Here is a 57,671-nt window from a genome sequence, read left to right on the forward strand (position 1 = left end):
GCGACGACCTCGTTTTACACCTGGACGCGCTGCTATTTGCTTAGCCCAACGAACCACATGGGTATAAGATGCAACATCTAGAAACTCGGCGGCGTCGTATAAGTCGCCTAATACCAGTGAGCCATACCAAGGCCATATGGCAATGTCGGCAATTGAATATTCACTGCCTGCCATGTATTCGTTGTCACTTAAATGGCGGTTTAGTACATCAAGCTGGCGCTTAGTTTCCATGGTAAAGCGGTCAATCGGGTATTGCATTTTACTCGGTGCATAACTGTAAAAGTGGCCAAACCCACCGCCTAAGTAAGGTGCTGAGCCCATTTGCCAAAATAGCCAGTTACGACACTCTGTTTTGGCTTTGAGATCGTTAGGAATAAAGGCATCAAATTTTTCGCCTAAGTATTGTAAAATAGCACCTGACTCAAATATGCGTGTTGGCGGTGTGGTTGAATGATCCATCAGCGCGGGTATTTTTGAGTTCGGGTTTATATCAACAAAGTCAGAGCCAAACTGATCGCCTTCACCAATATTAATTAAATACGCATCGTATTCGGCATCGGTTAAGCCAAGCTCTAAAAGCTCTTCAAACATAATACTGACTTTTTGCCCGTTAGGGGTCGCTAATGAGTAAAGCTGAAATGGATGTTTACCAATAGGCAAGGTTTTATTGTGGGTTGCCCCTGCAATTGGGCGGTTAATGTTTGCAAATTTACCGCCACTTTCATTGTCCCATGTCCATACTTTTGCTGGGGTGTAGTCGTTGTTATCACTCATAAATAGCCTCTAATAGTTTAAACGTGCGTATTTGCTTTGCCCGTTGTTGCTTTTAATTTATCTGCTTTTGCTAGTTTATAGCCTAAAAACAATCCACTTAATGCACCAAACAAATGGCTCTCAAACGAGATATGAAAACGCTGTGGTAATACGCCCCAGATAAAGCCGCTGTATAAAAATGCCACGATAACAGCGATAAAAATCGATTTAAATGAACGTCTTACAATGCCATAGCATAAAATAAAGCCCCACAAACCATAGATGACTCCGCTTAGACCCACATGAATATTACTGCGAGCAAACATCCAAACTAATAAGCCACCTACTAAAGCGGTGAATATAAATACACTATAAAAGCGCTGTACGCTGTACTGGCAAATTAACCAGCTTAATACAGCAAATGGCAACATATTACTGGCAAAATGCCACCAGCTACCGTGTAAAAAGGGAGCACAAAGAATACCAACCAGCCCTTGAATACTTCTGGGATAAATACCTAAACCGTTTAAATTAATGCCTGGTAGGCTATTAATAAGCTGCAATACAAAACAAATAATAATAATGCTAAAAATAGCAAAACGGGTACTGGTAATAAGTGAAAGCGTGTTTGGTTTAGTGGCCATAGTGTGATCCTAATTTACCGAAAGTGTTGCCAGTATAGGAATTGTATAAGGTAATGAAAAGCAATTAAAAAAGCACAGCATAAAATGCTGTGCTGATTTGAGTTGTTGGCTGCTATTAACCTAGTTTAGTTAATAGCTTTTTAGCTGCAAGTTCTGAGCTTGCTGGGTTTTGACCGGTGATCAATAAACCATCTTCTAGAGCAAGTACGCCCCAGTCATCGGTTTTTTGGTAATCGCCACCTTTTTTGATAAGTTCGTCTTCAACTAAAAATGGAACAATGTCAGTAAGTTGTACAGCAGCTTCTTCGCTGTTAGTAAAGCCCGTTACTTTTTTACCGGCGACTAATGCATTGCCATCAGCGTCTTTAACATTTAAAAATACCGCACTTGCATGACACACGCCAGCGACTGGCTTTTGCTCTTTAATAAAGCTTTCAATGAGCGATACAGAATCGGTGTTATCGACTAAATCCCATAAAGGGCCGTGACCACCAGGGTAGAATACGGCGTCGTAATCAGAAGAGTTTACTTCGCTTAAAACTTTGGTATTTGCCATCAGTGTTTGTGCACCACTGTCTGCATCGTAACGTTTGGTTGCCTCAGTTTGAAAATCAGCAAGTATACTAGTTGGGTCAATCGGTGGCTGACCGCCGTTTGGAGAAGCCAATGTTACTTCAATACCTGCATCAACAAATGCGTAATAAGGGGCTGCAAATTCTTCTACCCAAAAACCAGTTTTTTCGCCTGTGTTACCAAGCTCTGCATGTGATGTAAGAACCATTAGTATTTTTTTAGCCATGTAAGGTATTCCTTATGATGATTTAAATTAATTAATCTTGCTTGGTAAATACTATATGCACTAAGAGAGCTTTAAACAACGATGATAAATTTAACTTAATTGATTCAATAATTGATACAATAAGAGGGTTGAAGTTAAAACCGCATTGGAGCACCTATGAAAGTCTCGTTTGAACAGTTAAAAAGTATGGTGGTATTTGCACAAATTGTAGAGCAGGGCAGCTTAACTGCAGCGGCAAAACAATTAGGGCTGACCCGTGCCGTAGCGAGTTATCACTTAAAAAAATTAGAAACACAGCTCGAAGTGACGCTACTTAACCGTTCTACCCGCACCATGGCGTTAACCGAAGCCGGAATGGCCTATTATGAGCGTTGCCGTGTTATTACAGAGCAAGCTAATGCCGCTAATCAGCAAATAGAAAATATAAAAAGTGAACCTCAAGGGCTATTAAAAATAAGTTGCCCAGTAAATGTAGGGATGCAGTTAATTGTACCGGCAATAAATACCTTTAAACGTCAGTACCCTAAAATTGATATAGATTTACAGCTAACTGATGATGTGGTGGATATTATTAAGCACGGGTTTGATTTTGCAATTAGAGGGGTTGCACTGCGCGATTCGAACTTACAAGCCACTAAGCTCACTACTATGAGTACCTGTATTTGTGGTGCGCCCGATTATTTTGCGCATTTTGGTAAACCCACCACACCCGATGAGTTGGCAAAGCATCAATGGGTGGTTTATCAATTAGGCAGTAAAACGCTGACCTTACAAAAAGAAGGCAAAAAGGTCGATATTACAATGCAAGGTAGTTTAAGCACCAATAACGCTGCTGCACGCACTGCGTTTGTAGAGGCGGGGCATGGTATTGGCCGTATTCCACTTTATGATGCATGGCCAAAAGTACAAGCGGGTTTGCTGCAAATTATACTTGATGATTATAAAAGCAAAGACATTGAGCTTTATGGGGTGTTCCCGCCTGGGGCGGCGGGCTCTAAAAAACTGCGTTTGTTTATTGATTATTTAAAAGCGTATTTTGTAAAGCAACATACCGCATTAGGTATGCTTAAATAATAGCGCTTAAAGCACTCGGTTAAACAAAGCAACGGCTTGCTGATACATGGTGATAGCAAGTGCTGCGTCGTACCGCTCGCCTTCATCACGCATAAAGGCATGTTGCGCGTTCACTTCTTGCCATTGGTAATTAATACCCGTACTAACCGCTTGTTGATAAATTTTGTCGCGACCTTGTTGTGGCACATGGGGGTCTTGTTTTCCCCAAATAAAGTGGATTTCACCTTGTATATCGGCCATACGTTCAAATGAATTATTCCCTTTTTGTGCGGGAAGAGTATCGCTATGAATATCAGTGGGATATAAGCAAAAAGCAGCTTTTATTGCGGGGTTTAATGCGGCCCTATACGCTAAATGCCCACCAATACAAACACCCATTGCACCCACAGAGCCAGTACAATAATCGTGTGTTTGTACAAAGTCGATTAACGCTTGGGTATCGCTGTCGTGAGATTCAAGCGGTTTTGCCCATTTATCGTTATTGCCTTTATCTTTACCTTCGTCATCATAAGCAAGCACTGTCCCGATAGGGTTAAGCTCATGAAATACTTCTGGCACAAGTACCACAAAACCATGACTTGCCAAAATAGCGGCGCTGCGAGCAATAGGCGCGGTTTGCTGAAAAATCTCAGAGTAAAAAATAATGGCTGGGAATTGCCCGTGAGCGTGTGGGCGATAAACCGTAGTGCGCATTAACCCCGTTGGGGTAGGCAAGTCAGCATGGTGGTGTTGGATGATCATAAAAGTGCTCAGTTAAATCATATATAAAATATATGGTAACTGAGCGCGATAAAATAAACACGCCTTAAAGTTTAAATACTTGCAGGCATGTTATTACAACTAGCATAGTAACTTACGGTTGCTGGCCAATCGGAAAAGATACCCATTACACCTACGTCTTGCGCTAACACATCAACCACAGTGAACATATCGCCATCGTTATCTATAACATCACTAATTGACTGATAATAATAACCGCCACCTTGATTTAGAGGGCCTGAGCGCTCAAGACTCCATGCAATGATATTAAGCCCCGCGGCTTTAGCGTCAATGGCATACTGTGAGGGAACAATATTACTGTTGTTATCTATGCTTAATAGCATCCATATGGGTGGCGCAATAATTTTAACGCCGTCGTTTACGAGCTCTGCCATAGATGGCTGCCATGTTACAGCGTTGTTTGGATCAAACCCTGCATTGCTGTCGCGCCCATCTAAATAGACACTCTGCGCTGCAAATTCAGGATTAGTATTAATCCAATATTCTACGTCGGCTAAATTAAATGATTGCGGATACACTCGCGAAGCGGGTACATCCATTTGCGTGTATTCATCCAGCATTTTTTGTGCGTATTGCGTTTGGGTCATACCGTTAAAAGGCATACTTACTTGAGGGGATTTAAGCTCTGGGGTCATTTTTACTCCCAGCTCTTTAAAGAGTGCAATACTTTGTTTGTGGGTCATGAGTGTACCAGAGGTGGCGTATAAGTCAGTGCGCCAACGGGGTGTACTTTTCATGTAATCGCTAACATTGGTGGCACTGGTGTTCGCGCCATCCATCTTGCCCTCAAGAGTTAAAAATTCTGTCAAACTAATATCACTGGTACAACATTTAGCTGAAGCAGGCGTGCCACTGTTAGAGTTTGCTGGGGTAAATGGCTCACTACATTTAGCAGCCAATGTTGGAATGGCTAAAATATTGGTGGTGGTGTGCAAGTCGCACTGAGAATGACGACATACTAGCTCTTTATCATTGGTAAAGGTTACATCGCATTCGACAACACCTGCTCCCATGCGAGCGGCTGCAATATAAGATTCTTTAGTGTGTTCTGGGTATTGCATTGGAGCACCGCGGTGACCAATTGAAAAATCAGTACGATAAAAAGGACCTTCCTTGCACGATTCTAATTTTGTTTTTAGTGCGCTGCTAGCCATATCGTCAACTAGGTAGTCTGGGCGAGTACCTAGTTGAATATTAGTGCCTTGTGCTACTTCAACAATAACCGGGGTAGATACTTCAACAATTTCAACGTCAGTGTTGGTAACAACCACTTCTTTTTCGACTATTTTTACATCGTCATCACAGCCAGTAAGTGAGCTTAATAATAAAAAAGTTGTTAGAAAAGGTATGCGCTTCATTATTTGTCCTTAAAAATAAAAGTGGACGCTACCTTACTAATTATTAATGACAATTTCACTACAGAGTGATTAATTTGCTGATTTAGTCATTATTTGGTTTACCACTAAGGCAACCAGCATCACTCCCGCGCCAATGCTTAATCTAAGTAGGTCAGCGTCTCGATTCCAAATAAGCACATTAACAATTATACCGGCAGGAATAAGTAAGTTGTTCATCACCGCCAGCGCACCAACATTGACAAGCGTCGCGCCTTTATTCCACATAAAGTAGCCTAAACCAGAGGCCACAATACCTAAATAAATCAGTATGCCCCATTGAGTTGAGGTACTTGGTAATTTGTTAAGATCACCAAATAAGGCGTAACAGGCGCTTGCAACAATTAGTGCGCCAATAAAAAACCAACCAAATACGGTTTTATCATCGAGTTGTTTATTAAGCATTAATCGTTTGTAGGTTACTTGGCCGATGGCAAAACTAATATTAGCGCCTTGAACCAGTAATAATCCGACTAAAAAGTTACTGTCTAAGTTTTCATAACGAATGGTAATAGCACCTAGTACGGCAATAAATGCAACGATAAAAAACTGCGGATTAAACTGTTTATTTAGCGCATCGTTTAAAAGCGTAATGTAAAGCGGGGTCATTACAGTAAATAACAGCACCTCAGGCACACTTAAAAACAAAAATGAGTGGTAATAAAAGCCATACATAACCCCCAGTTGCAGTGCGCCTATCAGCATGAGTTTACACGCAAGCGGGGTGGGGATTTTCTTTAAAAAAGGCAAAAATACTAACGCTGCTAAAGCAACACGAATTAACACACTAAACCATGCATCAACTTGGCCTGCTAAGTACACACCAATTAAACTAAACGAAAACGCCCAAAGAAGGGTAACTGCAAATAAATAGCCCATAACACTCATCTTGTCTTAAGTAATGGTGTCAGTTTATCTGTTATATATTGTTCTATAAACAATAAAAGCCCGCAAGCGGGCTTTTATATCAGTTGCTTAAAAATATTAATCAACTAAACCACGGCGCTTAAGCAGGGCGTCAGTGGTTGGTTTTTGGCCTCTAAACTCAATGTAGCTTTGCATTAAGTCACGGCTATTACCTTTTGATAGGATCTCTTTACGGAACTTATCGCCATTTTCGCGCGTTAAGCCACCGTTGTTTTCCATATGAGCAAAGGCATCGGCTGCAAATACTTCAGTCCACAGGTAGGCGTAGTAACCCGCTGAGTAACCACCTGCAAACGTATGGCTAAAGTAGTTTGATTTATAACGCGGTGGAACAGGGTAGTAATCAATACCATGTGCCTTTAATGCGTCACTTTCAAACTGCTGTACGTCAGTTATTTTCTTATCAGAACCAAATGAGTGCCATTCCATATCCAGTAGTGCTGCAGCTAAATATTCAGTGGTACCAAAACCTTGGTTGAACTTTTGCGACTCAAGTACTTTATCAAGTAGTGCTTGAGGAATTGGCTCACCTGTTTTGTAATGCTTAGCGTAGTTAGCTAATACACTTGGCTCAATCATCCAGTCTTCATGTGCTTGTGATGGAAATTCAACAAAATCACGCGCTGTAGCAGTACCTGCTAGGCTTGGGTATTTAACGTCAGAGAATAAACCGTGTGCTGCATGACCAAACTCATGGAACATAGTCGACACTTCGTCAAACGTCATTAACGTTGGCTCGCCTTCTGCTGGCTTTGGAATATTTTGTGCATTATAAATAACCGGTTTTGTGCCTTTTAAGCCGCTTTGGCTTACGTATGCACTCATCCATGCACCGCCACGTTTACCTTCACGTGCATATGGGTCCATGTAAAATAAGCCTATTGCGCTGCCATCAGCATTAAATACTTCAAACGCCATGACGTCTTCGTGATAAAGCGGTAGGTCTTTACGCTCTTTGAATGTAATGCCGTAAAGTTTTTCCATTGCAAAGAATAAACCGTTATGAATAACCGATTGCATTTCAAAGTAAGGCTTAACTAAGGCTGGATCTAGGTCGTATTTTTCAGCACGTACTTTTTCTGCATAGAAAGACCAATCCCATGGTTTTAGTTCAAAACTTTCACCAGAATCGTTAATTACTTTTTGAATCGCTTTTGCTTCTGCTTGCGCTTTTTCAACTGCTTTTGGCGCTAGGTCATCTAAAATACCGTACACGTTATCAGTGGTTTGCGCCATGCGTGAAGTCATTACATACGAAGCCCAATCTTTAAAGCCTAACAGTTCTGCTTTTTGTGCACGCAGGTTAGTTTCTTTAATAATGATAGGGCCGTTGGTTTTAGCTGCACGGTTGGTTGATGCTTTAAAAATCTGCTCACGCAGTTCACGGTTTTCAAGGCTAGATAAAATAGGCTGTTGTGTGGTGTTCACTAGGGTGATCATGTAGCCATCTTTGCCTGCTTTTTTAGCAGCTGCTGCAAGACCTGCAATTTCACCTTCAGATAAACCAGCTAGTTTGCTTTTATCTGTTACTAAAATGACGTCTTCTTTAAACGATTTTAATACGTTTTGAGAAAACTCAGTTGATAGTTTTGCAAGCTCAGCGTTGATTTCACGCATTTTTGCTTTTTCAGCATCGTTTAATTTTGCACCGGCTTTAACAAACTGTTTGTAGTAAAAATCGACTAGGCGTTGATCTTCAGCGCTTAACTTATCTTTATTGTCGTATACCGTTTGTACACGTTTAAACAATGCACCATTTAAATAAATGTCATCAGAGTGAGCCGAGAAAACTGGCGCCATTTTTTTATCAATACGTTGGTACTCATCGTTTGAGATAAGGCCAGATAGGTTATAAAACGCAGCTGATGCGCGGTTTAGTAGCTCGCCTGCCAGTTCCATTTCAACTAAAGTGTTTTCAAAAGTGGCTGGCGCTGGGTTGTTGGCAATTGCCAGTATTTCTGCATTGTGCTGTGCAATACCTGCATCAAATGCGGCTTCGTATTCAGTCGTACCAAACTTATCAAACTCAGGTGCCATGTATTGAAGTGGACTTGGTTTGAACAATACATTGCTTGCGTTAATGTCTTGAACTTGCGCTGCGGTTTCTTGTGTTGTTTCTTTAGTGCTCTCAGAAGAGCAGGCAGATAATAAAAGTGCACTAGCAATCGTAGTGGCAATCAGTGTTTTACGCATAGTAACTCCATAGAAAAAATAGCCGAAATAGGCTTAGTGAGTCGAAAACACAGTTAACTTACCAAATTTTGACTTATATACAACAAAGTTTATCGATTTAAAGCAGGATTTAAACTCAAATTAGATTGCAAAAACAGCTTTAGTAGATAAAAGCAGCAGTAAACAGCCCAAATTACCCCAAGCTCAATGCAAGCATGTCGACACGAGGCAATCACGGTTGTTTTACCGTCATTATTTTAAACAGACTGTTACTTATTTAATTTAACCACATGCTAGACTCACTCAATTATTAGCATTTACTGATTTACTAACTGCTAGCTTATTTTTATATGGAATAATCATGAATATAGAACAAATTAACGACATACTAGGTTTTGTGCTGTTTAGTTATAACGACGTACATATTACGGTTGCTAAAGTCATTCAAGTCCCACTGATTTTATTTACTATGTGGTTTGTGGTTACACGTATTGGTAAATTGATTAAGAAGTCATTACTTGCTCGAAAAATGAGCCCAGATGCAGTGCATTTATTCACGCGTTTTTATTTTATTTTAAGTATTGCGATTTTACTTTTTACCTCCCTTGAGGTGCTCAACATTCCACTAACCGCATTTGCCTTTGTATCGGGTGCCATTGCCATTGGTGTGGGGTTCGGTGCACAAAATATTATTAATAACTTTATTAGCGGTTGGATATTAATGTGGGAGCGGCCAATCCGTATTGGCGATTTTCTAGAAGTTGGCACTGCAAAAGGGGTGGTTGAAACTATTAACACTCGCTCTACCCGCATTCGCAGAAACGACGGGGTGCATATGTTGATCCCTAATAGCCAGTTATTAGAAAATACGGTTACAAACTGGACGCTCATTGATGGCAATGCGCGCTCGTCGGTAAGCGTAGGCGTAGCTTATGGCTCTGATGTATTACTGGTTAAAAAGTTAATTCAGCAAGTATTAGATGAACATGAAGCAATATTAACAACGCCTCAATCAACCGTATTGTTTGATGACTTTGCCGACAGCTCGCTGGTCTTTAATGCTATTTTTTGGGTGTGCGCTGAATCTGAAACTCGCTTAAGACAAGTGCGCAGTGATATTCGCTTTAGTATTTATGAAGTGTTTGAACAACACGATGTGGTTATTGCATTCCCGCAGCGAGATATTCATATTGATGGTGAAATTGCACTCACACGTTCATTAGTGAAAAAGTAGTATTTAAAAAAGTGCCGCGTTATTTTGCTATATTTTTTAATAATTCATTGTAAGGACATATGTCCGCTTTTTGGTTGTTTAGTTGCTAAAAGTACACTAAAAGTCGGGATAGTGCGCTTAAGTGTTAAAAATAAGTTTATATTTTTAACACTCAGTATGCGGTAAATTAATTACAGCATGGTATAATCTCGCGCATTCAGTCAGCCTTATTTATGCCGTTTTTGTACTCTCGGTAATAAGGTCCGCGCCGCATAGAGCAAGTCGCGAAAAATTGACTGAATCCGTAATTATGTAATTGCGCAACACATCAACCGTTGAACAAGAGTGCACTAAAAAGGTTAACCCCGACATGAAAGCAATGAAAAGATCTACGTTAGCAACCCTTATCAATGCAACGTTGTTCTCTGCCGTAGCAGGTACTTCAATTTCAGCCCTAGCTGCTGAGCAAGAAACTACTGCTAAGAAGAACCAACTAGAAGTTATTCAAGTAACTGCTCGTAAACGAGTAGAAAACGCTCAAGAAGTACCTGTTGCTGTTTCAGCCCTGCAAGGCGACAGTTTAGATGCTTACAGCTCAGCTGGTATGGATATTCGTTTTATGAATGCGAAAATCCCAAGTTTATCTATTGAATCTTCATTTGGCCGTTCATTCCCACGCTTTTATGTACGTGGTTTAGGTAACACTGATTTCGATTTGAATGCTTCACAGCCTGTGTCACTTGTGGTTGATGAAATTGTACAAGAAAATGCTATTTTAAAAGGTTTCCCTGTATTTGACGTAGCCCGTGTTGAAGTGCTTCGTGGCCCACAAGGTACGTTGTTCGGCCGTAATACGCCTGCTGGTCTAGTTAAATTTGATACCGTTAAACCAAGTCAAGAATTTGAAGGTTATGGCTCTGTATCATACGGTAGCCGTGGCGCAGTTGATTTTGAAGGCGCAGTTGGTGGTTCATTAACAGACCGTTTATCAACGCGTGTTTCAGTACTTTGGCAAGACAAAGACGATTACATTGATAATCGCGCACCGGGCTTTGAACAAAAAGATGCCTTAGGTGGTTACACTGAACAAGCTGCACGTATTCAATTTTTATATGAAGGTGACGATTTCACTGGATTATTAAACTACCATGTCCGTGATTTAGATGGCTCTCCAATTGCCTTTCGTGCCAATACTATCAAGCCTGGCACTAACGACTTAGTTGATGATTTTGAAAATGATGTGGTTTACCACGATGCCGCATCGCGTGCGACGCAACAAGTGGAATCACAAGGTGCAAGCCTTAAACTTGAGTGGGACTTAGCTAACCACACAGTAACGTCAATCTCTGGTTGGGAAAGTGCAGAAATTTACTCTCGTGCTGACATTGATGGTGGTTACGGTGGATTCTCTATCAATGATGTTCCAGTAGCTATGGGTCCTGGTTTTATTCCTTTTTCTTCAGAAAGTGCTGATGGTATTCCAGACCAAGACCAATACACGCAAGAGTTACGTTTATCAAGCAACTTTGCTGGCGATGTAAATTACCAGGTGGGTGTTTTTTACTTCGACGAAGCATTAACGATTGAAAACTTTAGCTATGATACGGCTAATAATGGCGTATTAAATGGGTTTGTTAGCCAACAGCAAGACACTAAAGCATGGGCTGTGTTTGGCTCAGTTGATTACACCATTACTGATGATTTAAAAGTAACCGCGGGCCTTCGTTATTCAGACGATGAGAAAGAGTTCTCAGCAAATCGTACGCTTAGCCCTGTAGGTGGTGCTGCTACTTACATTGAAAAAAATGTAAGCGATGATCACGTAAGCTGGGATTTATCGGCTAACTACAAAGTCAATGATGACGTAAACTGGTATGGCCGCATTGCTAACAGTTTCCGTGCACCGAGTCTTCAAGGTCGTATCTTATTTGGTGATGAAGTAACCGTTGCTGATTCAGAGACTGTTACTTCGTTTGAGACAGGTATTAAATCTGATGTGTTAGATGGCCAAGGCCGTGTTAACGCAACGGTATTTTATTACACCATGGACGACCAACAGCTAACGGCTGTAGGTGGTGGTGCTAACTTTAACCGCTTATTAAATGCTGATAAAACAACTGGCTACGGTTTCGAAATTGATTCTGAGTGGGTGTTAACGGATGAGCTAAATGCCACATTTAACTTAAGCTACAACAAAACCGAGCTTAAAGACAAAGATTTAGCCGTTGCTGTGTGTGCACAATGTACTGTTACTGATCCTACGTTCCAAGTACCAGGTGCATTTGGTCCTGAAGACCGTGCTATTTTAGATGGAAACAGCTTACCGCATGCTCCAGAGTGGATCTCTAACATCACACTTCGTTACACTAAAGAACTCGCTGAAGGTGAATTCTTCACTTACGCTGATGTGTCTTACCGTAGTGAAATTGACTTTTTCTTATATGAATCAGTTGAGTTTGAAGGTAAGCCATTAACAGAAGTAGGCCTACGTGCTGGTTATGCATGGGCACAAGGCGACTACGAATATGAAGTATCAGCATTCGTGCGTAACCTATTTGACGAGCAACAAGCAATTGGTGGTGTTGATTTCAACAACAACACAGCAATGGTTAACGAAGAGCGTTACATTGGTGCTGAATTTAAAGTTAACTTTTTCTAATCGAAAAATTTAACGTTAAATTGTAATTATTGATAAAAGCCTGCCTAGTGCAGGCTTTTTTATTTTTGTAGAGCTGCTAAAGTAGCGCTCATATGTTTATTAAAGAGAAAAAGTAATGGCTGGATTTTGGAATTACCGTGTAATTTTTTGTGAAGCAACCAAAGATGAAGCGGCGCAATATCAAATACATGAAGTGGAATATAACCTAAATGGTAAAGTAACTAACTGGTCAGAAACGGGTGCAGCGCCGTTTGGTACCACGTTAGATGAACTAAAAGATGATGCTGAGCGCTTAAAAACCGCATTTGAGAAACCCGTACTTAAAGTGATGCGCAAAGCCCGTGGTTACGAGTTAGTTGATGTAAACACCGGTGAAGACGCTTATGCTGAGCCGCCAGCAGGCTTGACTGAGTAACACACATTAATGAAAGGTGCTTAGGCACCTTTTTTAATATTCAGGGCATAGGCTAAACAGCTAAACAACAAGGAGAAAGTATGTCTATTGAAGCGGTATTATTTGATATGGATGGCACGTTAGTTGATTCTCAAAGTGTGCATTATATCTGTTGGAGCCAATTACTTGCGCCTTTTGGTGTGCGTTATGACGAAGATGATTTTTGCCAGCGCTTTTCTGGGCGCCCCACGATTGACGCTGCAAAGGAAATAAAACAAACCCATAACTTGTCTGTGAGTAGTCGCTATTTAGCGGATGAAAAATACCGTTTGTTTAAGGGTCTGTTGACCTTTGCAGATTTAAATTTGTTCAAGCTAGGGGCGATTTAATCGCGGCGCGAGGTTTGTAACCTAGTGGGCTCGATAACTGCTCCTGCGTTATTCTACTGGCTTACATCCATGTAAGAATAAGTCAAAGCCGAGCAACAAAGAGTTAATCGCCCCTAGGCAGAACCCTTCGGGCAACGCCTATTTGGCATTGATGCTGCGTTATCGCCTATTTATGGGGAGTAACCACACCACATAGGCTCTGCCTTGCCTAAATACCAAATAGTCTGCTGCAAATTTAACCTTGAAAGATCAACAGACCCTAGCAAACGTTAAAACCAATTTACCGCCTTTAATGCCTTATGCTGCAGATATTTTATTCGCGGTTAAAGAGCAAGACTTAAAAATGGCGTTAGTAACAGGCAGCGCATGCCATGAAGCTGAGCCAATACTAAAAGGATTAGGGTTTTATGATTTATTTGATACGGTGGTTACAAAAGACGATGTAACCAATCCAAAGCCTGCCGGTGATCCCTATTTATTAGCACTTAAAAATATGCAGGTCGCTGCAAAAAATGCGATTGCCGTTGAAGATACCTTCACTGGTGTAACAGCAGCAAATAATGCAGCCTTAGCCGTTGTAGCGATTGCTAATAAGCACACCGAGCAGCACGACTTCAGTAAAGCAACACAGCAAATGGATAACCTTGAAGAATTTTGGCAATGGCTTCAATCTCAACTATAGTTTAAGCCATATTTAAATTTGCAAGGATGCAGTTATGGTTACTATTCAAAGATACCTATTTATTTTTTTAACGCTTTTTAGTGCGAGTTTATTAGCGCAATTGCCGCAGGTGCAACTCGCTGATGTTTATGATGAAACTAAGCATAACGATATTCGCCAATATTTGGTGAGTGAAAAGTTTGACGGCGTTAGAGCAATATGGACGGGGAAACAATTTGTTACCCGCCAAGGTAATCCAATTAATCCTCCTAAGTGGTTTACCGCCCCTTTGCCTGATGTTTGGTTAGACGGTGAGTTATGGACCAAGCGGGGTCAATTTTCTGTTCTCAGTGGTATTGTTAGAACAAAAATACCCGACGACTTACTCTGGCAAACAGTGACTTATCAAGTATTTGATATGCCAGATACAAACACGCCTTTTCATCGTCGCTATCAAAATTACCTGTCACTCATTACTCAGCTAAATAGTCCTCACATCAAGGCGGTAAAACAATATCAATTTAGTGATAATCAGCAACTAAGCGATTATTTTAATAAGGTGACCAAACAAGGCGGGGAGGGCGTTATGCTTCATTTAGCAGAGGCTAAGCATACGAGTGGTCGCTCTAGTGCATTGTTAAAACTCAAACCTTATTTGGATGCTGAAGCGCTAGTTATTGAATATTTACCAGGTAAAGGTAAATACACAGGTATGCTCGGGGCATTGCGAGTGCAAACCAAGCAAGGCGTAACCTTTTCTATTGGCACGGGCTTTAGTGATGAAGAACGCAAGCGTCCGCCAGCCATTGGTTCAACAATCACTTATCGATACCACGGATACACTAAAAATGGTTTACCGCGTTTTGCTAGCTTTTTGCGAGAAAGACCCGAAAAATAAAGAGTTTAGGCCAATTCAGTATATATTTTTTAGCAATTATGCTAAATTGCGCGGCCTTTTTGGTAATGTTTGGTGATCTATGTTTGTTGGTTTTGATTATGGTAGTTCTAATTGTGCTATGGGTGTTTTAAACGAAGAGCGTGTTCAGCTTATCCCTTTAGAGCAAGGCAAACATTATCTTCCATCAACTTTATACACTCATCATAGCGCCTTAGTCGTTGATTTTGTTGCGCAGCATTTGCAGGGCTCAGAGCATGAGCATGCCTATAAAACCGCGCGCCAACCCTTGCTTAATACGCTCCCGCGAATTAAATCAGACCTAGACTTACAAGCCGGCGACGACACCCTATTCATTGGCCGCGAGGCGATTAGTGAATATGTGCAATTTCCTGAAGAAGGTTATTTTGTAAAATCCCCTAAATCATTTTTTGGCGCAACGGGCTTAAAGCAAGGGCAAATCAATTTTTTTGAAGATATTGCCACAGCAATGATTTTAAAAATAAAACAACGTGCTGAATTATCGTTAGGGTATACGCTGAGCCAAACTGTTATTGGTCGCCCAGTGAATTTTCAAGCGGTTGGCGGTGAGCAGTCAAACCAACAAGCCGTGGGCATTTTAACACGCGCAGCAAACCGAGCAGGCTTTAAAGATGTTGAGTTTTTATATGAGCCACTCGCCGCTGGGATTGATTATGAAAGTGATTTAACGCAAGACCAAAAAGTATTGGTGATTGATATTGGCGGTGGTACCAGTGACTGCTCATTTGTACAAATGGGGCCAAGTTTTAGGAATAAACAACAACGAGATGCAGACTTTTTAGCACATAGTGGTAAACGTGTTGGCGGAAACGATTTAGATATTGCTTTGAGCTACCATGGTTTAATGCCATTACTCGGGCTTGGCAGTACGTTTAAATCAGGTTTACCACTACCTAATCAACCATTTTGGCAAGCTTGTAAAATTAACGATGTGAATTTACAGAGCCAGTTTTATAGTGCCCAGCATTATCGTGAACTCAGTGCGCAGTTACGCGATGTCAGCGCCCCTGAACTTTATAAACGACTTATTCACTTACAGCAAAATAAGCAAGGTCATCAATTAGTTCAACAAGCTGAAGCGGCTAAAATTGCATTAACATCCGCAAATAGTTTTAATTGTGATTTAGCCTTTTTAGATAACTCATTAAGCAAAGATATTTCAGTCGCTGATTTAGCGCTTGCTGTTGACGATAGCATTAGTCAGATTGTTACCTTGGCTAAACAGGCAATTACTGATGCGAATACCACTCCCGATGTGATTTACTTAACGGGAGGGAGTGCTCAGTCTCCATTAATTAAAGCAGCGTTGAGTGAGCATTTAGGCAACATAAAAATGGTGAACGGTGATCACTTTGGTAGTGTAACTGCTGGCCTTACTAAATGGGCCAGCATGCTTTATAAGTAAGCTACTATAGAGATATTTGTCGGGTTGCGAGGTATTTTTCGTAATCTGGCAATGTTCGCTCAAGCTCTATATCCATTAATGGTGAGCTAAGTAGCATATCGGCACTCACTTCATTACACGCCACAGGAATATTCCACACAGCAGCTAAACGTAGCAGAGCTTTAACATCGGGATCATGAGGCTGCGAAGCTAAAGGGTCCCAAAAAAAGACTAATACATGTATTTCATGCTCCGCTATTTTCGCCCCGAGTTGTTGATCGCCGCCCATAGGGCCACTTAATAATTGAATAACATCAAGCCCTGTTGTTTTCTCAATTAAATGCCCAGTAGTCCCTGTGCCATATAAAGTGTGTTTACTTAGAGTGGCCTTATGTTTTTCGCACCATAACTTAAGCGCGGCTTTTTTGCCGTCATGTGCTACTAAGGCTATATTTTTTTGCGCAGGTAGAGATTGTATTTTTTGATCCATGCTGATTCTTATTAGTTAGAGTAATAAATTGATAGCCAAGGCAATAAATACAATGCCTGTGAACCTATCAATCCAGAGCTGGCTATTTGGGTGATTTCTAAAAAATTGAGCTATTTTATCGCCGAAATAAATATACGTGCAGTCAATCGGAAAAGCAAAGATTGGATACAGTAGCCCAAAAAACGCCAGCTGAAAGGTTGCAGATGACAAGCTAGGGTCAACAAATTGTGGGATAAAAGCAATAAAAAACAAAGCCACCTTAGGATTTAGTACTTCGGTCATCATAGCTTGAAACATCACGTTTTTGTTTTTATTGGTGGTAACATGAGGCTTATCTTCTTGCTCGCAAATGGGGGGCTTAAAGGTGTCTTTAAGCATCATAAACCCTAAGTAACATAAATAGGCTGCACCTGCATATTGTACGCTGGCATAGGCAGTTTCAGAGGCTTTTAAAATAGCGCTTAAACCGACAACCGCAAAAAATGTATGTACTACGCCACCTAACGCAAAGCCAAAAGCACTCTGCATACCTGCTTTTCGCCCATTTGCAAAAGTTTGCGCCATTAAAAACGCGTTTGATGGCCCAGGCGCAACGGCCATTAAAAAGCTGGCGAGTAAAAATGAGAGCAAAAAGTCAGGGTTGATCATTAAATAGTACGAAAAAGAAGTGGTAAGTGATTTTATCAAGCAATGAGAAAAATAAAAAGCGGGCATATTGCCCGCTAAGTTGAGGATACTAAATTGTTATAAAACTAGCCGTTATACTTTTAAACATAACGAAGTGCTAAATTTATTAAAAACTAACGGTGATATTATTTGAACACACCGTAGTGCTCAGCGCTTCACATACTTGATATGTATACGTACCACCCCCTTTAGTATTTATACTGTCGGTGTAGGCATTGTTATTTGTTGTTGTTATTACTTTATTACCATTTCGGTAAATATCGACTTGGCTTGTTGCTGCACCATTCCATCTTAAATCAACAAAGCTACTGCCTCTAGATTTATAACCCGATGCTGATAATGAAATATCATCAACGCCTGGCTCGGGATCAACGCCACCCGTGCCGCCACCCGCACAGCCATTAGCTGTAAGGTAAGCATCAGCGTCTGCCGCTTTTACAATACCATAGCCAAAGTAATCATCACGACCAGCAGCCCCTTGATCTTGCGCAGTTGCTTTTAACGCATCGCGAATTTCTGTGCCTGTACAGTCGCTATGGTTAGACCATACTAGCGCAGCAATACCTGAAACTGCAGGCGTTGCCATTGACGTTCCACTCATAAAACCATAATCAGTTGCGCCAATATTAATTGTCACGTTGGCACTGGCTATTAATGTACTACGATCTTCAAATGCAGCGCCTACAGCAGGAATTGAAGCATTGTTGGTATCACCTAGTGTTGCGTATAACATGCCGGCTTCATTGTTAATAATAACCGCACCTAAACCGCCTGAGTTTTCACAATTAGCCACTTTGTCGTAAAATGAAACAACGCCGCGGTCAATCATACATACTTTACCAGCCGCTGCTGGATCAACTGTTTCGCCGGTCCCCATAAAGTAGGCACTCGCCGTGACTTGACCTGCATTTTCCATTGCTGATGAATTTTATGCTGTGCCATCGGCTGACATACTCGCTGCTGTAGCCATACCTGCAGGGTAGGTTGATAGCGTATCAACACCACCGGCTGTTACTTCTACACAAATGGTTTCATCGTTTGTTGCACGTTTACCACGACCTGATGAACAACTTGGGAATTGTGAAAAATCAGCAATTTGATTATTGGCATCATTAGCACCAACCATCATTACCCGCGGCAGCAACAACAAGGCCGCCTGCATTAGTAAAGTTAGCAAACGCATTTGATTCTGTACTGTTTGAGCCGCCGCCCCCTAAGCTCATACTAATAATGTTCGCACCTGCTTGAGAACATAAATCGGCCGCTTGAGCTAAATCAGATGAGTAACCCCAGCCTGATTCGTTAAATACTTTAATAATGTGCATTGCCACACCCAGTGCCATACCCATAACACCGAGGTTATTATCTGCAGCACCAATTGTACCGGCTACGTGAGTACCATGTGGGCCGCCATTATCAAACCAATTACCGGTGCCACTGTCGTTATCACCGGTGATGTTGCCCCAAATAAAGTCAGGGTTTGAGCTATCTAAGCCGGAATCGATAACACAGACTTTCATGCCTGCATTGGCATCAAAAGTTACTTGATCAACCTGTGATTGATAAACGGCATAAGGCGTAATTTGCTGCTGCATTGCATCGCCTACATCATCGTTAAATAATGACATAGGTACACGCTTATGATCTTCTTCAATGAGTTTAATATGTGGGTTGTTGAGCAGGCCTTTTAAGCTACTTAAATCTTGACCAGTAAACTTTGCGGCAATAAATCCATTGCCATCTACTTTAATCTCACCACCTAGTTTTTTAGTAAGCGCTTTAACAACACCTTTTTTATTATTATCAACTTGAATGATGAAGCGATCGTTTGCAGCTTGGGCAGTTCCGGCTGCAAAAATACCAGTAAGAACTAATGCTAAGGCGAGTTTATTCTTTTTCATATTATAATATCCTAGAATTAATTGGTTAACTTTCTGTTAACTTAAACCGACATTAAAATAATAAAAAGCAGAAAACAAGCTATTTTATCTACAAAAACAAAACTATTTAACTTTAAAGTAGCCAGTATTAAACAAAAAATATACATTTGTATTTGAATTAGGGGGCGGCTAATCAGGTAAAACCTGAATTAGCCAAAATTGAAGAGTAATAGAAAACGCTTTAGCGCCTAAGCATATTTAGTATAACGAAATAGTAAGTAAGAAAAGGGAATTAATAATAAAAAGTGTGTGCCTATAAGCTCGGGTGTAGATAAGTTTAAATATTGAGTAATAAACACCAATAAACTTGCCCCACTCATTTGCATCGCTCCTAAAAGAGCTGAGGCGGTGCCAGCTTGCTTAGGGAACAGACTTAAAGCTCGTCCAGCGGCAGAGCCAAGTGTTAAAGCAAAACCAAAGGCAGCAATAAACATAGGGATCATTAATGCTAATGGGGTTTTATATTGGCTTAATAACAACATAAGTAAGCCGGCACTCACTAGCACTAAAAGGCCTATTTTTAAGGCTCTTTTAGGTTGGCGTTTAATGTAAATAGGCATAATAAAACTAGCAAGAATACTAAGCACTGCATTGAGCGAGAACCAAAAGGTAAAGTCGGCTACGCTGCCACCTAATTCAGTAATGAGCCAACCAGGAGCCAGTGTTACAAACACTAATATGGCTGACATAGTGACCATACATAGCAGGCTATTAAATAAAAATAATGGGGTTGAAATGATGGGGAAAAAGCGTCTTAAATCTAAAATATGCCCCTGGTAATGACTGTCTGCTGGTCGTGTTTCCCTAAACAAGAATAAGGTGACAATAAACCCCAGTAATGCAAAACCGGTTAAAAATAGAAAGTTCATTTGCCAACCAAACTGTACGGTTAGCCAAGCACCTAAAATGGGCGCTAATGCTGGAATAAAGCAAACTATACCGTTTAGATAGGTAATTATTTGGCCACTGCGTTCACTACCAAACTTATCTCTTACTATTGCAAAAGCGACAACAAAGGTAGCGCACGCGCCTAACCCTTGAATAGCACGAGCAAACATCAGTACTAAAAAGCTAGGAGCATAATATGCACCCAATGCCGCCAGTCCATACAAAGCGACCCCAGTTAAGGCGACGGGCTTTCTGCCAAAACGATCAGCGAGTGGACCTGCAATTAATTGCCCCAAACCAACAGTAAGCATAAAAATAGCCACCGTTTGCTGTACTTGCTTTTCGCTCACTGAGAATTGCTCTGCGATAGTGGGAAAGGCAGGCAGGTAAATATCAATGCCCATCGGACAAAAAATGACGAGTAACGCTAAGATAAGTAATAAAGTAAAATTGGGTTTAGCGGGCTGTGTATGCATCAGGTCTCCTTTTGTCGGTATTTTAAGTGGCGACTGATGAAAAAGAAAGGGCTTATGGCCGATGTATCAGCCAAGTTACCTACTTTTAACCTTATTATGATTATTTTTGTTTAAGTATCACACTTCTTTAAACTGATCCGATGTGTTAATTTGCTTTTTAAGCAAAGACAATGGAAAAATAATAATGAGTAATGAGTCTGCATTAATTAAAACATGGCATAAATTTAAAAAGTGGCCATGCGGTAACTGGCTTTTCAGTAAAGCCGTGTGTTTCAAGGCACCTTATTTTGGCTCTATGAAACCCACTATTTTAGATTTAAAAGCAGGGCACTGTAGTGCAGTGGTTAAAAACACACGCCGTGTACATAATCATATTGGAACAATTCATGCGATTGCTCAATGTAATTTGGCTGAGCTGTGTGCAGGAGTAATGGTGGATGCGACGGTACCGCATAAAACACACCGTTGGATACCTAAAGGTATGACAGTACAATATTTAGCTAAAGTAGACACAGACGTTACCGCGATTGCTGAAATTGAGTTACCTCATCAATGGATTGATAAAGAAGATTTAGTGGTGCCGGTAAAGCTTTATAATATCCGAAATGAGTTGGTGTTTACTGCAGATATAACCATGTACATCACAAAGAAGAAGTAATTGCTAAATTATATTTTTATATAAAGCACTAAAAACAATGGTTTAGTTTATTGACTAAACCATTTTTTGTTCAGGTTTAACTTTTTGCAGTAGACGACTTGTTTACAAACGAAAGGCCACTGTCTTCATTATCAACAATGGCTTTTAGATCGTTAACCGGTTTTGGTTTATCTTTAGCATGCTCAATGACTTCTTTTTCAAAGCGCTGCTTTAAACTACCTTCAATAATCGCACCGGCTTCTATGCTTAGTGTGTCATGAAAAATATCGCCAAGTACATGGGCATTATTTTCGATCTCCACTTCGCTTGCATTTAAAGAGCCTATGATTTTACCTTTAACAACAACGCTGCTCGCCTCAACAACGCCTTCAACAACACCGGAGGAGCCGATAACTAAATGCTCAGCTTTAATATCACCGTCAATACGTCCATCGAGTTGCACTTCACCTTGGCTAACTAAAGAGCCTGTAATACGCACATCGTTAGAAATAATTGAGGGAGTATGACTCACTCGCTTGATTGATGAGTCCGTTTTTGCTTGTTTATTTTTACCAAACACGAGAAAGCGCCTTTGTTATTTTTAGTGGATTGACATGCTTGTCGTCTATTAATACTTCATAGTGTAAATGAGTACTTGTACTTCTTCCGGTACTGCCCATTAAACCAATGACATCGTGCTTTGCAACAACTTGGCCTTTTTTAACATTAACTTTGTTTAAGTGACCAAAGCGCGTTACAACGCCATTTTTATGTTCTAATTCAATAAAGTTACCATAACCACCATTGCGCCCAGCTCGGCGTACCGTTGCATCGGCAGGGGCAAAAATTTCTGTTTTATGCCATCCAGCTAAATCAACGCCTTTATGAAATGCGCGTCTTTTATTCATGGGATCTTTTCGAAGCCCAAAGTTGCTCGAAATATAATATTTTGCGGCAGGTAAGGGTAATGTGTTCGGCAAGGCGGTTAAAAAGTTTTCTAGCTGATTTAAAACAAGCAACTTATCGGCAATGGCTAAAAATGTATTGGGTATTTTACTTTCATCAAGTATGTCCAGCGGGCCACCTTGCGCCGTTGTTTGTGCCGCTAAGGCGAGGTGCTGTGCAAGTGCATTTTCGAGACCTGTGTCTTGCAATATCTCTAAAATAGCGTCGTGGCGTTGATTAATTTGCGCAGCTAATAAGGTAAAATTAGTATCGTATTGCTGGTTTAATAAAGTGTAGCGCTGCTCAAAACTGGTGGCATTATTGTCGGCCTGTTTGTTTTGTGACTTGTCATCTTCGAGCGGTTCATGGAATTCGCTCTCGCTCTCATTTATAGGGGAGGAGTCAAGCTCACCCTCTAATTTAATGGCGTCTTTGCTAATAGAAGCAGGCAATGATTCAATCATACCTTGTAATAAAGCTTGTTTTTGTTCTAGTTCAGCTAACTGTTCTTGTTGTAATGCATAGCGTTGCTGCTGCTGCTTTACTTTTTGCTGCCACTGCGCTTGCTTATCAAGTTGAGTTTGTTCGATATGAGATATTTGGTGTGTTTGCATATACACACGAATACTAGAGACACTCATCCACACAATAGCGGTGATAATAATAGCGAGTACAGAAACTTGTAACCACGGCGCCAAAACCACATGCTTTACTTCGCCATTTTGGCGAATAAGCAGCTGGCGAGCTGGGAAGCTTTTATGAAAAAAAGATTTTATGAATACAGACATGTCACATATATACTGGCTATTAACGGATTCAAGATAACAATTTCAACTAAAAAAGCCAGAAAAAAATTGTAACTATGGCTTAATTAATAAAAAAGGGGGCTTATTCGGCCACCCTTTTTTACTAGTTTATTGATTTTGCAATTATTTTGCTGGCAGTACCGTACTCTCTACGGAGCCGAAGCCAATACGTGCAAAACCTTCTTTTTCACACCAGCCACGCATTATCACGTTGTCGCCGTCTTCCAAGAAGCTACGCTGTTCGCCGTTGCTTAAAGTAATCTTTTCTTTACCACCACGAGAAAGCTCAAGTAATGAACCCGCTTCTTCATGAGTTGGGCCTGATTGCGTTCCAGAGCCCAGCATGTCACCTGGCATAAAGTTACAACCGTTTACCGTATGGTGAGTCACCATTTGTGCCACAGTCCAGTAAGAATGCTTAAAGCTAGATTTAGATACTTGTGTTGGGTTGTAGCCTTCATCACGCATTTTTTGCGTTTGAATTTTAACATCCATTTGAATATCAAATGCGCCTTGATCACGGTTAGCCGTTGATTCTAAATATTCCAATGGTTGCGGATCATTTTCATCACGCGTCCAGCTTGTTCTAAATGGTGCAAGTGCTTCGGTAGTTACAATCCATGGTGACACGGTTGATGCAAAGTTTTTTGCTAAAAATGGACCAAGCGGTTGGTATTCCCATGCTTGTAAATCACGTGCTGACCAATCATTGAAAACACAAAAGCCAAACACATGTTTTTCAGCATTTTCAATGGCAATAGCATCACCCAGCTCATTACCCTTACCCAAGTAAATACCCAGTTCAAGCTCGTAATCAAGACGCTTACACGGACCAAATGAAGGTACTTCTGCGTCTGGCGCTTTAGTTTGTCCTTTAGGGCGATGAAACTGCTGCCCAGACACGCCAATAGATGACGAACGACCGTGATAACCAATCGGTACCCACTTGTAATTCGGTAGCAGTGGGTTATCAGGGCGGAATAAACTACCTACGGCCGTAGCATGATAAATCGAGGTGTAAAAGTCGGTGTAATCGCCAATGCGACACGGCAGAGCAAATTCAATCTCGCTTTGCGCAATAAGTGCGTGTGTAAGTTGTTCTTGATGCTCAGAACCTTCACGTAATGCTTTCGATAATGCTAAACGTAGGGCTGACCAATATTGCTCACCCAGACCCATAAACTCATTTAGTGTAGGATTACTTGCTGCAGCAATGGCGACTTGAGCATCGCCACTAAAAATAGCGAGTTCATTTACTTTTGCTAAATCAATAACCTGATCGCCAATGGCAACCGCGCCTCGGAAAGCTTCGTTGCTATTTTTGCGACGTACTTCGGCAAAAGGTAGATTTTGGATAGGGAAGTCGCATTGTGCATCATTTGCTGATGCAACCCAGCTAGTTAAATTTATATCATGGGTTTCGTTAATTAAACTCATTACATTTCCTTTGGTTTAGTTGATCGCGCATATCAATTTATTAAATAAGAACATAGCACCAGCAAGTTTTAAATATCTACTAGTTATATGGTGATGAAAAGCGCGATTTAAACACGCAAAGAGAGATAAGCTCTCTTAGTTACGATTAAACGACAAAAGCAGCGAAATACGCTGCTTTTTAGAGTCATAATTTTAATTATAAAACGCCGCGGCGTTCTTGATCTCGCTCGATTGATTCGAACAGCGCTTGGAAGTTACCTTCACCAAAGCCACCATCGTCAACACGTTGAATCATCTCAATGAAGATAGGGCCAAATAAGTTTTTAGAGAAAATTTGCAATAAGTAGCAATCTTCGCTTTGGCTATCAACCAGGATTTGATGCTCACGAATCTTTTCTTTGTCTTCTTTAACCCATGGTACACGGTCAAAAATAGTATCGTAGTACTCAGGGATAATATCTAAAGTGGCGATAGTTGATTTATCTAACTTATCAAGTGAACTCACTAAGTCGTCAGTTAAAAAGGCTAAATGCTGTACACCTGGACCATTGTATTCACCTAGATATTCATCAATTTGGTTATTGTCGTTACCTTTACCTTCATTGATTGGAATAGAGAAAGTGCCACAAGGTGATTTTAATGCATAAGAGAGTAAGGCTGTTTTTTGGCCTTTAATATCAAAGTAGCGCACTTCGGTAAAACCAAACACGTCTTTATAAAAGTTAGCCCATGTTTCCATTGTGCCTTTATATACGTTATTGGTTAAGTGGTCGATACGTAAGAACCCTTTATCATTAACGACGTTTTGCTCAGCTAAATCTTCAAAGTCGTTTGCGTAGATAGAGCCTTTATCGCCAAACTGTTCAATAAAGTATATTAAGCTGTCGCCAATGCCGTAAATAGCAGGGTACGGTAAGTCTTTATTTGCTGCATCAGTAGCAGGCTTAGCGCCACGCTCAACCGCTGCTTCAAACGCCGCTTGAGCGTTCTCTACGCGCCAACCCATAGAACAAATTGCTGGGCCATGATTTTTAGCAAATTCAGCTGAAAAACCATCGCGTTCATTATTTAGTAAAAAATGAATATCGTTTTGGTTGTAATAAACAATGTCTTTACCTTTGAATTTTTTTAACTTTGAAAAACCAAAATCGGTAAACACTTTATCCATGTAATCGGCATCGGGTGTTGCGTACTCGGTAAATTCAATACCAACCAAACCTAAAGGGTTATTTACTTCACTCATTATAATTACTCCCGCAATTAAGCACTGCGATTATTAGTTATCGTATTGCCTGCATGATTAACCAGATTGGTGTTTTGGGGAAGAGGGTGTTGTTATTTAGTAAATAGCGCGTGTGTAAATTTTACGAGACGGTTATCAAAGTATGTTGTTTATTTACATACGAGCAGGTGAAAGTAAAAATTAGGAAGCGAAATGAAAGTGCGGATTTTCTTATTAAATTATTGATTATTAATAGTTTAATTTAATTTATTTATATGTGTTATTAGTTTTTTTGCGCTTAAAAAAGTGCGGTTTTTGTATTTTATTATTTACACTTTTAATGAGTTTGGTTAGCTGCGATATATATAAAATCAAAGAGTATTGATGGTTTGCTGCTATAAACTCGTTTTGCACAGTGATGAGGTATAAATAATAAACGGCTGAATGTAAAAATTGTGTGGTTTAATCTAGCGCCCATAAAAATACCCCCTGCAGTTAACTACAGGAGGTATTTGATATCATTTATCAAAGCTCATAATTATGCGTGTGATAAATCTAAATTATTGTGTTGGTGCGGTTTGTTCTAAACCTTGTTTTTCCCATATTTTAGCTTTAAAACTCATCAGTACTAAGATGATACCTACACCGATACTAAATAAGGCAATTTGTAGGTAAAGGTTCGGGATTTCTTCAACATTGTTAGGATCAAAGTTACCAGCAAGTAATCCTGAAATAACGTTACCGATAGAATATGTAAGTACGAATACCCCCATCATTTGACCAGTAAAGCGGCGAGGCGATAACTTACTTACAGCGCTCAATGCAACTGGGCTTAAACAAAGCTCACCCACTGTGTGTAAGAAATACGTAGTAACAAGCCAATAAGGTGCTACTTTTAAGCCTTCAGCAGCATAGTGTGCTGCCATAAACATTACTAAAAAGCCTGAAGCCATAATAACGAGGCCCAACGCACATTTTACGCTGTAAGTAGGCGAGACCATTTTTTTAGATAAATTAATCCAAAAAGCGGCAAAGAATGGCGATAGCGCAATAATGAACAATGAATTTAGAGATTGGAACCAAGTCGTTGGAATTTCAAATGTGCCAACCAGACGGTCTGTGTAGTCACGAGCAAACAGATTTAATGAAGAACCGGCTTGTTCAAAGCCAGACCAAAAACAGGCTGAAGCGACACAGACTAAAAATAGCGCCCACATTCTTTGTTTTTCAGCATCGGTTAGTTTGCCTTTGAAGTATATAAGGCCAAAGTAAACGAAAAAGATAACAGTAAATATAACTGCGGTGTACCCTGCAACAATCGATGGGTTAATGACAATAGCACCTGTCATCGCAGCAGCGGTAACACCGGCGGTCGCGATAACAAATGCAGCAATACCGCCCCATGCGCGCGAAGTACCTTTAGGGCTTAATGGGTTAGCAGGTAATGCGCTGTGATCTGGTAAGTTTTTAAGTGTGCGCTTGTATTGAATTAAACCAATACCCATACCAACAGCCGCGGCACCAAATGCCCAGTGCCAACCTACGTTTTCCATAAAGTAACCACACACGTAGTAACCAATTAAAGAACCTAAGTTAATACCCATGTAGTAAATAGCGAAACCACCATCACGGCGCTCATCTTCGTCAGTATAAAGCTGACCAACCATGGCACTGATATTAGGTTTAAGTAAACCAGTACCTGTTGCAACAAAGATCAAACCAATGAAAAATGAATATTCATGTGGCACGGCTAAGATAATATGGCCACACATGATAATAATACCGCCATACCATACTGCTTTTTGGCCACCAAACAATCTATCTGCTAACCAACCACCAGGTAAACCTAAAAAGTATACTGAACCTGTGTATAAGCCATAAATTGCAGCAGCAGAAGCAACGGTAAATCCTAGGCCTTCTTGTTGTAAACTTGCTGTCATAAATAATACGAGCATCGCTCGCATACCGTAGTAACTCATTCGTTCCCACATTTCTGTGAAAAACAGGGTTGAAAGTCCTTTAGGGTGACCAAACCAGCCACTGTCAGAATTTGAACTCATATTTACTTCCTAATTCATTATTGTTTTGATGACCTTGTGGTTTTTTATTTAGCTAAATTTTTACTCATAAAAAGTATAATAAATGCTCGATCATCAGTGTTTTTTATGCAGCTAAGGTAATGGTTTGCTAAACGCAGCTATACGTTTAGGTAAGAGTCACACCCTTATCCTAGTTACAATTGCGCCTAAGTATACATAGACCTTTGTGCGAGGGGAAGCGTTGAGCGCGCTATCATACATCGGTTATGTAATTGTTAAATACCAGTGTGTGAACCCCTATTTGCTGCAGTAAACACCTAAACTTATCAAAAAATATCTTTAACATCATAGGTAACATTGTCATACCAACGTTATCTTTAACACTGTTTAAATACAGCTTGAAAAATAAATAAAAGCTTTGTTTTACGGGTGGTTACAGCTACTAAATTTTTAATAATAGTTAACCTTTACTACTTTAATTTAATAATCACCACTTAGATTAAACATGAGCGAATATTGGCGTATGGACAGTAATGATTCGCTCATTGCAGCATATAATTTATACAAGGCCAGCTAGACTAAATTGAGTTGCAATAACCCCGACTTTTAGTGAACAGCCAAGCTTGAATTCGTTAAGTGCTTGAAAAAGCCCTCTAGTTAGTAAAAAAACATTTTTTCGTCCAAATTTCTTTACAATAAACTATGCTCGTAAACAGAGTTAGCGTATTATTCACGCCAACTAGTTTTTCCTTACCTGAGGGTGTATGCGTTTAGATATTCACTGTGCAGACCGAGTTGGTATTGCTCAAGAGATTCTTAATATTTTAGTTAGCTACAATGTTGACTTGAAAGGAATTGAAGTCGACTCAGTTAATTGTCGTATGTATGTGAGTTTTCCTGAGATTGAATTTGAACAATTTCAAAAAATTATGCCGTCTATTCGCTTAATCGATGGTGTACATGATGTACGCACAACCGCGTTTTTACCGTCTGAACGTGAGCACAACGAACTTAACACCTTATTAAGAGCACTTCCTGATGGCGTTATATCTATTGATGCTAAAGGGTGGGTGCGCCTGTGTAACGACGCAGCCTGCAAAGATTTACAATTAACAGAAAAAGAAGTCACCGGTGCTAATATTAATAATTTGCTCAAAGGCTTTAACTTTACCCGTTGGTTAGAGGGCAAAGAAGTACTGGGGCAAACCACGCGTGTTGAAGTAGCAGGTGAAGACTTTATTGCCGATATTCTGCCTATTGCGGTCCCTCAAGGTAGCGAAGGCGATGTGTTAGCGGGCGCGGTAATTAATATAAAATCGCAAAGCCGCCTAGGTCAGCAAGTGAGTGCGTTTAGACGCTATGGCCAAGAAAGCTTTGCGACAATTCACAATTTTAGTACGGCGATGCGTCGTGTTGTACGCGAAGCGCGAAAAATGGCGCAACTTGAAGCCCCTATTCTTATCACCGGTGAAACCGGCACAGGTAAAGAGTTATTAGCGCGAGCTTGTCACTATGCATCTAACCGCTCAGTAAAGCCGTTTATCGCTTTATCGTGTGCCTCATTACCAGATGATGTTGCCGAGTCAGAGCTTTTTGGTTACGCCGGATATGAAGAAAATGCAGCGCCTAAACGCGGTGTACTTGAACAAGCGGATGGTGGAACAGTATTTTTAGATGAAGTGGGTGAAATGTCGACTCAGCTCCAAACTAAATTACTGCGCTTTTTACAAGACGGTACGTTTCGAAAAGTAGGCGACGAAAACGAAGTTAAAGTAAATGTTCGCATAGTTGCTGCTACCCAAAAAGATTTACCTGCAATGGTGCAAGAAGGCGTATTTAGAGAAGACTTATACTATCGCATTAATGTACTAACGTTAGAAATTGCACCACTGAGAGATCGTAAAGCCGATGTTGGCCCACTTGCTGAGCACTTTATTCAAAAATATGCGCAGCAAAATGGCCATACTGTGCCTGAGCTATCTGAAGAATGTTTAACGTTTTTACAAGATTACCCATGGCCAGGTAATGTGCGCCAATTAGAAAATGCTATTTACCGTGCGGTATCGTTGTTAGAAGACAGTGAATTGCGCGTTGAGCATTTACAACTGCCGACCTTTACCCATGATTTAGGCTATTTAGAGTCTGATTTTGAGGGCTCGCTTGATCAAGCGGTTAAGCGTTTTGAAGCCACCTTACTGCGTAAGCTTTATCCTGCCTATCCTAGCTCTCGTCAGTTAGCTAAACGCTTGGGACTAAGTCATACTGCAGTGGCTAATAAATTGCGTGATTACGGCATTAACCGCAAAACGGTTAAAGTTTAAAGATAGATACCCAAATATCCTCATTTAGTGATTGATTCCTTGGTTTAAAAACAACCAAAGGTGTCAATCGCTATGATACACTGATAAAAACTCAACTGGTAAGACCTCTACTGTGAACTTATATTTTAGACTGCTGCTGTTATTTTTTAAAATTAAACGTAATCGTGACTATCAATCGCTGTTAGATACGGTTGATATAGACTACAAAGCATTACCTAGTGACTGCGATATTAATTTGCATTTAACCAATTCACGCTATTTAGCGATGATGGATTTATCGCGTACCTGGATGACTGAACGGGTTGGTTTGCTTAAGCAAATAATGAAACGTCGTTGGTTTCCTATTGTTAATGCGACAGCCATTACCTACATCCGCGATATTAAGCCAATGCAGCGCTTTACCATTAGTACCCGTTTAGTCGGCTGGGATCATAAATACTTTTACATTGAACAAAAGTTTCATTCTGAGCGGGGCTTACATGCCATTGCTTATGTGCGCGGCGTGTTTAAAAGTAAGAAAGGGGTGGTCAGTGTTGAGCATATGCTCGAGGTTGCAGGCTTTGACGGAGTTGCCCCCATTTTACCGGCAGAAATAATTCACTGGAAAGAAATGCTTGAGCAAAAAAAAGTAAATAACTTACCTCGTTAATTACATGCAAAAAAAAGGCCTTACGGCCTTTTTAACACACACATAATCGTTATTAGAACGAGTATTTAAGACCAAACATGGCAACAACAGGGTCAAGTGACACGGTTGATGTTAATGCTTTTGCGCCATTAGCATAAACAGTCGCATCAGTATCAATATCCATGATAGATACCATAGCGTGTAGGCCCCATTTTTCATCAATCTTGTAGTTAGCACCTACTTGAGCAACAAAACCAAATGAATCATCTAGTTTTACTTCTACATCGTTAGTTCCTAACGTTGCTTTAAGTGCTGCAGAAGGCTGTTCGTCAAAGAACGTCGTATAGTTAATTCCCACACCTACAAACGGACGAAGTGCATAGCTGCTATCTAAAAAGTGGTACTGTGCAACCAGTGATGGTGGTAAATGTTTAATATCAGCAATTTTATTACCAGCTAAACCACCAGTACCTTCTACATCATGAGAAAACGGCGTTGCTGCAATAAGCTCTAATACCCATTGGTCGTTAAATGCGTAATCTACAGTAATACCTAACTGAGTATCTGAGTCGCCTTTTAAGCCAAGAGTAGGTGCTTCGTTAATTTTTGAACCATCGTTATCTGGATTAACATTAATTGCGCCAACATTAACACTAAAGTTAGCGTGTGCTGCAGGAGAAAGAGCCAGTAAAGAAGTAAGTATTGCAATGCTTAGTTTAGTTTTCATGTTGTTCTCCGTGAACTACTGTGTGACTATTTGTTGATTGAGGCTATTATTGCTCGAGGTTAAAAATAAAAACCTGTTCTAGATCAAAGTTTCAAAAGCGGATGAGTAAAGAGCCTCTATTTATTGATTTAGATTAAACTTTTACTTAATTAGTGCTTAAAAATTATTGACTGATCACTTAAATACAAGCCACAAACGAAGTATTTATAATATAATCAGCAGTTTTGTTAAACTAAGGCTATGTTCACGGTTTAATAAAAGTAAGCGACCTCATGACTCCCTCTGGTCAACTATATCTTCAAGGCTCCATTGCTAAATCGCTGTTGAAATTAGGTATTCCTATTATCCTCATTAATATATTGCAGTCGGCTTATCAGCTTACGGATGCATTTTGGGTTGGGCGATTAGGGGCTGCGCAAGTGGCTGCTGTATCTATTAGTATGCCTGTCACATTTTTAGTCATTGCTATAGGCTCTGGGCTTGCAATGGCCGGTGCTATATTATCGGCGCAATACATGGGCGCAGGTCAACAAGATAAAGTGAACCATGTTGCAGCGCAAACGGTGTTAATGGTTGCATTTACCGCCTTAGTGTTAGGGCTCTTAGGTTATATACTTTCCCCATACTTTTTAAAACTGCTAGGCGTTGAGCCGGCGGTTTACAGTGATGCGCTTAAGTTTATGCATGTGTCCTTTATTGGCGTTATTTTTGTGTTTATTTACGCCATGTTCCAATCGCTAATGCGGGGCATTGGGCAAACTAAAGTACCTTTAATCATAGTTAGCACCACAGTGTTACTTAATTTTATACTCGATCCCTTATTTATTTTTGGTTACGGCCGCTTTGAAGGGCTTGGCGTTATGGGCGCTGCGCTGGCGACTTTGGTTACACAAAGTTTAGCGGCGCTTGCGGGCATTATTATATTTTTACGCGGTCGCCATGGCATTCAATTACAGCTAAAAAGTTTTTATCCCGATTGGCAATATATGAAACGGGCTTTTTTCTTAGGGGCGCCTGGCTCTATTGAATTATCAACACGTGCTTTTGGCTTGATCATCATGTCATTTTTAGTGGCAAACTTTGGAACCGTTACTATTGCGGCTTATGGCGTGGGCTCTAATATTTTGCAAATGGTGATGATCCCTGCCATGGGTTTATCAATGGCGGTATCAACCTTGGTGGGGCAAAATATGGGCGCCGGAAATATTAAACGGGCTGAGCAAATAACGAAGCTTGCCAGTATGTGGGGATTAATAGGCCTTTCTTTTGTTGGGGGTATTGCTTACGTGTATGCTGATACGCTGGTGGCATTTTTTATTCCCGAAGATAACAGTGTAATAAGTAAAGGCGCGCAGTTTGTTCAAGTGATGTGTTTAAGCTGGGGGGGAATTGGTGTTCAGCTTTGTATTGTTGCTGCTTTTCGTGCCTCTGGGAATATGCTTAATGCCATGATTATCGCGTTATTATCACAATGCGTGGTGCAGTTTCCTGCCGCTTATATTCTTTCTAATCACACTTTGCTTGGCGATCAGGGAATATGGTATTCGTTTGCAATTACGAACATAACCATCGCACTGATAGCGTTCGCTTGGTTTATGCGTGGCGCATGGAAAAAAACCAGATTAACCAAAGAAGATAAACACATTGTGCAGGTGACACGAGAAACATTAATAGAAGAGGGCACACGTTAGCCTGTATTTTCATAATGCGGTCATAAAAAGTCGTTGTAATAAATACACTGCTAAAACGAGGTGTGTTTATTATGACAAAAGCTATCAACAAAAAAGTACCCGCGCCGTACTTAACTATTCCACAGTTAAAAACGCTCAGTCACTTACAAACGCTGATCCGATTTAAGTCAATTACGCCTAATTCGGCAGGTGGTATTGAGTGGCTGGCACATCAGCTAACTAATTTAGGTTTTAGCATTGAGCAGTTTAGTGCCCATAATGTCAGTAATTTAATTGCTAAAATATCTTTTGGAGCAGGCCCTGTGGTGGCATTTTCTGGTCATATTGATGTGGTCCCTGCTGCGCAAGGTGGCTGGTTAGCTGATCCGTTTGATGGAAAAATAATTAATGATGCGATTTATGGGCGTGGTGCAGCTGATATGAAAGGGGGCATTGCAGCCATGCTCAGTGCAACGCAGTCGTTAATACATAGTGCGCGGCAAAAGCAGGGCACCTTGTATTGGTTGATCACCTCTGATGAAGAAGGTGAGGCAGAGCATGGCTCAGTGTTGATTGCGAAACGCCTAGCACAACAAGGTGTTGTACTTGATGGCTGTATTGTTGGTGAGCCTACAAGTCATTTGCAAGTGGGCGACACCATAAAAAATGGCCGACGTGGCGCGCTGTCAGCGCGTTTAACTATTCAAGGAAAAGCAGGACACGTGGCCTATCCTGAAAATACCATTAATGCTGCGCATATCAGCGCTGAAGTAGTAAATAGATTAATCCAAATTGATTGGCTTTTAGATGAGCCAAGCTCAAAAACAACGCTGCAAGTCACCGGTATTAATATTGATAATGTGCTAGATAACCTCGTGCCAGCCCAGTGTGATATTACTTTTAATATTCGCTATAACCATGGGTATAAAAGTACAGATGTGAAACAGCTGGTACTTACTGCACTGAATGATTTAAACGAATATTTAACGGTGCAATGGGAGCGTCCATGTGAACCTTATTATACAAGCCATAGGGCAGAGCGCTGCTTACTCGCCCAGCTAGAGCAGGCAATATTTAACGTGACCGGAAGCTATCCAGTACTTAGTACCAGCGGCGGGACTTCAGATGGGCGGTTTTTTGCAAGTAAAAACACGCAAGTGATAGAGTGCGGGGTTTTAAACCAGACCATTCATCAAGTTAATGAACATGTGCCCATTAGCGACTTGTTACAAATAGAGAAAATATACACCCAACTATTAGTACATATATTTACTCAGTCTAATAATCAGGGGATTTGATAAATATGAAATTGCCTAAGTTTAAGTATTTAAGTTTAAGCGCCCAAGCTTAGGCGCTTAAGTTAATATTTTAACGGCAAAACTCAGTTTAGTGAGGCGGTGTCTTGCGCTCCCAAATAGCGTTTTGCTTTACTCGGTTTTACTTTCTCAAGGTCGACCAATACCAATCCATCAATACAATTATTAAATTGCGGATCAATACTAAAACTTAAAAACGTTACCCCATTTGGCTCACATAGCTCGGTGTATTGTTTAAATAGTGTGGGTACATGGGTGCCCATATTAGCCAGTATGTGTTTAAGTTCTACAAAGTCTTCTTTGATGTTGTTACCCATAAACAAATTAGTGCATTGAATCTGCTGCTCACGGGTATGACGAAAAGCATTGTTAGGCGTTGCGAGTGACTTTTCAGAGCCATAATAGTGCTGATAATAATGTACCAGTAAGGATTTTGCTTGCTCTGGCAGTGCGTTTGACACACTCACGGCACCAAATAAGTAACGATACTGAGGGTAGCGGTTAATGAAGGCACCAATGCCATACCATAAGTAGTCGAGGCTTTTTCTGCCCCAGTATTTGGGTTGTACAAAACTACGGCCTAATTCTATGCCTTGCTTGAAGTATGGCGTCATCTCTTGGGTATAATTAAATAAGCTATCGGTATAAAGCCCACGTTGAGAGTGCTGTTCAATCACATCCTGCGCGCAGGCTAATCTGTAAGCGCCAACTAGTTCGAGTGATTGTGCATCCCATAAGACTAAGTGTTGATAATGCATGTCGTATTTGTCTATATCACGGCGATTGCCACTGCCTTCACCTACTGCACGAAAGGCAATTTCCCGCAGGCGACCAAGTTCACGAAATAACGGTGAGCTGCCTTGGTATTGGTATAAATAAATAACCATGCCATCACTGGTTTTACCTAAATGTTCACAGCTTTCGATGGCTTTTTTTAATTCTTTTTTACACTCTGGTGAGGCAATAGGAGCATGAGTTTTTAGTGGCAGTGTTTTTTTAGTGGTTAAACGGTACAGCTGTTTTCGTATTAGCTCGACTACTTCCTTGTCTTTTAAATCGGGTATTAAATAAGATTCAGGAGCAATGGAGGCGCCTATTTCAAATTCGAGCGATTTTTGGCGCTGTTTAAACATTTCTTTTACTAACAATAAACTGGCAAGCGGTTTATATAGCATAGAGGCTCCGTAAAAAAGCGGGCTGTTTCTGGCTTTTATATGTATGGGTAAAATTGGGCTATTAGCTTTTTTAGCGATACGTAAAAACCCGCTGTTCCATTTACAGTCTTTGATCCCTGTTGGTCGAAGTCGAGAAACTTCACCCGCAGGGAAAATAAGTAATGCTCCTTCATTTTTTAAATGCTGGTGGATATTACTAAGCTCTTGTTTTTTACTTTGCCCCGACAAATTATCAACGGGTAGTAATAATGAATGCATTGCATCAACGGTCATTAGCATTCGGTTAGCCACGACTTTTAAATCAGCACGCACCGTCGATAACACATTAATTAATGCAAGCGCATCTAAGGATCCAATTGGATGATTAGCAATAATGACAATTTTCCCTTCACTGGGAATATTTTCTATTTGTTTTGCTTTGTATCGAGTGTCAAAATCAAGCTCATCAAGTACTTGCTCGACAAATTCTATTCCTTGAAGATGGGAATAAGTTGTTGCAAAGTTTGTAAACTCTTGTTCATGTAATAAGTAGCTAAGGCTCTTTTTTACCAGTTTTTTTATTTTAAATGAGTTAGTTAACTGTGGTAAGTTAGTCGCAATTACTTTATCTACACTGATCATACGCACCTCTTTTTTATACTAGGCTAAAGCCAATATGTTTAGCTTAGAGTGCGGATATGACAATACGCGGTCAGTTGTGTGACTTTTTAAAACCGTTTACATACTATTGAATTGAACCATATCAGTACTATTATTCAGGTTTACTTTTTAAGGAATCATCATGTCAGTTTTGGTGGCTATAACAGGTCGAGACAACACAAAATTAATAGCAAAAATGAAATCACGATTGCCTAGTATTCGAATTGAAGAACTTGATGATTGCCAAAATTTAGAGAGTGTAGAGTTCGTTTTAGCGTGGAATGCGCCTGCATCACTGTGGCCCACGTTACCAAACTTAAAGGCTGTGTCATCATTTGGCGCTGGCGTTGATAGCATTGATTTAAGTTTATTACCTGCGGATGTAGAGGTCGTGCGTATTGTTGATAAACAGTTAGCCAACGATATGGCTGAATACGTACTTACCCATGTATTAGCACAAAAATTGCGATTAAAAGAATATGCAATAAAGCAACAGCAAAGTATATGGAAACCTAAAAGAGCGCATAAACATAATCAAGTAAGCATTTTAGGGTTTGGCGAACTAGGTCAAGCATGTGCACATAGGCTGGTTAATAACGGTTTTAACGTAAATGCTTGGAGCCGAAGCCCTAAAACATCAAACATTGCGACACTCTATCATGGTGATGACGGCTTAACACAGATGCTTGCGCAAACCGATTATTTAGTATGTTTATTACCGCTTACCAGCAGTACCCAAGGCATTATTAATAAACAGTTACTTGAGCAACTGCCTGAACATGCTGTGGTGATTAATGTGGCCAGAGGTGGGCATATAGTAGAAGCTGATTTACTTGATGCACTTAACAATACACGTATACGCGCAGCAACGCTTGATGTGTTTGCCAGTGAACCACTGCCAAGCGAACACCCTTATTGGTTGCATCCAGGTATTACTTTAACACCGCACTGTGCTGCGTTGTCAGATCTGGATAGTGTTATTGAACAAATAGCAGAAAACATTTTGCGTTTAAAAGCGAAACAGCCATTAATAAATTGCATTGATAAGCAGCAAGGTTATTAGTTAGCAGTTGTTGGCCTTCAAGGATTAACATTTGTTTAATTTTTAACAGAAACAGCTTGTTAACATTTGTAATTTTTATTATTGTTAAAAACAGTTATACAATAATAAAAAAATAGGATGAATTATGAAACCCAATCAAGGGGGCGCAAAAATTAGCATCGTGGTTGTATCTATCATTATATTAGGAATATCTGCCTGGTTTAATCAAGCCAATGCGGCAGCGCTGCTGATCTGACTCTTATTTTCACAGCAAGATTTAGCTACGCTTGCTGTGTATTTCTCTGTTTTGATGCTTTTTATCATCACTTTTCTTCAATAAAACATAAGTCGCACCACTTCCTCCATGCTGCCTAAGTGCAGTATGAAACGCTAAAACGCATGGAATTGTTTGTAACCACTGATTTACGTAACTTTTTAATATCCCTGGCTTGGTTTTATTTTTAATACCTATGCCATGGCGAACGAGTACCATTCTTATATTTCGCTGATGGCAGTCTTGAACAAAGGCTAATAATGATGCGTGTGCATTTTTTAAAAGTTGCCCATGTAAATCAAGCGTCGCATCAAGCTGATATTTCGCTAATCTTACATTTTTAAAAACCGCGCTTTGTACACCCTCTTTTTTAAAGCTTAATATGGCAAGTGGATCGAGTAATTCAAGTGGTTCATCCAACGGATTGAACTGTTCAGAGATTAAATCTGATTGTGCTGCTTTATTTTTTTCTTGCTGGGCGATGACCGCTTTATGGTTTTTAGGTGGTAAGGTCACAGTGTCATGCGTTATGGGGGTAACATCTTCCATAGAAGTTAAGAATAAATCGAAATCTGACAATGGCATGGGCTTATCTCAAAATAGGCTATTACGAGATAAATTTTAACTTAGTTCAAACTAAGACCCAAGATTTTTAAAGCTGTGGAATAAAAAAAGCCCAGAAAAACTGGGCTATAAAATATTCTAAGGGGAAGTAATTAATGCTGAGATACGCTAAATTGCCCAAACGTATAAACTTTGAACAAGTAAAATGTGTTGATCAACACTAAACTCATATTTGAAATAATACTCGACGACATAAGATCTAAGCTAAATGATAGGAATAACAAACCACAGGCACTAATCGCAGCAACGCGAAGCAGTGTCAGTTGGTTGATAAAGAATGCACCTAAACCTAGTGCAAGTAGTAATGTATTTAAAAGCCAATCTAGCTCGTTTAGCATGGTCGTTTCAATAGTTCAGTTGTTGAAAAAAGGAGCGCCATTATGTTGATCTTTTGCACAGCTTTCAACCAAGTAATTTTAAATTTTCAGATTAGTTTTTTTAATGTTAAAAGTAGGTCATTAATACCGAAAATAATCCCTCTTCAGCAATAATTCGATATTTTTGGCAGCTCTGCGGTTGCTGTAAATCAATACATAGGTAAAGGGTTCTATGCTCCTTATCCAGTCGCGGGTTTAGGGTTGAGTCCAGTAGTTTTGGTTCGCTTGAAAACAACCCAGGCCAATACACACTTTGGCTTACCATAGACGATTTTTTATAAGTAAGTAAGCTTGGCTTTGGCACTAAAACAAGTATAAGTAATAATATCGTGAAAATAAAAAGCAGGGTCAACTTGATGCCACACTTTGCGCTACTTGAGTGTAGTTTTAATTGTGAGCCAGTGTTTGCAAGCTTATTACTGGATCTTTGTTTAACAGTAGCGGCTTTATTTTTTTTGCGGCGACTTTTTTTGTGGTTTTCGACATAAAGCAAATCTGGCCTTTTTAGCTTAGCCCTCTATAATAAAGTAAATATTTGTATTTTAAGCAAATCACCAACTTCGCAGACATGGTTTTAGCCTATAAGGATTGTATATGAATACGCAGCTATCTATTTTAATAGTTGACGATGTTAGCACTGTGCGTAGCTTTCTAAGTCAAACATTAATGCATTTAGGGATAGAGAATGTAAAAGAAGCGTCTACGGCCGCGCAGTGTATTAGCGAGTGTCGCGCAGCCAATTTTAATATTATATTTTTAGACATAGAACTACCTGATGGCGATGGTAAAGAACTTATTGCGCAAATTAATGAGTTATCACCAGAGACAAACGTGGTGATGGTGTCGGCTCATTCAGGCGTTGAAAATGTGAAGGATGCGATAGAAAGAGGGGCAAAAGGGTTTGTGGTTAAACCATTTTCACCAAAGAAAATTGCGGCGATATTGAAAAAGTTTTATCCAGAGCTTGATAACGTTTAAGAGGCGTATTTATTTTGGGCAAAAAAAAACCGGCAAAAGCCGGTTTTTTTAATCTTGCAAAAACAATTATAGCGCTTTAATTTTAGCAGCTAAACGGCTCTTATGACGAGCAGCTTTGTTTTTGTGGATTAGACCCTTAGTTGCGTAACGGTCTAGGATAGGTGTAGCAACAGAAAAAGCTTGCTGTGCAGCTTCTTTATCGCCAGCTTCAATAGCTACGATTACTTTTTTGAAGTAAGTACGCATCATTGAACGACGGCTTGCGTTGTGCTGACGGTTTTTTTCGCTTGTGATAGCGCGTTTTTTTGCAGACTTGATGTTAGCCAAGGTTTGCTCCTAACAATCTTAAATAAAGCTTAAATTAAAGGCCGTGGAATATGCCTGTTTTTATCATGAATGTCAATTTAATTTTAACAATCCAAGAAAAACTGCTCCTTATAACGAACATCAATTTGCCGCTTTAGCAGTTAATGGCGCTATTGTAACAAAGCAAGGGGTTCGAGCCTAGTGCTTTAAAGCGATTTATAAAAAAGACTATGGCATAATTAACTTAATTGCTGATTTTTAATATGGATTTATAGTGTCAAAAGGTTTGTTTCGTTCCGGGATGATTGTAAGTGCAATGACAATGATCTCGCGTATTTTAGGGCTAGTGCGTGATGCTGTTGTTGCTAACTTGTTGGGGGCAGGGGCTGCTGCCGATGTGTTTTTATTTGCAAACCGTATTCCTAATTTTTTACGCCGTTTATTTGCTGAAGGGGCTTTTGCACAGGCGTTTGTACCTGTATTAAGTGAAATCAAAGAACAACAAGGCGATGATAAAGTCAGAATATTTGTTGCACAGGCGGCAGGTACACTCGGCACAATTTTACTACTCGTTACGCTTTTTGGTGTTGTGGCATCCCCCGTTATCGCCGCTTTATTTGGTACTGGTTGGTTTATTGATTGGTGGCAAGGTGGCCCTGACGCAGAAAAGTTTGAGCTTGCCAGTTCACTATTAAAGCTGACCTTTCCTTATTTATTTTTTGTAAGCTTAGTGGCGCTTAGTGGCGCAGTAATGAATGTGTACAACCGTTTTGCAGTTGCCGCATTTACTCCTGTATTACTTAATGTTTCTATTATTGGTTGTGCCATTTTATTGCATGACCAATTTTCTGTTGGTGCATATGCATTAGCAATAGGCGTATTTTTAGGGGGCGTGGTACAGCTATTATTTCAACTGCCGTTTTTATATAAAGCAAAAATGTTGGCGCGACCGCGTTGGGCGTGGCAAGACGAAAATGTTAAAAAAGTGCGTAAATTAATGCTCCCAGCGTTATTTGGTGTATCAATTAGTCAAATTAACTTATTACTCGACACGGTAATAGCTTCATTATTGATGACAGGCTCTATCGCTTGGCTGTATTACTCAGATAGACTGATTGAATTCCCACTTGGTTTATTTGGCATTGGTATTGCGACGGTTATTTTACCTGCGCTATCAAAATTACACAGCAGTAAAAAAAGTAGCGACTTTCAACATACCCTAGATTGGGGAGTGCGATTTGTGATTTTTTTAGGGCTCCCGGCCATGATAGGGTTGATGATTATTAGCCCGTTGATTATTACCGTGCTGTTTGATCACGGCGCGTTTAAAGAGGCAGGCATTGATCACGTTAAGGCGGTGAGCTTAGGGGTGGTTGCCTACTCGGTGGGATTAGTCAGCTTTATGTTAATTAAAGTGTTGGCGCCTGGGTTTTATTCTCGCCAAGATACGAAAACACCGGTGCGCATTGGCATTGTTACTTTGGTGCTTAACATGGTGTTTAATATTATGCTGGCCCCCTTTATTGGCTATTTAGGCTTAGCACTGGCAACCTCTATGTCGGCTAGTTGTAATGCCTACTTACTGTACCGACAGCTTAAAAAAGAGAATGTTTACCAGTTCTCCAGCATGAGTGGCTACTTCACTTTGAAGTGTTTGCTGGCGAGTGTGACGATGGGCGCACTAGTGTGGTTTACCAGTAGACACTATGATTGGGCTAGCTGGCACTTTAGTGAACAAGTTATGTTGTTGGTTGTGTTATTAATTATTGCGGTTGTTAGTTACTTTTTTATGTTGTTTTTGATGGGCGTTAGACTAAATACGATAAAAAGTGTAGCAATTACTGAATCAAATTAAAAAAAAGATTATAATCGGACACTCTGCGACCCAAGGTCGCATTTTATCGCTCGCTGAAAAAGGCATTAGGTGGCATGGAGTTAATTAGAGGTATACACAATATACGCCCACAACACTTTGGTTGTGTGCTAACCATTGGTAATTTTGATGGTGTTCATTTGGGTCATGCTGCCGTATTAAAAGGGCTGTTAGCGGATGCCAAAGAAAATAATTTACCCAGCACTGTAATGTTATTTGAGCCTCAGCCACAAGAGTTTTTTGCAAAAAACAATGCCCCGGCTAGGCTTACTCGACTGCGTGATAAACTTCGTCTATTGAGTAACTTGGGGATTGAGCGCGTTATTTGTATTAGCTTTAATCAGGCTTTTGCAAACATGCATGCTGAGCAGTTTGTTAGCGATATTTTAATTAAAAAGCTGGGCGTTAAAGCATTAACGGTTGGTGATGATTTTAGGTTTGGTAAACAGCGCCAAGGTAACTTTAGTCTATTGGCAACTATGGGCACCCAAGTGGGAATGAGTGTTAAAAGCACTGCCAGCTTTAGACAATTAAATGCTAGAGTAAGCAGTACCTTGATACGAGAAGCGCTTGCTGAAGGTGACTTAGTTAGTGCAAAAGTTATGCTTGGGCATAATTATGCAATATCTGGACGTGTTATTCATGGCTGGAAAAAAGGCCGCGAACTGGGTTTTAGAACGGCAAATATTGCGCTAAAGCGTCAAGTTTGTCCGGTTAATGGCGTATTTGCGGTTCAAGTAATGATCGCAGGAAAGAAAGTTTTTGGGGTGGCTAACATTGGAAACAAACCCACGTTTAATGGAACTCGTGCCTTATTAGAAGTTCACCTTTTTGATTTTGCACAAGATATTTATGGACAATTTATGCATGTGGAGTTAATTGAAAAACTCCGCAATGAGAAAAAATTCGAGACATTAACACAACTGACGGCACAAATAGCAACCGATGTTGCCGCCGCTAAGCAGTGTTTTGGTTTAAATTAGGTAGCCGATAGAAACGGAAAGTAGGATTAATGAGCGACTACAAACATACTTTGAATTTACCGGAAACAATGTTTCCAATGCGTGGCAATTTGGCACAACGTGAACCAAAAATGCTTAAAGCATGGTATGAAGACGACCTGTATGGTCAAATTCGCAGCGCAAAGAAAGGTAAAAAAACTTTCATTTTGCATGACGGCCCTCCGTATGCAAACGGCGATATCCATTTAGGCCATTCAGTAAATAAAATATTAAAAGATATTATTGTTAAGTCTAAAACCTTATCAGACTTCGATGCGCCATACGTACCTGGTTGGGACTGTCATGGTTTACCAATCGAGTTAATGGTTGAGAAAAAAGTCGGTAAACCCGGTGTTAAGGTAACTGCTGCAGAGTTTCGTGAGAAATGTCGTGCTTATGCTAAAAAGCAAGTAGAAGGCCAAAAAGTAGACTTTAAACGTTTAGGCGTTTTTGGTGATTGGGATAAGCCTTACCTAACCATGAACTTTGACTTTGAAGCCAATGCAATTCGTGTATTAGGTCGCATTATAAAAAATGGCCATCTACATAAAGGTGCTAAGCCTGTGCATTGGTGTACAGATTGTGGTTCAGCATTAGCTGAGGCAGAAGTTGAATACCAAGATAAACAATCTCCAGCTATTGATGTACGTTTTACTTTTACAGATCAAGATGCGGTGGTTAATGCGTTTGATTTAGCGGCTGGCCATACAGGAACAGGTAGCGTAGGAACCGTTATTTGGACTACGACACCATGGACTTTGCCAGCAAACCGTGCGGTAGCTGTGCATGCTGATTTAGAATACGCGCTAGTACAAGTAGACGATGAAGGCGTTCAGCAACGTCTTATTATAGGTTCTGAGCTGGTTAAAGATGCGATGGATCGTTTTGGTTTTAACCATTTCCATATCCTTGGCTATGTTAAAGGCGCAGCACTTGAAAACTTAACCGTAGCACATCCTTTTTATGACTTTAACGTACCGGTTATTGTAGCTGAACACGTAACCACAGATTCTGGTACGGGTGTTGTACATACTGCACCTGGTCATGGTCAAGAAGATTTCGTGGCAGGCCTTGAGTATAATCTTGAAGTAGCTAACCCAGTTGGCGCAAACGGAGTGTACTTACCTGACACTGAATTATTTGCCGGTCAACATGTGTTTAAAGCCAATGCGAGTGTAATTGAGGTATTAAAAGAAAATAATGCCTTAATGCATCATCATGCATTAACTCATAGCTACCCACATTGTTGGCGCCATAAAACGCCTATTATCTTCCGTGCCACACCACAATGGTTTGTTAGCATGGATCAGGCTAACTTACGCAAAGATTCACTGGCTGAAATTAAAAATACTCAATGGTTACCTGAATGGGGCGAAAGCCGTATTGCCAACATGGTTGAAGGCCGCCCTGATTGGTGTATTTCGCGTCAACGTACGTGGGGTGTACCTATTGCATTGTTTGTTGATAAAGACACGGGTGCATTACACCCAAATACTCAAGAGCTGATTGAACAAGCTGCAGTACTTGTGGAAAAATCAGGTATTCAAGCATGGTATGACCTAGAGCCTGCTACTTTGCTAGGTGAAGAAGACGCTAAACAGTACATGAAAGTACAAGACACGCTAGATGTGTGGTTTGACTCAGGTGTGACTCATGCCTGTGTTGTTGATGCGCGTGAAGATTTAGTTGGTCCTGCAGATTTATACCTTGAAGGTTCTGATCAACACCGTGGTTGGTTTATGTCATCAATGATGACTTCAGTGGCAATTAATGGTCATGCACCATACAAGCAAGTGCTTACGCATGGCTTTACGGTTGATGAAAACGGCCGCAAAATGTCTAAGTCATTAGGCAATGTTATTTCGCCACAAAATGTGATGAATAAACTGGGCGCTGATATTTTACGTTTATGGGTAGCATCAACTGATTACACGGCAGAAATGACCGTATCCGATGAAATATTCAAACGTTCGGCAGATCGTTACCGTCGTATTCGTAACACCAGCCGTTACTTACTTGCTAACCTAAGTGGTTTTGATCCAAAAACGGATCAAGTTGCTGTTGATGATATGGTTGAGCTGGATAAGTGGATTGTTGGCCGTGCAGCCCAATTACAAGAAGAAATTTTAGCGGCTTACGATAGATACCAAATGCTATTAGTAACGCAAAAGCTAATGAACTTCTGTACCGGTGAGCTTGGTTCGTTCTACTTAGACGTTATAAAAGACCGTCAGTACACGGCAAAAAGCGACAGCCATGCACGTCGTTCTTGTCAAACAGCGCTTTATCATATTGCTGAAGCAATGACGCGTTGGATGGCGCCAATCATGAGCTTTACTGCTCAAGAAATTTGGGAGGCACTGCCGGGTGAGCGCAGTGACTATGTATTTACTTCAACATGGTATGAGGGATTACAAGCACCAACTACGACCAAGTTTAGTAATGAAGACTGGCAAGCTATTTTAAATGTGCGTGACGAAGTGAACCGTCTGTTAGAAGCTGCACGTAAAGAAGAAGTGATTGGCGCAACATTACAAGCAACCGTAAACCTGTTTGCCAGCAAAGAGCTTGCAGCAAAACTTGCGGCGTTAGGCGATGAGCTACGTTTTGTGTTGTTAACCTCTGCGCTTAACGTTACCGAGGTAGATAGTCAACCTGCAGATTCACAAACTACTGAAATTGATGGTTTATACATTAGCGTATCAGCAACAGATGCTAAAAAGTGTGAGCGTTGTTGGCATTACAGTGAAGATGTAGGTGTTGAGCCTGCTCATCCCGAAATTTGTGGTCGTTGTGTAAGTAACGTTGACGGTGAAGGTGAAAAGCGTCAATTCGCTTAGGAGTTGTTTTTAGTGAGCAAACTAACCCAAAAAAGTGGTTTAGTGTGGCTTTGGTTGAGTCTATTACTGCTTGTAATAGACTTTGCCAGTAAAACACTGGTTGTAAACACCATGGCTTATGGTGAGTCAATTAATTTACTGCCTGTTTTTAGCATCACTTATGTACATAACTACGGTGCAGCCTATAGCTTTTTAAGCGAAGCGGGTGGCTGGCAGCGTTGGTTTTTAAGTGCAATAGCAATCGCGATTAGTTGTTTGTTGGTGTGGTGGTTAAAACGTCTTCCAGCGTCTAATAAAGTATTATGTGGTGCTTACTCGTTAGTTTTAGCCGGTGCTATTGGTAACTTGTACGACCGCATTGCTTATGGTTACGTTATTGATTTTTTACATGTGTTTTACGAAGACTCACATTTTCCCGTATTTAATATTGCAGACTGCGCTATTTGTATTGGTGCTGCATTATTACTATTTGACGCCTTTACCGGCGAAAATCCAAAGGAGCACAAAGCATGAGCCAAGCTGTAATTGGTGAAAACTCAGACGTTATTTTTCATTTTTCTATTAAACTAGAAGATGGCTCTGCCGCTGACTCAACGAAAGTGCATAACAAGCCGGCTAAGCTCACTATGGGTGATGGCAGCTTAACCGCTAATTTTGAAAAATGTTTACTTGGCCTAACGGCTGGTGAGAGCAAAACATTTGAACTTGAGCCGGAAGATGCCTTTGGTCAACCAAACCCAGATAATATTTATTATGTGGACCGTAGTAAGTTTGGTGTAGAAACGCCGGCTAAAGTAGGTGCTATTATTGCGTTTACTCAACCTGATGGCACCGAGCTTCCGGGTTTGGTTCGTGAAGTGCAAGGCGAGTCAGTTACTATCGATTTTAATCACCCATTAGCGGGCCAGCGTTTAACGTTTGAAGTTGATATTATTGAGGTGCAAGGTTAATGGAAATATTATTAGCTAATCCACGAGGCTTTTGCGCCGGTGTTGACCGCGCAATTAGCATTGTTGAGCGCGCTTTAGATATTTTTGAAAAACCAATCTATGTGCGCCATGAAGTGGTACACAATCGTTATGTGGTTGATGGCTTAAAAAATCGCGGCGCCGTGTTTGTTGAAGAGCTTGATCAGGTACCGGATGACAGTATTGTTATATTTAGTGCTCATGGTGTATCACAGGCTGTACGCAGTGAAGCAAAACGCCGTGAGCTTAAAGTATTTGATGCAACCTGCCCGTTAGTGACTAAAGTGCATATGGAAGTTACCCGTGCCAGCAGAAAAGGCATTGAATGCATTTTAATTGGTCACCATGGACACCCCGAGGTTGAGGGCACTATGGGTCAATACGACAATCAACAAGGTGGCATTTACCTAGTTGAAACCGTTGATGACGTGTTAAAGCTTGATGTTAAGAACGCAGATAATCTTTTTTATTGCAGCCAAACAACCTTATCGGTAGATGATACTGCGGATGTGATTGATGCCTTACGCAGCAAGTTTCCTGCTATTGATGGTCCGCGTAAAGATGATATTTGTTATGCAACTCAAAACCGTCAAGATGCAGTACGTGACTTAGCAGACAAAGTCGATGTGCTATTGGTTGTAGGCGCTAAAAATAGCTCTAATTCCAATCGTTTACGAGAACTAGCTGATAAAATGGGCACGCGTGCGTACTTAATTGACGATGCCAGCAATGTTGAAGCGTCATGGTTTGATGGTATCAATAGTGTGGGGGTTACCGCAGGCGCGTCAGCACCTGAAGTGCTAGTGCAGCAGGTGATTACCCGCTTAAAAGAGCTCGGTGGTAACCAAGTAACAGAAAACCCTGGTGAAGAAGAAAACATTGTTTTTGCTGTACCAGTAGAGCTGCGTTAATTTAGAGATAAATCATAAAAGGAGGGTCGAATGGGTAAGCAACTGTCACCAGATGCGTTACTTTTTTCGGCCCTTTTTAATGAGCGTGGTGTGCTTGCATCCCTCGTAGTAACACAGGTTGTGGCTATTATATTAGCTTTTGCTCCTAATGCTGGCGATGACATATGGCTGCATTTGGGGGCGATCAGTTTGTTTCTCCATGTAACTGTGCTGGTCAGTACCTCTTTTTTATATCTTTGTCGTCGATTACTCGCAAAACAGACTCAGTTTATTCAGATCAGTTTTTTTATTGCTTCATATAGTCTCAGTACTGCTGTATTTAGTCTGGTGTTTTCTCATATTGCTTTTGATATTGAAAACGAAAAACAACTGACGTTATTTGTGCTGCGTAATTGCATTATTGTATTTTTGCTTACCTTACTGTTTGTACAATTTTTGCTTATTCATTTTGAAAAAGAGCAGCAAACCAAAGCACTTTCTCGTGCAGAACTTGATGCTTTGCAGGCACGGATCCGACCCCACTTTTTATATAATAGTTTGAATACGGCGGCAGAATTAATGCATCATGACGTTGAGGCTGCAGAGCATGCAATTTTAGCACTGGCAGCGCTGTCTCAAGCTGCGATGCGTTCAGGTCAAAGTGTATTGCTCAGTGATGAAATAACATTAACTAAACAGTATATTGCGCTTGAATCATGGCGATTTGCAGAGCGCTTAAAGGTTGAGTGGTTATTACCAGAACATCTCCCTGCGCTATATATTCCATATCTAACATTACAACCTTTGGTAGAGAACGCAGTATGTCATGGCATTGAGCCAAGCCAAAGTGGTGCTACTATAAGTATTGAACTGCATGTGACAACACATTATTTAACCTTAATTGTAACTAATCCTGTACCCACTGAAACTGAAAATACTAGAGAGCATAACGGTATGGCTCTTGATAATATTCGTTCTCGTTTAAGTATTTATTATAAAGGTCGGGCGCAACTGACAATAACCAACAAAGATAATCAATTTAGAGTTAAAGTGGTTATCCCAAAACAAACAGAGAACATGTTATGAATGCCCTGATTGTAGATGATGAACCTTTAGCAAGAGCACGCTTGAAGCGTTTACTTGCTGAGAATCATACATCCATTCATGTGCAAGGAGAGGCCAGTAATGGCAATGATGCTTTAACACAAATGAAAAAGCAGCAGCCTGACTTAGTGTTTTTAGATATTGATATGCCAGGTTTAAATGGCATCGAAGTGGCGAATCAACTCAATGATCTTGCGGTACCTCCAGCGATTATTTTTATAACCGCTCATCCTGAGCATGCACTTGATGCGATGCAGTTAAATGCAGCCGGATATTTGGTAAAACCTATATCAGAAAAAAGTTTGCAACATGCATTACAACAGCTAGTACGTTTAAACAGAGTACACCTGCAACAGCAACAAACAGAAAAAGTAACCTATCAATTGGCAGGCACCGTAAGAAGCATAAAAATAGAAAGTATTTTCTATTTTTATGCACAGGAAAAGTACACAAAAGTCGTGTTCGATGGTGGGGAGGCTCTAATTGAAGACAGTTTAAAGCAACTTGAAATGCAATATCCTCGTCACTTATTGCGAATTCATCGAAATACCTTAGTGAATAAAAATAAAATTTTGGCACTCCATACACTTAAAAACCATCAACATGTTATTGAACTCAAAGGGTGTACACCTTTTTTAGCTGTTAGTCGTCGAGCGCTCAAAAGCGTAAAAAGCGTACTTTAGCACACCAACCTATTAACCGCTTATCAAGATAATTAACCGTTGGTCGTGGTCTTAGTTGAATCTATTTTTTTATTGCATACACTTAGTATCAGATAATTATTATTTGGTTTTACTATGTCTTTGAGCACGTTTAAATTGCAAAAAGGTTTTACCCTTATTGAAGTCCTGATTGCGTTTATTATATTAAGCTTTGGTTTGTTAGGCGCCGTTGCACTGCAAGCAAAAGCAAAACAAGCCAGTTTTGACTCTATGCAGCGCGCCGCCGCTGTGGCTTTAGGTAACGACATTATTCAGCGCATTCGAGCAAATGATACCATTGATATAATAAAAGATTACAAAGGCGTTATAAAAAGCTCAGCGAATAGTAATACTTACTCGAGTTGCTTTGGTGCAATATGTAGCTCTTCTGATATTGCCAAATTAGATATAACGCAATGGAAGCGTGCCATACGAGCCAGTGAAAATACAGGGACTTTAGATGATGCGACAATATGTATAAATCCAACTTCAGTGGCAGATACTGGAGGCAAAGGATTCAACATTGAAGTAATTATATCATGGCAAGGCCGCCAAGAGTTTAATGCGAATGCAGTTACAGGAAAAGTTACCTGTGGTGATGATCCTAGCAATAAACGCCGTTTAGTGGTTCTAACAAGTTATATATATGTGAGGAGCTAACATGAAGCAAAAAGGGTTTACTCTTTTAGAAGTTATGATTTCACTATTTATTGGTGGTTTGATTTTAGGTGGTGTCATGTTTACTTTTATTAGCATGAAAATAAGCACAAAAGACACGATGAGCATCGGTGAACTCCAAGAGTCTGGCCGCTTAGCCATTAATATTATGCAACGCGATATAGAGCAAGTAGGCTTTTGGGGAACTTATTATGATGATTCATTTACTACAGCAAACACAACTGTTACCGCGACAGGGGTCGCAGGTGATTGCTCAGAGGGAGCTAATAACGGCAGCTTCCCAGATTTAACCAGTAGTAGTAATTTTCGTACTATTTACGCAAAAACGACTACCAGTAAAGATAACCTAAATTGCATTAACGATGGCATTATTCCTGCTAATGATAAAGAGACCGATATTCTTCAGCTCAAGTTTTTACAAGGTGATCCTCAATATGATGCTGTTGCAGGCACTAATATAACAAGCGATAAAATAAATTATTTTATCGCAGAACAAGAACAAGCAAGTTTTGTAACCGGTAAACATACCCCAACAAATATCAATGCAACTATTTGGCCATACAGTCATCATGTTTATTACATTAAAGAAGAAGAGTATTTAGTAAATAATCAAAAAATAAAAGTTCCCGCATTAAGACGAAAACGATTAGTTAATGGAAAAATGACCTCTGAAACGATAATGGAAGGAGTCGAAAATATGCGTTTTTTGTTTGGATTAGACACGAACAGTGATAGTCGAGTTGATACTTACAAAAGCCCCAGCACAATTACTGCTGCTGAATGGGAAAACCGCAGAGGTATATTAACGGTGCAAGTTTTTTTATTAATCCGTGCACTTCAACCAGACCCAGGAATAAAACTCAAAAACCAAAAATATACTTTAGGTGAGGGAGCTGGAAAGCGAGAATTAAATTTTAATGATAACTATAGAAGAACAGTTTTTACTACAACTATTCGTTTAAGTAATGTTGGAGGTAATTTATGGAAAATCTAAAGTCTTTACCAACTAAGCAGCAAGGTGTCGTGCTTATCACAGCATTAATAATGGTAATAGCCGTAACTGGTATTGCTGTCACTCTTATGAGTAGCAGTACGATTGATATTAAAATTACCAACGCAGCCCAAGAGCGAGAAGTTGCAGAAAATCAACTAATTGGTGAAGTGCTAAGAGTGATTGCGTCAGAAGCTAAAAAGGGTGCTGATAGTGACTTTTTTCTTACTCCAGATGAGATCGCTACAGATTCGGGTAAGCTTGATGGTGATGGTAATAAAATAATTATACCAGAGAAGGACATTACAGAGCCTGGGCACGAAATGAAAAGCATAATGACGAACATGAATCATGGTTCCTTAGAGCTTAATTGTCCTCGTAGTTATAGTTTTACAGCGGGTGTTTCATGCAATATGGTTCAAGTATCTACTACGATAGAATATGGCTCTAAAAGCAAGCATCAACTAACCATAGTTACTGGTATAGCTCAAGAGATGGCCAGTACGGGTAAGGGGATTTAAGATGAAATTTAAACTTTATATAGCACTAGTTTTATTATTTACATCAGTAATTAATATGCATGCATACGCTGAGGATATTGAGATTTACGTAAATAAAGATGTAAAATTCGATGAAAAACCAAGAGTTCTTTTTATTTTTGATACGTCAGGAAGTATGGACGAGGAAGTTACATCAGCAGGCACAAGAGAGCGATGTTATATAAAGGAAAGAGAAAGTTACTTCTTTGGGCTTTTATGGCGTGATGTATATGTGGAACTAGGGCAGTGCTATGAAAGTAAAAGCAGCTATAGTGAATATAATCAACAATGTTACATAAACATTGGAGGTAGTTACAACCCCAATTATCAACCAAGTTGTGTTGATGAAGTTGAAGGTGGGACAAGGCTTGAGGTTGCAAAAAGAGCTGTAAAAGGTTTAATAAATGACAACAGTGATATTGACTTTGGTTTAATGCGTTTTAATTATAACGCAGGTAATGAACCCGGTGGCGGCTATGTGCTTGCTAGAATAGGTGCAAATGAAAATATACTGATTAATAAAATCAATGAGCTACCTGCGTATGGTTCAACTCCATTAACAGAAACTTTGTGGGAGGCATATTTATACATCACAGGACAAAATCTTAAGTTTGCGAGAAGGGTTAACGGCAGAGATAAAAGCATTGATGAAAATAGCAAGTACATATCACCTTTTAAACAAGATCAAGGAACTCCACTGCGCTGTGATAACTCTATTAATATTATTCTTATAACAGACGGTGAACCTCAAAATGATGATGAAGCTGATGGAAGTATAAATAAAGAATATAAAGGTATATTTGGAGCTAATTCGAGTTCATTTGGGAGCTATAAAAGTTATTTAGTAGCGTTAGCCAAAATTTTATATGGTACAGAGACTATATCTGTTGATTTATATCCTCAGACCTCTGAGGTGATTGATACGGGTAGGCTTTTTACTATAGGTTTTGGTGATGGAATGGGTGAAAATGCGCTCAAACTTTTAGAAGAAGCAGCTGAAGTTGGTGGTGGGGATTATTTTGAAGCTAAATCAGCAGCAGCCCTTTCTTCTGCACTTAAAAATACAATTTCACAAATTAGAGAAGAAAATAGTACTTTCATTTCTCCATCAGTGGCCAGTAATAACGTAGATCAAACTCGAAGTCGAGATGCAATCTATTTTGCTATGTTTTATCCAGATAAAAGTACACGTTGGCGAGGTAATTTAAAAAAATTAAAAGTATCAGACGGAAAAATTATTGATTCATCGTTAAAGTTAGCACTCAATGAAGATGGATTAATTAGTAAGGATGCAAAAACCTTTTGGTCTGTTAATAATTCTGCAGATGGTAATTCGGTAAAAAATGGTGGCGTTAATGCAATGCTGGCAACTATAAAGGATAAAGATCGTAAAGTGCTAACGGATATCGGCTTTTTTAAGGCCGACAGTATTATTGATGCTATGGGTGAAAGCCAGGCAGCTAGTGCTTTCTTAATTGATAAGTCTGAGCTTGAAAATACGATTAATTGGGCGCGTGGGGTTGATGTTGATAATAAGAATCCTGAAAGCGAACAGCGTAATGATATCTTTGGTGATCCCTTACACTCTAGGCCTGTAGCAATAGATTATGGTAATAATGATATACGTATACTGATTGGTACTAATGCTGGCTTTTTACATATGTTTAAAGATGACGATGTAAATAATGAAGTTAAAGAAAGTTGGGCGTTTATACCGTCTGTACTTTTTAAAATAATTAAATCATTAAGAAAAGCAGAATCTGGTAAGCAATATGGCATGGATGGGCCTATTAGCGTGTATTCCAAAAATGAAAGTCTCAATAGTGATAACGTTAACGATGGTATTGTAGATGCGACAAAAGGAGATAATGTATGGGCTTTTGCTGGCATGCGACGTGGTGGAAGAAACTATTACGGCTTTAATATTACTGACCCAGATAACCCTAAGTTAAAATGGACAATTCAAGGCGGTGAAGGAGACTTCACAAAACTGGGTCAAACTTGGTCAAAGCCGCAAGTGGCATTTATAAAAGCTTTTGGTGATAAACCAGTACTGGTTTTTGGTGGTGGTTATGACACAAATAAAGATACTAGCTCAGAGGCTGACTCTGTAGGTAATAATATTTATATTGTTGACGCAAATACAGGTACTAAGCTTTGGTCATTACTAGATAATAATAATTTTAAAGGAAAACATAGTATTGCTGCAGATATAACTCTACTAGATTCTGATTATGATGGTTATATCGACAGAATATATGCTGCAGATACAGGAGGTGATATCTGGCGTATAGATATGCCGGGCGATAAGAAAGGAGCTTTTAATCACCATAAATTGGCTGAGCTAGGCGGGAGTGTTGATAGGCGTTTTTTTTACAAACCAATGGTTGCACGAACGCTATTTAGTAAAGTGACAATAAAGGGAGGTGTTACCACTAGACTAGACACCCCATTTGATGCAATTGTTATCGGCAGTGGGAAAAGAACAAACCCTAATGATGCTGAAACAGCAGATCAGTTGTTTATGATAAGAGATGAAAATACAGTTACACAATTATTTTCAGATAAAAAACCAGACGTAATAAAACCAGATAATTTAATGGTAATGAATGATGATCCATTTGGTAAGGCGTTAAATAACGTAACTGGCTTTATTGAATTAGAAGCAAAGCTTGGGGCAGAGTTTAAAGGGTGGCGATATAGATTAGCTGCAGGGGAAAAATCATTAGCGGCTGCAACAGTAATTGGTGGCGTTGCATATTTTACATCTTTCACACCTGCTTCAGAGTCATCGACTAAAAACCAATGCTCGCTCAGTGGCGGCGGCGGCTCACTTTATGCTTTTCATTTACATTACGGTACTAAAGTTTATGATGATTTAAAGTTTGCAACTAGTACTGAAGTACCTGATACACCACAGCTTTATTTTGGTTCTACTTGCGCCGATAGCGATGGTAATGGAAAGTGCGATGATGATTCTTCAAAAGTACCTAAAAGCCAATTCTATTTAATTGGACCGGGCATAAAAGGTGATAATGCTAAAAACCCGCTGGAACCACTTGAAATTACAGGGCCAGGATTAAAAGTTGTAGACGATAAAATACAACTTGTAAAAGATGAAACATTAGGGTTTGGTTTTAAAACACAGCAAACGTATATATATAAACGCGAAGAAAATGATGAAAATATACAGAACGAATAAGATTAAGGCGGCCGAAATGATAAAAAAACAACGTGGTTTTACCTTGATTGAGCTAATGATAGCTGTAGCTATTGTAGGGATTTTAGCCTCAATAGCACTGCCTAATTATACAGAATATGTAAAACGTGCCTCACGTGCAGAGGCAGTTGCAGCATTGTTAGATGCTGCAAACAAGGAGGAGCAGTATTTTGTGGATAATAGGGAATATACAGAGACATTTACTGATTTAGGGTTGCAAGACAAAACCGAGAATAAACATTTTGAATTAACGATTAAAGTGACGAATAAGAATGCTTTTACAATCATTGCAAAACCTGTGGCAGGGCCAGTAAAAGGAGATGGTGATTGCACTGAGCTTTTCATAACTGATACAGGTCTTAAAGGTGCTAAAGGCGCTAAAACAAACGACGGGGAAGATATTGACTACTGCTGGGGAAGGTAATTAAGGTTATTCTTCTTGGCATTTATCAGTTGATTTGATGCGAATTCTACCCGTTTGACTTACAGATAAAGCCAATCCTTCGAGATTGGCTTTATTGCTATTGGGGCAATATATAAAAGTCCCATTTTGAAAACCATTTAAAGAACCATCTGGACGAAATGTAATGGCGTTGCGCGGATACTCTAAAGTATCAGCATCATGAACATCCTCGAAAGTGCTTAAGAGTAGTTCATCATCATCTAGAGTCGTTGATTTATCTTTGTCGATAAACAGTGACATTTGACCATCCCATTCGTCTTTTGTGCATTGGTTGTTTTTTAGTGCGCAAAGCGTGACGTAAGTAGCATTTTCAATTGCGTAAAGGCGGCCGTAATTTATATTTCGGTGTAGCAGATTCACATGGTTATCTAATCGGTTTTTAGCCAAGAAGTCTGGATAAAACCACATCGATAATTGACTGATTACACTGACAACAGCAATTGATACCATTAATTCGAGAAGTGTCACTCCCTTGTTTTTTGATATTGATAATCTCATCCTTGAAGACCTGAGTTAATAAATGATTAACTCAGTCTAGTAAATGATACAAATATGACAAGATAAGTTTGTATGTTTTTTAGTCGCACGTTTCGTCAGTATCACCAAGATAAAAAGCTGTACCAGAGACAGATACGCTAAGTGCTTTATTGCTTTTGTTATCACTATTAGGACAATAAATAAAACCGGTCAACTCATCAACTTCTGGGTCGATAAGATTTGTTGTAATTCGTCCGCTAGTATCAAAACGAAGATAGCTATCACCCGTGAATTTTATTTTGTCATTAGAAGACACATCCGACATTACGCGTAGTAGGCTATCATTCTCAGTATCATAGCTACCATTATTATTAGCATCTATAAATAAGATCACAGTATTAGTTGAACCCCACCCACTTTTACATGTGAGATTGGAAGTGCCAAGATTTTTTGCACTGGGAACAGGACACACAATGACTATTTCATCTGTACTTGCTGCTTGAGAGCGTGCATAGCTAATATTTCTTTTTAACTCCAACAAAAAGTTCTCAGCTCTATTTTCTTCTAGCATATCGCTGCTATTCCAAAGTGCAATTGTGGCAATAATGCCTACAATAGCCACAGTCACCATCAGCTCTAGTAAAGTGAATCCGTATTGTATTTTTTTCATATTGATCCCGTAGGTTACTTATTGTTTTAGTATAGCTATTTTTATTAGCATAATCATAGCATGACAGATTGTTTTATCACCGTAATTCAATCGCTTTGTTTGCTATGAACCTCATGATTGTCTAAAATCGAGGCAACTGAAGCTTTCAAAAGTAATTACTATGAAAAAAATAGAAGCAATCATTAAACCGTTTAAGCTCGATGATGTGCGTGAAGCATTATCTGATGTAGGCATTACGGGTATGACAGTAAGTGAAGTAAAAGGGTTTGGGCGTCAAAAAGGCCACACAGAGCTATACCGTGGTGCTGAGTACATGGTTGACTTTTTACCTAAAGTAAAACTAGATATTGTGCTCGGTGATGAAGACGTAGAACGTGCTATTGATGTTATTGTTAAAACAGCACAAACAGGCAAAATTGGTGATGGTAAAATATTTGTCACTGACGTAGAACGTGTGGTTCGAATTCGTACTGCAGAAGAGGATGAAGAGGCTATATAGTCGAGTAAACCTCGTAAAAAAAGGCGCTAATTTTATAACTAGCGCCTTTTTCGTGTTATTTATTTCTGCTATTAAATTTACGCGTTTGCTCTGCATGCTGACTTAGTTCAGTCAAGCCAAGCTTCTCGTAACTTTTTTTCATCATGGCGAGTGCCGCATCAAGATAACTACTTTGTGAGTAGTGCTCTACCACATATTTACCACGATTTGCGGCTGCTAAATAGGCTTCACGTTCGTAATAGTAAGTTGCCACTTTTAGCTCATAACGTGCCATGCGGTTTAATAACCAAACTAAACGACGTTTTGCTTCTGGCGCATAATCACTTTCTGGAAAACGTTTAACCAAAGTTGATAAGTCGGTATAAGCAACACGGGTGCGTTTAGCATCTCTGTCGGCTCTGTCTACACCAAAGTATTCTTGGAAAGCATTTTTATCCGCCTTAATATTAACCAAGCCACGCATGTAGTACATGTAATCTAAATCTTTGTGGTTTGGGTTTAAGCGAATAAAACGGTCGATTGTAGCAAGTGCTTGCTCTGTATTACCTGATTGGTAATGTGCATACACTAAATCCATTTGGACTTGTTTTGAAAACGGACCAAACGGATAGCGAGAGTCAATTGCCGTTAATAACTCAATTGCACGAGCGTATAAACCAGAATCAAGCGTTTGTTTTGCATCTTCGTATAGTGCTTGTGCCGATCTGTTGGGTACGCGTTGAATATCTTCTTGGTCAGGTGCAGACGAGCAGGCCCCTAAACTAAGCATTGAAACTGAAAAAACAATGGCGAATGCACGTTTCCCTATTTTATTTATCATTTTATTTGTTACCTTCGATGTCTTCGGCTAGGCCAAGTGGGTAAAACCGAGTAAACTATGCGTATTATGTTATGCTTTTATTAAAAGCGATTCTAACCCAGTCAAGCAAAGCT

50 protein-coding genes and 3 pseudogenes (1 of these 53 only partly in view) are annotated in these 57,671 nt (G+C 40.0%); 29 read left to right on the forward strand and 24 right to left on the reverse strand.

The genetic code is table 11. The features are described 5' to 3' along the window. From yghU to QMA00_RS01305, 3 genes are all read right to left on the reverse strand, one after another. Positions 1 to 774 carry the 5' portion of a glutathione-dependent disulfide-bond oxidoreductase gene (yghU, locus tag QMA00_RS01295; RefSeq protein ID WP_076921454.1) on the reverse strand. The gene continues 69 nt to the left of window position 1, outside the view, so the window shows 774 of its 843 coding nt (coding positions 1-774); its start codon is at positions 772 to 774; its stop codon lies off the left edge, out of view. 17 nt (positions 775 to 791) lie between these two features. Next, positions 792 to 1,397, reverse strand: a complete 606-nt coding sequence (locus QMA00_RS01300) for a rhomboid family intramembrane serine protease (RefSeq protein ID WP_076921457.1) — start codon at positions 1,395 to 1,397, stop codon at positions 792 to 794. Positions 1,398 to 1,512: 115 nt separating this feature from the next. After that, complete coding sequence (locus tag QMA00_RS01305) at positions 1,513 to 2,196, reverse strand: type 1 glutamine amidotransferase domain-containing protein (protein ID WP_033103834.1); 684 nt, start codon at positions 2,194 to 2,196, stop codon at positions 1,513 to 1,515. A gap of 156 nt (positions 2,197 to 2,352) precedes the next feature. Here QMA00_RS01305 and QMA00_RS01310 point away from each other — a divergent pair, with 156 nt between their 5' ends. Then, on the forward strand, positions 2,353 to 3,270 hold the full coding sequence (locus QMA00_RS01310; RefSeq protein ID WP_033103835.1) for a LysR family transcriptional regulator: 918 nt from the start codon (positions 2,353 to 2,355) through the stop codon (positions 3,268 to 3,270). Positions 3,271 to 3,276: 6 nt separating this feature from the next. On the opposite strand, the gene QMA00_RS01315 is transcribed toward QMA00_RS01310, so the two are convergent. The 4 genes from QMA00_RS01315 to QMA00_RS01330 all read right to left on the reverse strand — a co-directional run bounded on the left by QMA00_RS01315 (position 3,277) and on the right by QMA00_RS01330 (position 8,564). Then, positions 3,277 to 4,011: a dienelactone hydrolase family protein gene (locus tag QMA00_RS01315; RefSeq protein ID WP_033103836.1), complete on the reverse strand. Its 735-nt coding sequence runs from the start codon at positions 4,009 to 4,011 to the stop codon at positions 3,277 to 3,279. 71 nt (positions 4,012 to 4,082) lie between these two features. Next, entirely contained in the window at positions 4,083 to 5,408 is a 1,326-nt protein-coding gene (locus tag QMA00_RS01320) for a glycerophosphodiester phosphodiesterase family protein (RefSeq protein WP_033103837.1), read from the reverse strand. A gap of 69 nt (positions 5,409 to 5,477) precedes the next feature. Then, the gene (locus QMA00_RS01325) at positions 5,478 to 6,323 is read right to left on the reverse strand and encodes a carboxylate/amino acid/amine transporter (RefSeq protein WP_171036830.1); all 846 of its coding nucleotides are present in this window, start codon (positions 6,321 to 6,323) and stop codon (positions 5,478 to 5,480) included. A 105-nt stretch (positions 6,324 to 6,428) separates the two neighbouring features. Beyond that, positions 6,429 to 8,564, reverse strand: a complete 2,136-nt coding sequence (locus QMA00_RS01330; protein WP_290155547.1) for a M3 family metallopeptidase — start codon at positions 8,562 to 8,564, stop codon at positions 6,429 to 6,431. Positions 8,565 to 8,904: 340 nt separating this feature from the next. On the opposite strand from QMA00_RS01330, the gene QMA00_RS01335 reads away from it, so the two are divergent. From QMA00_RS01335 to yegD, 7 genes and pseudogenes are all read left to right on the forward strand, one after another. Beyond that, the gene (locus tag QMA00_RS01335; RefSeq protein ID WP_013464439.1) at positions 8,905 to 9,777 is read left to right on the forward strand and encodes a mechanosensitive ion channel domain-containing protein; all 873 of its coding nucleotides are present in this window, start codon (positions 8,905 to 8,907) and stop codon (positions 9,775 to 9,777) included. A gap of 349 nt (positions 9,778 to 10,126) precedes the next feature. Beyond that, positions 10,127 to 12,415 (forward strand): TonB-dependent receptor, encoded by a 2,289-nt coding sequence (locus QMA00_RS01340; protein WP_290155550.1) that lies wholly within the window; start codon positions 10,127 to 10,129, stop codon positions 12,413 to 12,415. 115 nt (positions 12,416 to 12,530) lie between these two features. Then, complete coding sequence (locus QMA00_RS01345; RefSeq protein ID WP_013464441.1) at positions 12,531 to 12,830, forward strand: hypothetical protein; 300 nt, start codon at positions 12,531 to 12,533, stop codon at positions 12,828 to 12,830. 80 nt (positions 12,831 to 12,910) lie between these two features. Continuing rightward, positions 12,911 to 13,144 (forward strand): annotated as a pseudogene (locus QMA00_RS01350) (HAD hydrolase-like protein); the annotation flags it as partial. A 322-nt stretch (positions 13,145 to 13,466) separates the two neighbouring features. After that, a pseudogene (locus tag QMA00_RS01355) lies at positions 13,467 to 13,880 on the forward strand (HAD family hydrolase); the annotation flags it as partial. A 34-nt stretch (positions 13,881 to 13,914) separates the two neighbouring features. After that, the gene (locus tag QMA00_RS01360) at positions 13,915 to 14,757 is read left to right on the forward strand and encodes a DNA ligase (RefSeq protein WP_013464443.1); all 843 of its coding nucleotides are present in this window, start codon (positions 13,915 to 13,917) and stop codon (positions 14,755 to 14,757) included. Between the two features lie 79 nt (positions 14,758 to 14,836). After that, positions 14,837 to 16,201 (forward strand): molecular chaperone, encoded by a 1,365-nt coding sequence (yegD, locus tag QMA00_RS01365; protein WP_290155556.1) that lies wholly within the window; start codon positions 14,837 to 14,839, stop codon positions 16,199 to 16,201. Between the two features lie 4 nt (positions 16,202 to 16,205). Here yegD and QMA00_RS01370 read toward each other — a convergent pair whose 3' ends face one another. The 4 genes and pseudogenes from QMA00_RS01370 to QMA00_RS01385 form a co-directional block, all read right to left on the reverse strand. Beyond that, positions 16,206 to 16,670 carry a methylglyoxal synthase gene (locus tag QMA00_RS01370; protein ID WP_013464445.1) on the reverse strand — a complete coding sequence of 155 codons (465 nt, stop codon included), beginning with the start codon at positions 16,668 to 16,670 and terminating at the stop codon, positions 16,206 to 16,208. A gap of 15 nt (positions 16,671 to 16,685) precedes the next feature. After that, positions 16,686 to 17,318: a LysE family translocator gene (locus QMA00_RS01375; RefSeq protein WP_041695849.1), complete on the reverse strand. Its 633-nt coding sequence runs from the start codon at positions 17,316 to 17,318 to the stop codon at positions 16,686 to 16,688. Between the two features lie 145 nt (positions 17,319 to 17,463). Then, positions 17,464 to 19,258, reverse strand: a pseudogene (locus QMA00_RS01380) (S8 family serine peptidase). A 227-nt stretch (positions 19,259 to 19,485) separates the two neighbouring features. Further along, positions 19,486 to 20,661: a multidrug effflux MFS transporter gene (locus QMA00_RS01385; RefSeq protein ID WP_076921471.1), complete on the reverse strand. Its 1,176-nt coding sequence runs from the start codon at positions 20,659 to 20,661 to the stop codon at positions 19,486 to 19,488. A gap of 184 nt (positions 20,662 to 20,845) precedes the next feature. On the opposite strand from QMA00_RS01385, the gene QMA00_RS01390 reads away from it, so the two are divergent. Further along, on the forward strand, positions 20,846 to 21,319 hold the full coding sequence (locus tag QMA00_RS01390) for a hotdog fold domain-containing protein (RefSeq protein WP_076921474.1): 474 nt from the start codon (positions 20,846 to 20,848) through the stop codon (positions 21,317 to 21,319). Between the two features lie 76 nt (positions 21,320 to 21,395). Here the strand turns inward: QMA00_RS01390 and QMA00_RS01395 are convergent, their stop codons facing one another. From QMA00_RS01395 to QMA00_RS01415, 5 genes are all read right to left on the reverse strand, one after another. After that, entirely contained in the window at positions 21,396 to 21,878 is a 483-nt protein-coding gene (locus tag QMA00_RS01395; protein WP_290155564.1) for a polymer-forming cytoskeletal protein, read from the reverse strand. After that, positions 21,868 to 23,031 carry a M23 family metallopeptidase gene (locus QMA00_RS01400; protein WP_290155567.1) on the reverse strand — a complete coding sequence of 388 codons (1,164 nt, stop codon included), beginning with the start codon at positions 23,029 to 23,031 and terminating at the stop codon, positions 21,868 to 21,870. Before QMA00_RS01400 ends, QMA00_RS01395 begins: the two co-directional genes overlap by 11 nt. 141 nt (positions 23,032 to 23,172) lie before the next feature. Next, the gene (fahA, locus tag QMA00_RS01405) at positions 23,173 to 24,486 is read right to left on the reverse strand and encodes a fumarylacetoacetase (protein ID WP_076921480.1); all 1,314 of its coding nucleotides are present in this window, start codon (positions 24,484 to 24,486) and stop codon (positions 23,173 to 23,175) included. A 196-nt stretch (positions 24,487 to 24,682) separates the two neighbouring features. Beyond that, on the reverse strand, positions 24,683 to 25,729 hold the full coding sequence (gene hppD / locus QMA00_RS01410; RefSeq protein WP_016899429.1) for a 4-hydroxyphenylpyruvate dioxygenase: 1,047 nt from the start codon (positions 25,727 to 25,729) through the stop codon (positions 24,683 to 24,685). Between the two features lie 539 nt (positions 25,730 to 26,268). After that, positions 26,269 to 27,768 (reverse strand): peptide MFS transporter, encoded by a 1,500-nt coding sequence (locus QMA00_RS01415; RefSeq protein WP_013464455.1) that lies wholly within the window; start codon positions 27,766 to 27,768, stop codon positions 26,269 to 26,271. A 743-nt stretch (positions 27,769 to 28,511) separates the two neighbouring features. On the opposite strand from QMA00_RS01415, the gene tyrR reads away from it, so the two are divergent. After that, on the forward strand, positions 28,512 to 30,068 hold the full coding sequence (gene tyrR / locus QMA00_RS01420; protein ID WP_076921482.1) for a transcriptional regulator TyrR: 1,557 nt from the start codon (positions 28,512 to 28,514) through the stop codon (positions 30,066 to 30,068). A gap of 112 nt (positions 30,069 to 30,180) precedes the next feature. Next, positions 30,181 to 30,717, forward strand: a complete 537-nt coding sequence (locus QMA00_RS01425; protein WP_016899430.1) for a thioesterase family protein — start codon at positions 30,181 to 30,183, stop codon at positions 30,715 to 30,717. A 52-nt stretch (positions 30,718 to 30,769) separates the two neighbouring features. On the opposite strand, the gene QMA00_RS01430 is transcribed toward QMA00_RS01425, so the two are convergent. Continuing rightward, positions 30,770 to 31,423 carry an OmpW family outer membrane protein gene (locus QMA00_RS01430; protein WP_013464458.1) on the reverse strand — a complete coding sequence of 218 codons (654 nt, stop codon included), beginning with the start codon at positions 31,421 to 31,423 and terminating at the stop codon, positions 30,770 to 30,772. A gap of 272 nt (positions 31,424 to 31,695) precedes the next feature. Here QMA00_RS01430 and QMA00_RS01435 point away from each other — a divergent pair, with 272 nt between their 5' ends. Together QMA00_RS01435 and dapE are read left to right on the forward strand one after the other, a co-directional pair. Next, a complete protein-coding gene (locus tag QMA00_RS01435; RefSeq protein ID WP_076921484.1) occupies positions 31,696 to 33,114 on the forward strand; it encodes an MATE family efflux transporter in 1,419 nt (472 codons plus the stop codon). A gap of 71 nt (positions 33,115 to 33,185) precedes the next feature. Then, positions 33,186 to 34,391, forward strand: a complete 1,206-nt coding sequence (gene dapE / locus QMA00_RS01440) for a succinyl-diaminopimelate desuccinylase (protein ID WP_076921486.1) — start codon at positions 33,186 to 33,188, stop codon at positions 34,389 to 34,391. 83 nt (positions 34,392 to 34,474) lie between these two features. Here the strand turns inward: dapE and QMA00_RS01445 are convergent, their stop codons facing one another. Then, entirely contained in the window at positions 34,475 to 36,205 is a 1,731-nt protein-coding gene (locus QMA00_RS01445) for a lysophospholipid acyltransferase family protein (RefSeq protein ID WP_076921488.1), read from the reverse strand. Positions 36,206 to 36,365: 160 nt separating this feature from the next. Here QMA00_RS01445 and QMA00_RS01450 point away from each other — a divergent pair, with 160 nt between their 5' ends. Then, positions 36,366 to 37,286, forward strand: a complete 921-nt coding sequence (locus QMA00_RS01450; protein ID WP_076921490.1) for a glyoxylate/hydroxypyruvate reductase A — start codon at positions 36,366 to 36,368, stop codon at positions 37,284 to 37,286. 256 nt (positions 37,287 to 37,542) lie between these two features. On the opposite strand, the gene smrA is transcribed toward QMA00_RS01450, so the two are convergent. Together smrA and QMA00_RS01460 are read right to left on the reverse strand one after the other, a co-directional pair. Next, positions 37,543 to 38,124 (reverse strand): DNA endonuclease SmrA, encoded by a 582-nt coding sequence (gene smrA / locus QMA00_RS01455; protein ID WP_076921492.1) that lies wholly within the window; start codon positions 38,122 to 38,124, stop codon positions 37,543 to 37,545. A 131-nt stretch (positions 38,125 to 38,255) separates the two neighbouring features. Further along, positions 38,256 to 38,501, reverse strand: coding sequence for a hypothetical protein (locus QMA00_RS01460; protein ID WP_013464466.1), 246 nt, complete (start codon positions 38,499 to 38,501; stop codon positions 38,256 to 38,258). Between the two features lie 633 nt (positions 38,502 to 39,134). Between QMA00_RS01460 and QMA00_RS01465 the strand changes: the two genes are divergently transcribed. Continuing rightward, a complete protein-coding gene (locus QMA00_RS01465; RefSeq protein WP_076921496.1) occupies positions 39,135 to 39,518 on the forward strand; it encodes a response regulator in 384 nt (127 codons plus the stop codon). A 66-nt stretch (positions 39,519 to 39,584) separates the two neighbouring features. Here the strand turns inward: QMA00_RS01465 and rpsT are convergent, their stop codons facing one another. Further along, the gene (gene rpsT, locus QMA00_RS01470) at positions 39,585 to 39,845 is read right to left on the reverse strand and encodes a 30S ribosomal protein S20 (protein WP_008114420.1); all 261 of its coding nucleotides are present in this window, start codon (positions 39,843 to 39,845) and stop codon (positions 39,585 to 39,587) included. 253 nt (positions 39,846 to 40,098) lie between these two features. On the opposite strand from rpsT, the gene murJ reads away from it, so the two are divergent. The 13 genes from murJ to QMA00_RS01535 all read left to right on the forward strand — a co-directional run bounded on the left by murJ (position 40,099) and on the right by QMA00_RS01535 (position 55,053). After that, a complete protein-coding gene (gene murJ / locus QMA00_RS01475) occupies positions 40,099 to 41,679 on the forward strand; it encodes a murein biosynthesis integral membrane protein MurJ (RefSeq protein WP_290155585.1) in 1,581 nt (526 codons plus the stop codon). Positions 41,680 to 41,753: 74 nt separating this feature from the next. Next, positions 41,754 to 42,680: a bifunctional riboflavin kinase/FAD synthetase gene (ribF, locus tag QMA00_RS01480; RefSeq protein ID WP_138562923.1), complete on the forward strand. Its 927-nt coding sequence runs from the start codon at positions 41,754 to 41,756 to the stop codon at positions 42,678 to 42,680. A gap of 29 nt (positions 42,681 to 42,709) precedes the next feature. Next, positions 42,710 to 45,538: an isoleucine--tRNA ligase gene (gene ileS, locus QMA00_RS01485; RefSeq protein WP_076921501.1), complete on the forward strand. Its 2,829-nt coding sequence runs from the start codon at positions 42,710 to 42,712 to the stop codon at positions 45,536 to 45,538. A 12-nt stretch (positions 45,539 to 45,550) separates the two neighbouring features. Next, positions 45,551 to 46,051 carry a signal peptidase II gene (lspA, locus tag QMA00_RS01490; RefSeq protein ID WP_013464471.1) on the forward strand — a complete coding sequence of 167 codons (501 nt, stop codon included), beginning with the start codon at positions 45,551 to 45,553 and terminating at the stop codon, positions 46,049 to 46,051. Further along, positions 46,048 to 46,488 (forward strand): FKBP-type peptidyl-prolyl cis-trans isomerase, encoded by a 441-nt coding sequence (gene fkpB / locus QMA00_RS01495; protein ID WP_013464472.1) that lies wholly within the window; start codon positions 46,048 to 46,050, stop codon positions 46,486 to 46,488. Before lspA ends, fkpB begins: the two co-directional genes overlap by 4 nt. Continuing rightward, positions 46,488 to 47,417 carry a 4-hydroxy-3-methylbut-2-enyl diphosphate reductase gene (ispH, locus tag QMA00_RS01500; RefSeq protein ID WP_013464473.1) on the forward strand — a complete coding sequence of 310 codons (930 nt, stop codon included), beginning with the start codon at positions 46,488 to 46,490 and terminating at the stop codon, positions 47,415 to 47,417. Before fkpB ends, ispH begins: the two co-directional genes overlap by 1 nt. A 30-nt stretch (positions 47,418 to 47,447) precedes the next feature. Continuing rightward, on the forward strand, positions 47,448 to 48,482 hold the full coding sequence (locus QMA00_RS01505; RefSeq protein ID WP_076921503.1) for a histidine kinase: 1,035 nt from the start codon (positions 47,448 to 47,450) through the stop codon (positions 48,480 to 48,482). Next, positions 48,479 to 49,183, forward strand: a complete 705-nt coding sequence (locus QMA00_RS01510; protein ID WP_214551841.1) for a LytTR family DNA-binding domain-containing protein — start codon at positions 48,479 to 48,481, stop codon at positions 49,181 to 49,183. Before QMA00_RS01505 ends, QMA00_RS01510 begins: the two co-directional genes overlap by 4 nt. A gap of 114 nt (positions 49,184 to 49,297) precedes the next feature. Beyond that, positions 49,298 to 49,861: a type IV pilus modification protein PilV gene (pilV, locus tag QMA00_RS01515; protein WP_069440280.1), complete on the forward strand. Its 564-nt coding sequence runs from the start codon at positions 49,298 to 49,300 to the stop codon at positions 49,859 to 49,861. Position 49,862: 1 nt separating this feature from the next. Continuing rightward, positions 49,863 to 50,873, forward strand: a complete 1,011-nt coding sequence (locus QMA00_RS01520; protein ID WP_076921506.1) for a PilW family protein — start codon at positions 49,863 to 49,865, stop codon at positions 50,871 to 50,873. Next, entirely contained in the window at positions 50,861 to 51,391 is a 531-nt protein-coding gene (locus tag QMA00_RS01525; RefSeq protein WP_076921508.1) for a pilus assembly protein PilX, read from the forward strand. The genes QMA00_RS01520 and QMA00_RS01525 overlap by 13 nt, the downstream gene beginning before the upstream one ends. A gap of 1 nt (position 51,392) precedes the next feature. Next, entirely contained in the window at positions 51,393 to 54,611 is a 3,219-nt protein-coding gene (locus QMA00_RS01530) for a PilC/PilY family type IV pilus protein (RefSeq protein WP_076921510.1), read from the forward strand. Between the two features lie 16 nt (positions 54,612 to 54,627). Beyond that, positions 54,628 to 55,053 carry a type IV pilin protein gene (locus QMA00_RS01535; protein ID WP_069440343.1) on the forward strand — a complete coding sequence of 142 codons (426 nt, stop codon included), beginning with the start codon at positions 54,628 to 54,630 and terminating at the stop codon, positions 55,051 to 55,053. Between the two features lie 6 nt (positions 55,054 to 55,059). On the opposite strand, the gene QMA00_RS01540 is transcribed toward QMA00_RS01535, so the two are convergent. Then, a complete protein-coding gene (locus QMA00_RS01540; RefSeq protein ID WP_076921512.1) occupies positions 55,060 to 55,590 on the reverse strand; it encodes a GspH/FimT family pseudopilin in 531 nt (176 codons plus the stop codon). A gap of 79 nt (positions 55,591 to 55,669) precedes the next feature. After that, a complete protein-coding gene (locus QMA00_RS01545; protein WP_069440275.1) occupies positions 55,670 to 56,239 on the reverse strand; it encodes a GspH/FimT family pseudopilin in 570 nt (189 codons plus the stop codon). 160 nt (positions 56,240 to 56,399) lie between these two features. Between QMA00_RS01545 and QMA00_RS01550 the strand changes: the two genes are divergently transcribed. Further along, on the forward strand, positions 56,400 to 56,738 hold the full coding sequence (locus tag QMA00_RS01550; protein ID WP_013464483.1) for a P-II family nitrogen regulator: 339 nt from the start codon (positions 56,400 to 56,402) through the stop codon (positions 56,736 to 56,738). A gap of 55 nt (positions 56,739 to 56,793) precedes the next feature. Here the strand turns inward: QMA00_RS01550 and QMA00_RS01555 are convergent, their stop codons facing one another. Beyond that, on the reverse strand, positions 56,794 to 57,558 hold the full coding sequence (locus tag QMA00_RS01555; protein WP_076921514.1) for an outer membrane protein assembly factor BamD: 765 nt from the start codon (positions 57,556 to 57,558) through the stop codon (positions 56,794 to 56,796). Between the last annotated feature and the right edge of the window lie 113 nt (positions 57,559 to 57,671).

Source organism: Pseudoalteromonas sp. APC 3694, assembly GCF_030407565.1.
Classification (GTDB): domain Bacteria; phylum Pseudomonadota; class Gammaproteobacteria; order Enterobacterales; family Alteromonadaceae; genus Pseudoalteromonas; species Pseudoalteromonas tetraodonis.

Bases quoted from the DNA above. Each gene is read 5' to 3' on its own strand.
- QMA00_RS01310 (WP_033103835.1), top strand. From the start codon at position 2,353: ATGAAAGTCTCGTTTGAACAGTTAAAAAGTATGGTGGTATTTGCACAA.
- fahA (WP_076921480.1), bottom strand. From the start codon at position 24,486: ATGAGTTTAATTAACGAAACCCATGATATAAATTTAACTAGCTGGGTT.
- QMA00_RS01530 (WP_076921510.1), top strand. From the start codon at position 51,393: ATGAAATTTAAACTTTATATAGCACTAGTTTTATTATTTACATCAGTA.
- QMA00_RS01375 (WP_041695849.1), bottom strand. From the start codon at position 17,318: ATGATCAACCCTGACTTTTTGCTCTCATTTTTACTCGCCAGCTTTTTA.
- QMA00_RS01340 (WP_290155550.1), top strand. From the start codon at position 10,127: ATGAAAGCAATGAAAAGATCTACGTTAGCAACCCTTATCAATGCAACG.
- tyrR (WP_076921482.1), top strand. From the start codon at position 28,512: ATGCGTTTAGATATTCACTGTGCAGACCGAGTTGGTATTGCTCAAGAG.
- QMA00_RS01520 (WP_076921506.1), top strand. From the start codon at position 49,863: ATGAAGCAAAAAGGGTTTACTCTTTTAGAAGTTATGATTTCACTATTT.
- dapE (WP_076921486.1), top strand. From the start codon at position 33,186: ATGACAAAAGCTATCAACAAAAAAGTACCCGCGCCGTACTTAACTATT.
- QMA00_RS01465 (WP_076921496.1), top strand. From the start codon at position 39,135: ATGAATACGCAGCTATCTATTTTAATAGTTGACGATGTTAGCACTGTG.
- QMA00_RS01335 (WP_013464439.1), top strand. From the start codon at position 8,905: ATGAATATAGAACAAATTAACGACATACTAGGTTTTGTGCTGTTTAGT.
- QMA00_RS01400 (WP_290155567.1), bottom strand. From the start codon at position 23,031: ATGTCTGTATTCATAAAATCTTTTTTTCATAAAAGCTTCCCAGCTCGC.
- smrA (WP_076921492.1), bottom strand. From the start codon at position 38,124: ATGCCATTGTCAGATTTCGATTTATTCTTAACTTCTATGGAAGATGTT.
- pilV (WP_069440280.1), top strand. From the start codon at position 49,298: ATGTCTTTGAGCACGTTTAAATTGCAAAAAGGTTTTACCCTTATTGAA.
- QMA00_RS01305 (WP_033103834.1), bottom strand. From the start codon at position 2,196: ATGGCTAAAAAAATACTAATGGTTCTTACATCACATGCAGAGCTTGGT.
- QMA00_RS01550 (WP_013464483.1), top strand. From the start codon at position 56,400: ATGAAAAAAATAGAAGCAATCATTAAACCGTTTAAGCTCGATGATGTG.
- ribF (WP_138562923.1), top strand. From the start codon at position 41,754: ATGGAGTTAATTAGAGGTATACACAATATACGCCCACAACACTTTGGT.
- QMA00_RS01540 (WP_076921512.1), bottom strand. From the start codon at position 55,590: ATGAGATTATCAATATCAAAAAACAAGGGAGTGACACTTCTCGAATTA.
- QMA00_RS01415 (WP_013464455.1), bottom strand. From the start codon at position 27,768: ATGAGTTCAAATTCTGACAGTGGCTGGTTTGGTCACCCTAAAGGACTT.
- QMA00_RS01330 (WP_290155547.1), bottom strand. From the start codon at position 8,564: ATGCGTAAAACACTGATTGCCACTACGATTGCTAGTGCACTTTTATTA.
- QMA00_RS01435 (WP_076921484.1), top strand. From the start codon at position 31,696: ATGACTCCCTCTGGTCAACTATATCTTCAAGGCTCCATTGCTAAATCG.
- QMA00_RS01300 (WP_076921457.1), bottom strand. From the start codon at position 1,397: ATGGCCACTAAACCAAACACGCTTTCACTTATTACCAGTACCCGTTTT.
- QMA00_RS01450 (WP_076921490.1), top strand. From the start codon at position 36,366: ATGTCAGTTTTGGTGGCTATAACAGGTCGAGACAACACAAAATTAATA.
- QMA00_RS01555 (WP_076921514.1), bottom strand. From the start codon at position 57,558: ATGATAAATAAAATAGGGAAACGTGCATTCGCCATTGTTTTTTCAGTT.
- QMA00_RS01430 (WP_013464458.1), bottom strand. From the start codon at position 31,423: ATGAAAACTAAACTAAGCATTGCAATACTTACTTCTTTACTGGCTCTT.
- QMA00_RS01535 (WP_069440343.1), top strand. From the start codon at position 54,628: ATGATAAAAAAACAACGTGGTTTTACCTTGATTGAGCTAATGATAGCT.
- QMA00_RS01315 (WP_033103836.1), bottom strand. From the start codon at position 4,011: ATGATCATCCAACACCACCATGCTGACTTGCCTACCCCAACGGGGTTA.
- fkpB (WP_013464472.1), top strand. From the start codon at position 46,048: ATGAGCCAAGCTGTAATTGGTGAAAACTCAGACGTTATTTTTCATTTT.
- ileS (WP_076921501.1), top strand. From the start codon at position 42,710: ATGAGCGACTACAAACATACTTTGAATTTACCGGAAACAATGTTTCCA.
- hppD (WP_016899429.1), bottom strand. From the start codon at position 25,729: ATGAGTGAAGTAAATAACCCTTTAGGTTTGGTTGGTATTGAATTTACC.
- QMA00_RS01460 (WP_013464466.1), bottom strand. From the start codon at position 38,501: ATGCTAAACGAGCTAGATTGGCTTTTAAATACATTACTACTTGCACTA.
- QMA00_RS01510 (WP_214551841.1), top strand. From the start codon at position 48,479: ATGAATGCCCTGATTGTAGATGATGAACCTTTAGCAAGAGCACGCTTG.
- QMA00_RS01370 (WP_013464445.1), bottom strand. From the start codon at position 16,670: ATGGATCAAAAAATACAATCTCTACCTGCGCAAAAAAATATAGCCTTA.
- QMA00_RS01325 (WP_171036830.1), bottom strand. From the start codon at position 6,323: ATGGGCTATTTATTTGCAGTTACCCTTCTTTGGGCGTTTTCGTTTAGT.
- QMA00_RS01525 (WP_076921508.1), top strand. From the start codon at position 50,861: ATGGAAAATCTAAAGTCTTTACCAACTAAGCAGCAAGGTGTCGTGCTT.
- QMA00_RS01345 (WP_013464441.1), top strand. From the start codon at position 12,531: ATGGCTGGATTTTGGAATTACCGTGTAATTTTTTGTGAAGCAACCAAA.
- QMA00_RS01505 (WP_076921503.1), top strand. From the start codon at position 47,448: ATGGGTAAGCAACTGTCACCAGATGCGTTACTTTTTTCGGCCCTTTTT.
- QMA00_RS01545 (WP_069440275.1), bottom strand. From the start codon at position 56,239: ATGAAAAAAATACAATACGGATTCACTTTACTAGAGCTGATGGTGACT.
- ispH (WP_013464473.1), top strand. From the start codon at position 46,488: ATGGAAATATTATTAGCTAATCCACGAGGCTTTTGCGCCGGTGTTGAC.
- QMA00_RS01385 (WP_076921471.1), bottom strand. From the start codon at position 20,661: ATGCATACACAGCCCGCTAAACCCAATTTTACTTTATTACTTATCTTA.
- QMA00_RS01320 (WP_033103837.1), bottom strand. From the start codon at position 5,408: ATGAAGCGCATACCTTTTCTAACAACTTTTTTATTATTAAGCTCACTT.
- QMA00_RS01445 (WP_076921488.1), bottom strand. From the start codon at position 36,205: ATGATCAGTGTAGATAAAGTAATTGCGACTAACTTACCACAGTTAACT.
- QMA00_RS01360 (WP_013464443.1), top strand. From the start codon at position 13,915: ATGGTTACTATTCAAAGATACCTATTTATTTTTTTAACGCTTTTTAGT.
- QMA00_RS01390 (WP_076921474.1), top strand. From the start codon at position 20,846: ATGAGTAATGAGTCTGCATTAATTAAAACATGGCATAAATTTAAAAAG.
- yegD (WP_290155556.1), top strand. From the start codon at position 14,837: ATGTTTGTTGGTTTTGATTATGGTAGTTCTAATTGTGCTATGGGTGTT.